Source organism: Halomonas citrativorans (assembly GCF_014898005.1).
In the GTDB taxonomy this organism is placed as follows: domain Bacteria; phylum Pseudomonadota; class Gammaproteobacteria; order Pseudomonadales; family Halomonadaceae; genus Vreelandella; species Vreelandella citrativorans.
The window spans coordinates 57672-115342 of the sequence record NZ_JABUYX010000005.1; the positions used below are offsets into that span (position 1 = coordinate 57672).

Sequence of the window (57671 nt, forward strand, 5' to 3'; positions counted from 1 at the left end):
CCCCGGCCAGCTGTACTTTCTGCCAGACTACACACCGATTAAGGCGCCCTCGCTAGTGTGGAGCGCACGCAGCCGCTGGCGGCGCGGTATGTCCTGGGTCGTTAATGAGCGGGCCAGGCGTCGTCATCGTCAAGCGCCACTGATTCGCCTGGGGTTACACCCCGTGGATATGTGCCATGCTATTTCAAGGCGCTACTGGCTGACGACGATTCGGCGCCTGTTAGAAGAAGGCTATCGGCCCACCACCAAGATCAGTTGGTTACAGCGCCATTGCAGTCAGCACGATCAGACTGGCACCTTATCATCACGTATGGGTACCCGCCTTGAAAACGCTCGCCCAGCGCCAAACCCACCCCTGAATAATTAAACGCATGCAAAGAACACTCTGGCTGCTGACCGCAGGTCTCATCGCTGTTATGGCCATCCCTCTATTATTGGGCGGCACTGACCTTATCCATCTACTTGCCGGTTTTCCACCAAGTCTGTTTGCGCTGATGCTGTGCATGATATTGGTCTGCTGGCTGCTTAACGGTGCCAAGCTGCGTGTTCTACTGGCGGGACGCGCCGGCAACATGGGCCTGATGCGTGCAACCGGTACGGTAATGGCCACTGAATTCGCCATTTGCGCCACGCCAGGGGGAAGCGGTGGGCCATTGACACTGATCGCCCTTCTCACGCGACGTGGCGTACGACCCGCGCAGACCACTGCCATTTTTGCTGTAGACCAGATCATTGACCTGCTGTTTTTTCTCTGTTCGATGATCGCGATGATGATTTATGTCATCACGCGCTCCATTGATGCCCGCCTAGGATGGATGTTGGTGGTGCCCATGGCACTCTTGTGCCTGGCGCTGCTCGGCGTCGTTCTCATAGGCCGCTATCATCGCCGCGTACTAATTGTGACCGGCCGCCTACTGTCTCGAATGCGTGTCAGTGCACGGCTCCAGCATGCTATGGTGCGCCGCATCCTGCTCTTTAAGCAGGCCTTTACCGAAACCCTTCAGTTGCCGCGCTCCGCGCTGGCCTTGGCCTTCGGATTCGGGATCGTGCACTGGATCGTGCGCTACAGCATTCTCTACGTCACGCTGTACGGCCTTGGACAACATCTGGACTGGGCATGGACCTTCCTGGTGCAGATGCTCTCCATGGCGGCTGGCCAGCTGACCCTGCTGCCCGGCGGTGCTGGGGGCGCAGAGCTCTCCTCGTCGGCCCTGCTGGCCCCTATAGTGGGTCAAAGCAGTGCGGCAGCCGCCATCTTGATCTGGCGTGCTGTCACCTACTATTTTTATCTGATCGCCGGGGCGCCGGTATTTATGCTGATGGCAGGACGCCCGCTACTCAGAAAAATTCTTGAAGGGCGCAAGCGTGAGGCCGAGGAGTAAAGTGACGGCGACGCAGTCAACTTGAAGACACAAAAAAGGGGTGCCAAACGGCACCCCTTTTTGATCCGCTTGCCAGCTTACCAGCCCGTCACTTCTTTCAGTGCGTCGCCGATTTCTGCCAAAGAACGAACGGTTTTAACACCGGCGTCTTCCAGAGCAGCAAACTTCTCGTCAGCCGTGCCTTTACCACCAGAAATGATGGCGCCAGCGTGGCCCATACGCTTGCCAGGAGGTGCAGTAACACCGGCAATGTAAGAAACCACTGGCTTGGAAACGTGATCCTTGATGTAGGCGGCTGCTTCTTCTTCAGCCGTACCACCGATTTCGCCGATCATGACGATCGCTTCGGTTTTCGGATCCTTCTCAAACATTTCCAAAATGTCGATGAAGTTGGAACCCGGAATCGGGTCGCCACCGATACCGACACAGGTAGACTGACCGAAACCGTGGTCAGTGGTCTGCTTAACGGCTTCGTAAGTCAGCGTACCAGAGCGGGAAACGATACCCACACGGCCCGGCTGGTGGATGTGACCCGGCATGATACCGATTTTGCACTCACCCGGCGTGATAACACCCGGGCAGTTCGGGCCAATCAGACGCACGCCCAACTCGTCGCATTTTACTTTTGCGTCGAGCATATCAAGCGTAGCGATACCTTCGGTGATGCAAACGATCAGCTTGATGCCAGCGTTAGCAGCTTCAAGGATTGAGTCTTTGCAGAACGGAGCCGGTACGTAGATAACGCTGGCTTCCGCGCCTGTTTTCTCGACCGCTTCTTTAACGGTGTTGAAAACTGGCAGGCCCAAATGCTCCTGGCCGCCTTTGCCCGGCGTAACACCACCGACCATTTGCGTGCCATAGGCAATCGCCTGCTCGGAGTGGAACGTGCCCTGGCCACCGGTGAAACCCTGGCAGATGACCTTGGTGTTCTTATCGATCAGGATACTCATTACTTGCCCTCCGCCGCTTTAACAACCTGCTGAGCCGCATCGGTCAGACTGGTAGCAGCGATGATGTTCAGACCGCTGGACGCCAGTTTCTCAGCACCCAACTCGGCATTGTTACCTTCCAGGCGAACCACGACCGGCACGTTGACACCCACTTGCTCAACGGCACCGATAATGCCTTCAGCAATCATGTCGCAACGTACGATACCGCCGAAGATGTTAACCAGAACGGCTTTCACGTTGTCGTCAGACAGGATGATCTTGAACGCTTCTGCTACGCGCTCTTTGGTCGCGCCGCCGCCAACGTCCAGGAAGTTAGCCGGCTTGCCGCCACTCAGGTTAACGATGTCCATGGTGCCCATGGCCAGGCCTGCGCCGTTTACCATGCAACCAATGTTACCGTCGAGTGCGACGTAGTTCAGTTCCCACTTCGCTGCATCGGCTTCACGCTGATCTTCCTGGGAAGGATCGCGCATGGCCTGCAGGTCCGGGTGACGGTACAACGCATTGCTGTCGAGGCCCAGTTTGGCGTCGAGGCAGTGCAGGTTGCCTTCGTCAGTGATAACCAACGGGTTGATCTCTAAAAGTGCCAGATCCTTGTCGTGGAACAACTTGGATAGGCCCAGGAAGATCTTGGTGAACTGCTTGACCTGGTCGCCTTTCAGGCCCAGAGCAAAGGCCAACTCACGCGCCTGGTACGGCTGTGCGCCAACCAGCGGATCAATTTCGGCTTTAAGAATCTTTTCCGGCGTCTCTTCAGCAACCGTTTCGATTTCAACACCACCTTCGGTCGAGGCCATGAAGACCACGCGACGGGTAGTACGATCGACAACGGCACCGAGGTAAAGCTCATCGGCGATATCAGTGCAGGTCTCTACCAGAATCTTGGCAACCGGCTGACCTTGTTCGTCAGTCTGAAAGGTTACCAGGTTTTTGCCCAGCCACTGCTCGGCAAATGCCTTCGCTTCAGCCGGATCTTTGATCAGCTTAACGCCACCCGCCTTACCACGGCCACCTGCGTGCACCTGGGCTTTAACTACCCACATGTCGCCGCCGATCTTTTTGCAGGCTTCTACTGCTTCTTCGGGAGTGTCCACGGCAAAGCCTTTAGACACTGGTAGACCATAATCAGCAAACAGCTGTTTGCCTTGATACTCGTGAAGGTTCATCGATTCATGCCATTGGTTGCATGTGACTCGAACGACAACCCGTTTTAAAAACGGGCTGTCCCCGTACTTTCGCGCGCTATTTTACAACATGCCCGAAAGTGATGCGCCACCTAATGGTGGCGCCTGGTAGTTACCGCTGAACTTATTTGCGCTTTTTACGATTAGCCATGTGGATTGCATGGCCTTCCACCGCGAGAGCCGCTTCATGAATAGCTTCAGAAGTGCTCGGGTGGGCATAGCAGGTCAACGCTAGATCTTCAGCGCTGGAACCAAATTCCATCGCGATAACGCCTTGGGCAATCAGCTCACCCGCGTGCTGACTGACGATGTGCATACCCAGAATGCGGTCTGTTTCGGCATCGGCAATAATCTTGGCCATACCTTCAGGCGCATTGTTGGCAAGCGCACGACCGTTGGCAGAGAACGGGAAAGAGCCGGTTTTGACTTCAATGCCTTTCGCTTTGGCATCTTGCTCGGTTATACCTACCCACGCGACTTCAGGCGAGGTGTAGATAACGCTGGGGATGGCGTCGTAATTCATTTCAGCTTTATGGCCAGCGATAATGTCAGCGACCATAACGCCTTCTTCAGACGCTTTATGAGCAAGCATTGGACCACGTACACAGTCACCGATTGCATAAACGCTCGGGACATTAGTACGGCACTGGTCATCAACGAAGATAAAGCCACGCTCGTCAAGCTCAACGCCTACGCCATCGGCAATCACGCCTTGCGTATAAGGACGACGACCCACACAAACAATCAGTTTGTCGAAGGTCATTTCCTGCTCGCCGTCACCGTCGGTGTACTTAACGACGACTTCGTTGTCCTTGACTTCAGAGCCGGTCACGCGTGCGCCCAGTTTGATGTCCAGACCCTGTTTCTTGAGCAGCTTCTGGGTCTCTTTGGCAATCGCGCCGTCAACCATCGGCAAAAAGCTGTCCATGGCTTCAAGAACGGTCACGTCAGAACCTAAACGCTTCCAGACGCTGCCCAGCTCCAAGCCGATAACACCAGCACCGATCACACCCAAACGCTTGGGTACTTCGGTAAACTCAAGTGCGCCTGTAGACGTCACAATCAGGTCGTCGGTCAGCGGCGTCGGCGGAATTTCAACCGGCACGGAGCCTGCGGCGATAACGATGTTGTCAGCCGTGTAGGTCGTGGCGTTGCCATCGTGGTCGGTTACTTCAACTTCGGTAGACGAAGTAACTTTACCTTTACCTTCCAGCGAAGTAACACCGTTGGCCTTGAACAGTGCGCTGATGCCGCCCACGTTTTTGTTAATGACCGAGTTTTTGAACTCGAGCATTTTGGCGATGTTAGCCTTCGGCGCGTCAATCTCGATGCCAACTTCAGCAAAGTGATCACGTGCTTCAACAAACTTATGTGAGGTTTCCAGCAGCGCTTTGGAAGGAATACAACCGACGTTCAGGCAGGTGCCGCCGTGAACAGTCTTGCCTTCCTTGTTAACCCATTTTTCAACACAGGCTGTTTTCAGGCCCATTTGCGCTGCGCGGATAGCAGCTACGTAACCGCCAGGGCCGGCGCCGATAACGATCACATCAAACTTGTCAGCCATGTTGGCTCCTTTAGCTCGGTGCTCTTCTCTCGTCTTTACATTGCCGAGAGAAGAGCGGTGTGCGACTGCATAAGAAGGGTGGCGCGTATCGAAATATCAATACGCAAGGATACGTGGTCTACGTACCTTAGACGTCCAGCAGCAAACGTGCCGGGTCTTCCAGCAATTCTTTAAGCGTAACCAAGAAACGTACGGCGTCTTTGCCATCAATCATACGGTGATCATATGACAGTGCCAGGTACATCATGGGGCGGATTTCAACCTTGCCATTAATAGCCATCGGACGATCCTGGATTTTGTGCATCCCCAGAATAGCCGTTTGCGGCGGGTTGATAATCGGCGTCGACATCAGAGAACCGAACGTACCACCATTGGTGATGGTGAAGGTGCCGCCGATCATGTCGTCCATGCCCAGCTTGCCGTCACGACCACGCTTACCGAAATCAACAATCGTTCTTTCGACATCAGCAATTTTCATGCTGTCGGTGTCGCGCAGTACAGGGACCACCAGACCACGGTCGGTGGATACCGCAACACCGATATCCTGGTAACCGTGATACACGATGTCGGTACCGTCGATAGAGGCATTAACATCCGGGAAGCGTTTGAGAGCTTCAGTTGCCGCTTTTACAAAGAAGCCCATAAAGCCCAGCTTGATATCGTGAGCTTTTAGGAAGGTGTCTTTGTACTGCGCACGCAGGGCCATGATCTCAGTCATGTCCACTTCGTTATACGTGGTCAGCATGGCAGCGGTTTGCTGAGCTTGTACCAGACGCTTGGCAATCGTTTGACGCAGGCGGGTCATCGGCACGCGTTTTTCAACACGCTCGCCTTCAACAGCCGCTGGGATCGCTGCGGCGTTGCTCGGCGCAGAAGACTTGGCAGCACCTTTCTTGGCGGAGCCATCTTTAACGGCTTTTTGCACGTCTTCTTTCAGGACGCGACCGCCTTTGCCCGTACCTTCAATTTTGGCAACGTCAAGGTCGTGCTCGGCAACCAGCTTGCGCGCCGCCGGTGCGACGATCTTGTCGCCCATTTTCTCATCGCTGGCGCCATCGTCAGCAGAGGCGGCTGGCTCTTTATCAGCCGCTGTTGCTACGTTGCTACCGCCACCTTCGGTGAAGACCGCGAGAATTGCTTCGGACTCTACCTGGCTGCCCTCTTCGGCTTTGATTTCTGCCAGCGCACCGTCAGCAGGCGCAACCACTTCCAGTACGACTTTATCGGTTTCGATATCAGCCAGCACTTCATCGCGCTTAACCGCTTCACCGACCTTTTTGTGCCAAGTCGCCACGGTGCCTTCCTGGATAGACTCAGGGAAGCTCGGCGCTTTTACATCATGCTGCTTGCCGCCGCTGGCTTTCTTCTCTTCTGTTTTCTCTTCTTTCTTTTCGTCTTGCTGATCAGCTTTCTCGGCTTTCGGCTCATCAGAAGATGGCTCTTCTTTTTTACCGCTGTCGCCTGAAGCGCTGCCTTCACCGATTTTGCCAAGCACCTGCTCAGACGCGACGCTTTCGCCCTCTTCGGCCATTACGTCAGTCAGGGTGCCCGCTTCAGGTGCCACCACTTCCAGCACCACTTTGTCGGTTTCGATTTCAACAATCAGTTCGTCACGCTCGACGCTGTCACCCGGCTTTTTGTGCCACGTAGCCACAGTACCTTCGGCAACGGATTCCGGAAAGGTTGGCGCTTTGATCTCGGTAGCCATGTCGTTTCCCTTATGGTGTTCTCTAAATCCGGTGGGCGCTTTACAGATTGAAAGCGTCTTCCACCAGCTGGCGCTGCTGTTCAGTATGGACGGACATATAGCCCGCTGCCGGCGCGGCAGAGGCAGGACGTCCTGCAAATTTCAACTCGCGTCCGAGGCCATCTTTAAGCATATCGGCCACTGTACGCATGTGGTGCTGACTGGAGTACCAAGCGCCCTGGTTCAACGGCTCTTCCTGACACCAGACAATATCTTCCACATTGCCATACGCCTGGAGCGCTTCCAGAAGTTCTTCTTTCGGGAAGGGATACAGCTGCTCAAGACGAATGATCGCCGTATCGTTACGCTCATTTTCTGCACGCCAGGCGGCCAGATCATAGTAGACCTTGCCTGAGCACAGAATCGCGCGCGTTACGTTTTCAGCGGCCAGATCCGCTTGATCCGGCAACACCATTTGGAATTTACCGTGAGCAAGATCTTCAAGGCTCGATACCGCTTCCTTGTGACGCAGCAACGACTTGGGCGACATAACAATCAACGGCTTGCGCAGCGGACGAATCACCTGACGACGCAGCAAGTGATAAATCTGCGCAGGTGTCGTCGGCACACAGACCTGCATGTTGTGCTCAGCACACATTTGCAGGAAACGTTCCAGTCGCGCAGACGAGTGCTCTGGACCCTGGCCTTCATAGCCATGGGGTAGCAGCATCGTTAGGCCACATAAACGGCCCCACTTGCTCTCACCAGAAGAGATGAACTGATCAACGACCACCTGTGCACCGTTGAAGAAGTCACCAAACTGGGCTTCCCAAATAACCAGGTCATTCGGCGCAGTGGTGGAATAACCGTACTCAAACGCCAACACAGCTTCTTCTGACAGGAAGGAGTCGTGAATGGTGAAAACCGGCTGACCATCGGCCATGTTTTGCAGCGGCACGTAGGTAGAGCCATTTTTCTGGTTATGAACCACAGCGTGACGGTGCGAGAACGTACCGCGACCCACATCCTGACCAGTAATCCGGATCGGGTGCCCTTGGTCAAGTAACGTGGCGTAGGCCAGCGTTTCAGCAAAGCCCCAGTTCATGGCCATGCCACCGGCCTGCATCTTGCGGCGGTCTTCGTAAATCTTGGCTACCTGGCGCTGCACTTCGACCCCGTCCGGAATCTCGCACATTTTCGCAGCCAGTTGCTGAAGACGCTTCATGTCAAAAGACGTATCCGCATCGCCCGTCCACTCATGCCCCAGGTACGGCGCCCAGTCCACAAACAGGGATTGATTGGGCTCCTGAACCAGTGCATTGGCAACGTGGTTACCCGCGACCAGATCATCGCGATACGTTTCCATCATCGCTTTGGCGTCATCTTCAGATAGAACGCCCTGGTCAACCAAACGCTTAGCGTAAACCGTACGCGTCGACGCATGATCCTTGATTTTGGCGTACATCAAAGGCTGCGTACCGGACGGCTCATCGGCTTCGTTATGCCCACGGCGACGGTAGCAGACCAGATCAATAACGACGTCTTTTTTGAACTGTTGACGGTAATCTAGCGCCACTTGGGTCGCATGGATAACGGCGTCAGGATCATCACCATTCACATGGAAGATGGGCGCCTGGACCATCTTGGCAATGTCGGTACAGTACTCGGTCGAACGAGCATCCATGGGGTTGGACGTCGTAAAGCCCACCTGGTTATTGATGACGATGTGAATCGTGCCGCCGGTCTTATAGGCCCGGGTCTGAGACATCTGGAATGTCTCCATGACGACGCCTTGACCCGCGAAGGCAGCATCACCATGAATATTGATGGGTAACACCTTGTCGCCGGCAGGATCCTTGCGGCGGTCTTGGCGCGCGCGTACGGAACCTTCAACAACCGGTGCGACAATTTCCAGGTGCGAGGGGTTGAACGACATGGCCAAGTGGACTTCGCCGCCCGGTGACATGACGTTGGAGCTAAAGCCCTGGTGATACTTCACATCGCCAGAACCACGCTCAATCACCTTCTTACCATCAAACTCATCAATCAAGTCAGCCGGGTTTTTGCCCAGAATATTGACCAACAGGTTGAGGCGACCACGGTGCGCCATACCGATAACGACTTCCTTCGTACCATAACCGCCAGCACGCTGGATAAGCTCGTCCATCATAGGTACAAAGACTTCACCACCTTCAAGACCAAAGCGTTTGGTACCCGGATATTTGGATGCCAGGTAAGTTTCCAAACCTTCAGCAGCCGTCAGACGCTCGAGCACATGCTTGCGAACATCGTCACTAAACTTGGGAGCACTGCGCACTGATTCGAAGCGCCGTTGTAGCCAGCGTTTCTCTTCTGTGTCCACGATATGCATGAACTCACAGCCGATGGAGCGACAGTACGTCTTCTCCAACGCGTCCACGATCTCACGCAGTGGTGCCTTATCAATACCCAGGAAGAACGAACCGGTCTGGAACTCGGTATCAAGATCAGCCTTGGTCAACTGATGGAATGATAAATCGAGGTCAGGGACGGGGGTAGGATTACGCAGTCCAAGCGGATCGATATCAGCCTTTTGATGACCACGGAAGCGATACGCATTGATCAACTGCAGGACTTTCACCTGCTTTTTGTTCTCACCGCTATCGGCAGCGGCAACTACCCGGCCCGGGCGGCTTTCACGACCTAGCTGGTAGAATTGATCACGAGTCGGGCTTAGTGGAACATCGTGGGAGGCACTGCCCTCGGAACTCGGTAGCTGGTCAAAATAGCTACGCCATTCGTCAGAAACAGCATCTGGATCGGCGAGGTACTGCTCGTAAAGCGCTTCCACGTAGTGGACATTGCCACCACTAACGTGAGAGGAACGCCACATTAACTCCATTATGCCTTGTTGCATCTCTCGGTCACCCTACACTGATGGGGTGGTATCGGCATCGCTGCAAAAAACAACGACATCGCTATTGCCCTGCCGGCGGGGCGGAACATGTACCGGCGGCACCGACCAACGGCCGGAAGCCCTACATAATTGCTATTTCTTAACTGCTATTCTTGCTCAGTTCATGCTCAAAAGCCGGTACTCGCAGCACCGGCTTTTAAACTTGACTGCTCATAAAGTGCGGCGACGCGCCGCACCTTATGACAAACCCTATGATAACAAGCGAAGCGCCACGATTTAAGTAGTAAAACGAGACTTGTTGCGTGGCAATCGCTTTTTATTGACTCACAAGGCGTTTATGTTGCATCTGCGAGCAGCATTTCGCGAATTTTACCAATCGCGCGCGTCGGATTTAAGCCTTTCGGGCAAACCGCTACGCAGTTCATGATGCCACGGCAGCGGAACACCGAGAACGGATCTTCCAGGCTGGTCAAACGCTCGCGGGTTGCGGTATCGCGCGAATCCGCCAGGAAGCGGTAAGACTGCAGCAAGCCAGCAGGTCCTACGAACTTGTCCGGGTTCCACCAGAACGACGGGCAAGACGTAGAGCAGCAAGCACACAAGATGCACTCGTACAGGCCATCCAACTTTTCACGGTCTTCGGGCGACTGCAGGCGCTCAATGGCGGGCGCTGGCGTTTCATTTTGCAGGTACGGCTGAATACGCTCGTACTGCTTATAGAAAATCCCCATATCCACAACCATATCGCGGATAACCGGCAGGCCGGGCAGCGGGCGCAGGATCAGCTTGTTGTTTTTCACAACATCTGACAGCGGTGTAATACACGCTAGGCCGTTTTTGCCGTTCATGTTCATACCATCAGAGCCGCAAACGCCTTCGCGGCAGCTACGACGGAATGCCAGACCGCTGTCCTGTTCTTTCATCATATGAAGAACATCCAGCACCATGACATCGCGCCCTTTGGTATCAACTTGGAACTCCTGCATATAGGGCGCGGAGTCGGTTTCCGGATTGTAACGGTATACGGATACCTGAAGATTGGACATTATAACTCCCTCTCGTCAATGCGGAGTTTAGTAGGTACGAACCTTGGGTTCGAACGTATCAACAGTTTTCGGCTTGAAGTTGACGTCGCGCTGCTTCAGCTCTTTGGTGAGCGGGAAGTAGAGCGAGTGTTTCAGCCAGTTGACGTCATCACGGTCTGGGTAATCGTAACGTGAATGGGCACCGCGGCTCTCTTTACGCTCAAGGGCGGCAATTGCCGTCGCTTCGGCCACTTCCATCAGGTTATCAAGTTCCAGCGCTTCTACACGGGCCGTGTTGAAAGCATTGGACTTATCAGGCAGGTGAGCATTGGCAATACGGCTGCGCAGGTTGGCAAGCTTCTCAACGCCTTCCAGCATGTTTTTCTCTTCACGGAATACACCGAAAGAGTTCTGCATGATGTCCTGAAGCTCTGCTTTCAGCGCAGGAATGCTCTCACCGCCTTCCGACTCGTTCCAACGAGTAATACGCTTCATCGCTGATTCAATATCAGACTCGGAGGCATCCAGGTACTCAATACCTTCGTTCAGCGCGCCTTCAATAAACATACCGGCGGCACGGCCAAACACCACCAGATCCAGCAAAGAGTTTCCGCCCAGACGGTTAGCACCGTGAACAGATACGCACGCTGCTTCACCACAGGCGAACAGACCGTTGATGATCTGGTCGTTGCCGCTTTCGTCCTGCAGAATCGCCTGACCATGAATGTTGGTCGGAATACCGCCCATCATATAGTGGCAGGTCGGCACGACCGGGATCGGGTCTTTCGCTGGATCGACATGAGCAAAAGTCTTTGAAAGCTCAACGATACCTGGCAGACGCTTGCTCAGCACCTCTTCACCCAAGTGATCAAGCTTCAGGAAGACGTGGTCGCCCTTCTCGCCACAACCGCGGCCTTCCAGAATCTCCATGACCATGGAGCGCGCAACAACGTCACGACCCGCCAGGTCTTTCGCGTTGGGCGCGTAACGCTCCATAAAGCGCTCGCCGTCTTTATTGATCAGGTAGCCACCTTCCCCGCGGCACCCTTCGGTTACCAGCGTGCCCGCACCGTAAATACCGGTCGGGTGGAACTGCCACATTTCCATATCCTGCATCGGGAAGCCCGCACGCAACGCCATACCGATACCGTCACCCGTATTGATCAGGGCATTGGTGGTAGATGCGTAAATTCGGCCAGCACCGCCAGTCGCCAATACAGTGGCTTTGGATTTAACGTGAACAACTTCGCCAGTTTCAATACACATGGCGATACAACCCACCACGTCACCGTTGCCATTCTTCACCAGATCAACCGCGTACCACTCATTCAAGAACGTTGTATTGTTCTTAAGGTTGTTCTGGTAAAGCGTGTGCAGCAGTGCGTGACCGGTACGGTCTGCCGCCGCGCAAGTACGCGCCGCCTGGCCGCCTTCACCGAAATTCTTGGACTGGCCACCGAACGGACGCTGATAGATGCGGCCGTTATCAAAGCGCGAAAACGGCAGGCCCATGTGCTCAAGTTCAAATACAGCTTTCGGGCCTTCAGAGCACATATACTCCGACGCGTCCTGGTCAGCGATATAGTCGCCGCCTTTAACAGTGTCGTACATGTGCCAGCGCCAATCGTCATTGGGATCAGAAGACGCGATAGCGCAGGTAATACCGCCCTGGGCAGAGACAGTGTGAGAGCGTGTCGGGAAGACTTTGGAAAGGACGGCTGTTTGTTTACCGGACTTCGCCAGTTCTAAAGCAGCGCGCAGGCCAGCGCCACCGCCACCGATAATAATGGCGTCAAACGTCAGGCTACGAAGGTTAGACATTTATCAAGCTCCCCACAGAATTTGAATGCCCCAAACCAGGTACACGAAGATAGCCAGAATAATCAGCGTCTGGGCACCTACGCGCAGGCCAGTGGACTTAAGGTAATCAGTGGTTACGGTCCACAAGCCAATCCAGGCATGTGCTGCAATGGATATAAAAGCCAGCAATGAGAAGATCCGCATCCACGTTTGGTTAAACAGGCCGCTCCAGGTGTAGTAGTCAAGGTCTGGATTAAACAACAGATAGGCCACCATAAAGACCGTGTAAACGGCCAGCACCACCGCAGACACACGCTGCATCAGCCAATCAGACAGTCCGCTTCGGCCAAAACTTGTGACGTTGGTTACCATACCCAAACTCCTGCCAGAATAATTAGAACGGCACTCACCACAACGGTGATCTGTGCTTTTTGCACACCACCTTCTAGTGTCACACCAATATCGGCATCCATTAACAGGTGTTTAATCCCTGCTACAAAATGGAACGCCAGCGCAGAAAGCAGTCCCCAAGCAATGAACTTGGCCAATAAATTATTGGCAAGTGCGCTGCTAACGGCATCAAAGCCTGCTGGAGATGAAAGTGACTTACCCAACGCCCAAAAAGCGAACACCAGGCCGACGAACAGAATAACCCCCGTAATACGGTGGGCAATCGACGTCAGTGCCGGAAGTGGGAAGTGTATCGTTGTTAGATCTAAATTTACGGGTCGTTTGCTATTCACGGCTTATACACACTCTCTTGGCCCGCTCTGCGACAGGTCGGGCATAGCCCGAGCGGGCAGTGGTTGCTGGAAGGGGCTCGGCCGTTTGCCAAGTCGGGCACGACCACCTACCTGCCGGTCGCGCGCCGTGGATTATAAGAACCTTCGCCCCTGCTGACAAACCGAACTCGGACCTAACTCAATTATGTTGCAAAAAAAAGCAGCCCGCCCGAGTCGATTTTGCAATGCAGCATCGATATAGTGACAGAGTCACGATAATTTGATAAGCCTGTTAAGGATTCGTCAAATCTCTGACACCTGGTTACTATAGCTATCATTTGCCATATACAAAAATTGTCTAAGATAATAATTTTGCATAACCATACACGCACCACCCATGCCTAGCGCTTTGCATAATTGACAAAATGTCGCGCGCTCTTATAGTGGGCAAACCTTTTCGCCGGCGCGGCATGCGAAACAATGACTTTACGTCCCAACCCGAATCCGAAAGGAGGCCAACATGGCTGACAGGAAAGCAACATTGACGGTAGACGGTCTTGATAAAACGATCGAACTACCCATGTACTCCGGCACCCTTGGCCCAGACGTTATTGATGTCCGTGGCTTAGGTGCGGAAGGCCTGTTCACCTACGACCCTGGCTTTATGGCCACCTCTTCTTGCCAATCTGCCATCACCTATATTGACGGCGGCAAAGGCGTACTGCTGCATCGCGGCTACCCTATTGACCAACTGGCTAAAGAGTCCAACTTTGTTGAACTGAGCTATACCCTGCTTTTTGGTGAACTGCCCAACGACGAGCAGTACACGGACTTCGCTGCACGCATTCGTAATCACACGATGGTGCACGACCAAATCAACAACTTCTTTAAAGGGTTTCGCCGCGACGCGCATCCCATGTCAATTATGTGCGGCGTCGTAGGCGGCCTTGCGGCGTTCTACCATGACCACATGGATATCACTAAAGAAGAAGACCGCACTATTAGTGCTATTCGCCTGATCGCCAAAATGCCTACTCTGGCGGCCATGTCGCACAAGTATAATGTTGGTCAGCCGTTTAATTACCCGCGCAACGACCTGAGTTATGCAGAGAATTTCCTCTACATGATGTTCAGCAACCCGTGCGAAGAGTACAAGATCAACCCGGTTTACGCGAAAGCGATGGATCGCATTTTCATGCTACATGCCGACCATGAGCAGAATGCTTCCACCTCTACCGTACGCTTGGCAGGCTCGACCGGCGCCAACCCCTTTGCCTGCATTAGCGCTGGCATTGCGGCACTATGGGGCCCGGCACACGGCGGTGCGAACGAAGCCGTACTGGCGATGCTTGATGAGATTGGCGACGACTCTGAAGAGAACATCCAACGCTTCATTGATAAGGCAAAAGACAAGGAAGACCCGTTCAAGCTAATGGGCTTTGGTCACCGCGTGTATCGCAACTTTGATCCCCGCGCCAAGGTAATGAAAGAGACCTGCGACGAAGTACTCGCCGAGCTGGGCATGGCGAACGACCCGCAGCTTAAAATTGCCAAACGCCTAGAGCAAATTGCGCTTGAAGACGAATACTTCATCGAGCGCAAGCTTTACCCGAACGTCGACTTCTACTCTGGCATTATTTTGAAAGCGATGGGCATCCCCACCAATATGTTCACGGTAATCTTTGCCGTATCACGCACGATTGGCTGGATCTCCCATTGGAACGAAATGTTGAGCGAAAGCTATAAAATTGGTCGTCCGCGCCAGCTTTACACTGGCCATGACCAACGCGATTACCCGTCGAAATAATTTTCGATGGTTTAATCTTCAAGAAGGCCACCCACGGGTGGCCTTCCCTGTTTAAGCGTCTTTGCTTGTATATGACCGCTCTCCAAGCCTAATAACTCCCGCAAGCCACTCCCTCTAAACACGTTCGAATACGTGCGCTAGACGCGCATTCTGACCTCATTAGCACGACATCCAACAACGCCTCTCCAAACGCGCATGCTTCACCTCATCAATAGACGAAAACGCCAGTCAAAAAGCGAGCAAAAGGCCGTAATAGCGCTTGACTTTTTTAAGAGCCAGGTTGGAAAAATGTTTTCCACACTATCTGTGGATAACCTTGTTCATAACCTCTCACAAATGCCCCTGAATCGCCATGAACAGTGACCTCCCCTTAAATTGGTCATTTTTTGACCTCATGTAAGCCACTGTTTTTAAACAAGATAAGTTAATTCGAATATTTTTCGCGGGTGCAGCACAGGGTTGTGCACAACCTTTAGCAAGGACCACCAAAAGTGGACAAGTCAAGCGAAAATACCACAAATAAAGTGAGGATTTAGCGGCTCAGCTAGATAACAGGCAGGAAAAAACGCAGCAAATGAAAGAGTTCATTACTACATCAATATGGGGATAGAAGAGTATAAAAGAGATGGCGTCCCATAGGGGGTTCGAACCCCTGTTACCGCCGTGAAAGGGCGGTGTCCTGGACCACTAGACGAATGGGACGTTACGACAAACAAACTAAATGGTGGAGCCTAGCGGGATCGAACCGCTGACCTCAACACTGCCAGTGTTGCGCTCTCCCAGCTGAGCTAAGGCCCCACATGTCCTGAAGACGGAGCGTATAATACTGATTACGCTCGTCTTCGTCAAGCGCATTAATACCCCAGAAAAACGCCAGACGCCTAACGTCAATGGAGAATGGCGTTTCCTGCAGCCATTAGCTGAACGACTTACAGATCGCGGTACTCTTTTTCAAAACGTTTCGCTTGTTTCTTGGAAACGCCACCCAGCACATCAATAGCGTTGCGCAGACGCGCACGAGTGATATCGGAACCCAGAATCGCCATGGCATCCATAACAGACGTGCTTGAGCTACTACCTGTAATCGCAATAAAAATCGGCGCCAGGAATGCTTTCATTTTAAGCTCGAAGTACGCTGACAAGCTCTTTACTTCGGCCAGCAGCGCTTCTTTATCCCAGGCAGGTAGCACCTCGAAGCGCCAGACCAGGAACTGCAGCAATTTCACTAACTCGTCTTTCTCCAGCTTAATACTGGCGAAGTCATCTTCTGTAAGCGTAGGTAAGCCTGAGAAGAAGTGCCCGGCTAGCGGCATGATTTGTGAAAGTGTTTCTACGCGTGGACGTACCTGGGGCAAAATTTGCCTTACATAGGCATCATTAAACGCCCATTCGCGCAGCGCAGTAAGCAGCGCATCATCATCCAGGTCCTCGCGGATATAAACGCCGTTGAGCCAGGTAAGCTTCTCAAGATCAAACACCGGGCCGCCCAGCGATACACGCTGAATATCAAACTCGGCCATCATATCGGGTAAGCTAAATTTCTCGCGCTCATCCGGCATGGACCAGCCCATACGGCCAAGGTAATTGGTAACCGCTTGAGGTAAAAAGCCCATCCGACGATAGAAATTAATCGACGTGGGATTTTTACGTTTGGACAGCTTGGATTTGTCGGGATTACGCAAAAGCGGCATATGGCATAGCTCAGGCATTTCCCAACCAAAGTATTCATATAACAGCTGGTGTTTGGGTGCAGAGTTAATCCATTCTTCGCCACGCAGCACATGCGTGATTTCCATTAAATGGTCATCTACCACATTCGCCAAATGGTAAGTAGGCATGCCGTCCGACTTGAGCAGTATCTGCGCGTCAACTTGTGCCCACTCCACTTCAATCGTACCGCGCAGCATATCGTTTACTACACAGACACCTTCGCTGGGCACGTTCATACGCACGACATAAGGCCAGCCTTCCTGCTGCCGGCGTGCAGCTTCTGCGTCATCCAAAGCCAGGTCACCCGGCTTGAGCGCCAGATGCAAGCCTGCTGCCTTACGCGACTCACGCAGCTCATCCAGCTCTTCTGCAGTGCGGTAGCATTTAAACGCATGGCCAGCGTCCAGCAACTGTTGAGCATGCTGCGCATAAATATCGCCACGTTCGCTTTGGCGGTACGGACCGTGTGGGCCGCCAACGTCAGGCCCCTCATCCCACTCCAACCCAAGCCAGCGCAAGGAGTCCAGAATCATCTGCTCTGACTCAGGCGTTGAGCGTACGCGGTCCGTATCTTCAATGCGCAAAATAAACTGCCCGCCATGCTGACGCGCAAAGCATAAATTGAACAGCGCAATATACGCCGTGCCAACGTGGGGATCCCCCGTCGGGGAAGGTGCAATGCGAGTACGAACGGTCATCAAGACATCCTTATAGCGAGAAAGCGTAGCGATATTATACCTACCCTACGCATAACCAACAGCGCTGTAGATGGAACGACTTTCATATTAAAGCGTCTTACAAAAAGTAATACGGTTATAAGATTACAAGATGCGCGACACTGAACAATCGCTTAGTATGGCGCGGCGTCGATGATCGGCGATCATGCTTATAAAAAGTGCTTAAACGCACTAAGCGTGCTCACATCGCTGCAACTGTGGTTGAAGTAAACTTAACGAGCTTACACAGCTCAATTATAGGAAATCGAAATGGAATCGCTAGGCTCACGTATTAAGCAATTGCGTCTTAGGGCCAAGCTCAACAAAGCTGCCCTAGCACGTAACGTTGGCGTGTCGGATGTTACTATTTCCTACTGGGAATCAGGTGCAATTAAACAAATTGGTCACGAGCGTTTGGTCGCTCTAGCCGAGGCGTTGGATTGTTCACTTGCTACCTTGCTGGAAGGCGACACCGCCCCTCAACTGTTGACGTTGAAACACACTGGCCCCCTCCCCTGGGAACAGGTGCAAGCAACGACAATTACCGTTCCACACCATTTAGCGTTAAATATCGACTGGAAAGCACCCTGTGTTATGGCAACGCCAGATTCAGGCACTGACTTTTCACCCGTCGCAGCCAATGATTTACTGCTGCTGGGCCCGACGCACGTATTTCATAAAGCCGGGCATTATCTTGTCAGTCGCGATGAGCGTTTTGTACTTGAGCACTTTGCAAAAGCGCCTTCTGACGTAGAAATACATGCGGTACTGCTAGCCCATTGGCGTTCTGTCTAAAGCATCTACATCCCCGTAAATGTTAATGCACTTCCACCTGGTCACGTGTTCGTCTTGGCTCCTCCCCCACCAAGAAACGGCGTGAGTAGGTGGCCACTTGACCCAACCCATGGCGGGATTGGCTAACCAGCTCTCCCGCCAAATTCTCCCCGCGATTACCGATCACGGCTTGTACGGTTTGAGGCTGCACACTGGCTTCGGAAAGCTGCACCTGTACGATATAGCCACCATCCGGCAAACCGCTTCCTGAACCAAATGGACCGGCAATAAAGCCTCCGTCACTAACCCGCGCACGCGCCCTCCAGCGCACACGACTCACTTCGCGCTCGACAATAACCTGCACCTGCGCCTGATCAGGTAGATTGGTTTCTCCCTCCACCATCAGACGCCGATCAGGGCGCAAGGCAACCGATGTCGAAATAGCGACTTCCAAGGGTACGATGGTCGCAGGCTCTTCCGCTACAGAAGCGTCAGCCGGTTGCGTGCTGGTAGCTGTCTGTTCAGATACATTACTCGGCGGTTCATCTTCGGAACCGCTGCATCCTGCAGCCGACATCGTCACCACCATTAATAGGCCAAAGCCCGTTTGTCGCGTATACCCTGTTCGTAACTTACACATAGTGCTTCCTCAAAAACGGCGGCTTCCAGATTATCACTGCCACCTGCTGGCAGCAGTGAATTCGATCACTCATGAAGCATCAGGAAGAGGAGCGATGGCGGTCATAAGCAAGGTGCCGTTTGGGCTACTTCATTTCAAAGCCACGCTGAATCAAGAAGTCGCGCATATGGGGTCGTAGTTTGTTATCAAACAGCGGCTTCAGGTTTTGTGACCAATCGGTGTCTTTATTACCACTGCTACGCGACTGATAATACGCCTGCATGGTGTCATCAAACGCTTGCACCTGCGCACTGTCGTCGCTGTAGTAGTCTTCTTTTAAGATCGCTTCAACCGGCAGGCGGGGCTTTACCTCCGGCTCATGAGACGGATAGCCAAGGCACATACCAAATACAGGGTAAACATGCTCAGGCAGCTTTAACAGATCGCTAACCGCTTGGGGGTTATTGCGAATACCGCCAATATAACAGATGCCCAGCCCTTCTGATTCAGCAGCTGTCGCAACATTCTGCGCCATTAAAGCAGTGTCTACCGTGGCTACCAACAGCTGTTCTGTCATCCCTCGAACAACGTTGGAACCCGCCCGCTCAGATGCCTCGGTTGGGCGCTTCATATCAGCACAGAAGACCAGAAAGTCCGCACAGCTGGCAATATAAGGCTGGCCACCCGCTAACTCAGCAATCTGCTCGCGATTAGCCGGATTTGTAACATGAATAACCGTATAGGCTTGAACATGACTGGACGTTGCCGCTCCTTGACCCGCCTGGATAAGTTCGATCAGCAGCTCACGTGCAATCGGCTGATCCTTGAATTTTCGAACTGAACGGTGGGATTTCAAGAGTTTAATAACGTCGTTCATGGTACCTCGCCTTTATAAATCAGTATCGCTTATCAACACTAGAGTCGCACAGTCGCACGCTAATAGCCTACTGCTAAACGCTTTTATCCAATAAGCGCAAACATGGGCTTGCTTAGCGAAGCTGGCTGTCTTTACTACCTCGGCGATTATAGCTGCTAGCGTTCGACTGTTTTTTGTCGTGCTCGTTCTGGCAAACAACGCACAGCCGAACCCCGAGGACTGCAAGGCGGCGCGCCTCAGGAATCACCTCATCGCACTCTTCACAATACTTACGGCTTTTACCCTGCGGCAACCGACTGCGGGCAAGCTCGACAGCATCATCCAGTGTTCTTTCGATTTGCTCTTGTTCGGCACCCTCTTTTGCCCATCCGCCTGCCATTATTGAACTCCCTACTCGCTATTCTATCTATCAAGGTAGCAGCTATCGGCAGGTCACGAATATGCCACTAATGGAATCGCTTAGCGTTAAGAAATTTTCTTTACATACAAGGATGTTGTAGCGCTTCAGGCTATACTCTTTGATAATCCCCTGATGAAACATAACGATGCCAGGAAGCTGCCATGAATAACATTAAATCTGATGCCTATGGTCAAGAGTGGAATGCTGGACAATATGCGGAAAATGCCCATTTTGTTCCCAAATTAGGCAGTGACGTCGTAAAGCTGCTCTCGCCACAGCCAGGCCAGCGCATTTTGGATCTGGGCTGCGGCGACGGCGCATTAACCGAACGCTTAATGCATCTTGGTGCTGATGTATTAGGCATTGACTCATCAGAGGAAATGGTGACAGCCGCACGTCAACGCGGCGTTACTGCTCGCGTTGTTGATGCCCATGAGCTTCCGTTTGACCACGAATTTGATGCCGTTTTCAGTAACGCCTCACTGCATTGGATGCTGGACCCTCAGGCTGTTCTTTCTGGCGTTAAGCGTGCTTTAAAACCGGGTGGGCGGTTCGTGGCTGAGTTTGGCGGGCACGGTAATGTCGCGGCTATTTGTACCGCGCTCATTGCTTCGCTTCAGTTTCGGGGTATTAGCGCTCGCGGTCGGCACCCTTGGTATTTTCCGACCACGGAAGAGTACGCGCACCTACTGCAAACGGTTGGTTTTCAGGTAGATTCAATTGAGCTGCTTCCGCGCCCTACCGCGTTACCGGCGGGGATGACAGGCTGGCTTGAAACCTTCGCCAATCCGTTTTTACATGGATTAGAAGATGATCTTCGAGACTCAATTATGGATAACACCATGATTCTTCTTGGTCACAGCTTAAAAGATGGCCAAGGAAACTGGACAGCAGATTATGTCCGCTTACGCGTCTCGGCCCACGTATAACCTGTTACAGGCCGCCTGCCAGAGCAACATGCTTTGTAGCCCTGGCAGGCTCCAACCCCCATTCTTAAAACAGCTAGAGTAGTTAAAACAGTTAAAACGCGTCCCACTCCTCAGCTGCGCTCTCTTTAGCAATACTTTCTCTACCAACGCCCTCTTTGCCAACGCTCTCTTTTATGACGGCTGTTTTCGCAGGCAGTTGGTTTGATGAGGTGGCAGGTGCTTGCTCATCTAGCCGAAACGTCGCTATCAACGTGGCTAACTGCTGCGCCTGGTCTTCAAGCGCGCTGGCTGCACTACTGGTTTGTTGCACCAGGGCAGCATTTTGCTGCGTGACCGAGTCCATTTCAGTGAGTGCGGCATTAATCTGTTCAATGCCCCCATCCTGCTCACGACTTGCCGTGGATATCTCGCTCATCAACGTGGTCACCTGCCCAATCGCCTGCACCGTTTGTTGAATCGTATGTCCACTGCGTTCAGCCTGTTCCGCGCCGCCGTTAATTTGTGATGTTGTTTGCCCAATCAAGTCACGAATTTCTTTGGCGGAGGCGGCACTGCGCGTAGCCAATGAGCGCACCTCACTGGCAACAACCGCAAACCCACGCCCCTGCTCCCCGGCTCTAGCAGCTTCAACCGATGCATTAAGTGCCAGGATATTGGTTTGAAAAGCAATCGAGTCAATAACCCCGATAATGTCGTTAACGCGGCTTGCGCTGGCTGCAATGTCACGCATCAACTGTACCGTGCGCTGCACTTCTTCGCCGCTAGCTTCCGCTGATTGAGAGGCAGCAATCGACAGCTGGTCTGCAGTGTGAGCGGTTTCTGCGTTTTTGCTCACGGTCGCTGACATTTGCTCCATGCTGGAAGCTGTTTGCTGCAGCGCAGATGCCTGCTGCTCAGTGCGCGAAGAGAGGTCCTGGCTTCCCGATGAGATATCGCCCGCGCCATTAAAAACGCTCTCGCTACTACTGCGTAGAGAGTGCACCAGTGCTTTCAGCTTGGCCTGCATGTCCGCCAGGGCGCTGAACAATTGGCCCACCTCGTTACGCCCTCGCGCTTCAATGCGGTCGGTCAAGTCTCCTTCGGCAATGGTGGCAAAATGCGCTATTGCCTGGTTAAGTGGGCGCACGACGCTGTGCATCATGGCCATACGGATAATAGTGGCGGCCACTAACGACAGGATGAGCAGCGCTAACGCAATCACGCCGACCGTTTGGGTCAAACTCCCCACCTGCTCGATCACGCGCTGCCCCCGCGCTTCGGTGTAAGCGATAAAACCGTTCATGGCCTCATCCAGCCGTACACCACTCTCGCCTAATTCCTCCTGGTGACGCTGCACCTGGAACGGCGGAGCCTCCAATAGGGGCACAATGCCGTCGGTAACAAATGCCTCGTAGCTTAAAACAACAGCCTCACGGTAGCCGGCAAGCTCACTCTCTTCTGGCACCGACAGCGCACTGAATTCATCAAAATTCGCTTGGGCCATTGCTACGGCCTCAATCGCCAGTTGGAGGCTTTCCAGGCCTTTATCAGGATTGCCTTGCGTACTGAAGCTTGCAAAACGGTCCAGGAATGTTTGTGCTCTGAGTGCATTGACTTGGGTGCGGTTGGCAAGATTGGTTAACCGAACATTGACATCGGCTAACTCCTCAAGCGCTCGGCCGCTGGTGTGATTGGCATAAAACCCCAATCCACTTATCAGCCCTATCATCAATACCATCAGCGCGAGCGCTGCGGTCAAAGTCCACTTAATAGAGAGATGTCTCATCCAATTGATTCCCTTGCCGTTTATGGTTGTTTATTACTATCGGCAAGAGTAAACCAAGCTGAAGTACTTTATGTGCCACTATCGACCTATGTATAACTAAAAGGCATAAAAAAACCCACCATGGCTTAGGCCACGATGGGTAAGTACCGATGCTTTTTTAAGCAGCAGTATTTTTAAGGGTTGCCATATCAATCACGAAACGATAACGCACATCGCCTTTCGCCATGCGCTCAAACCCTTCGTTGATATTATTGATATCCAACATTTCGATATCACACGTGATGTTTTGCTCGGCACACAGTGTTAAAAGTTCTTGTGTTTCAGCAATGCCACCAATTAAAGAACCTGCCACGACACGACGCTTGAATACCAGATTGAAGGCTTCCACAGGAGGCTCGATAGGCTCCAGCAAACCAACAAGAATATGCGTACCGTCGTATTTAAGCGCCTTTAGGTAAGGGTTTAGGTCGTGCTGAACAGGTACGGTATCCATCATGAAGTCAAAGCTCTCAGCCACGGCTTCCATCTGTGCTGGGTCGCTTGAAACCACCACATGGTCGGCGCCATTACGCCTGGCTTCTTCTACTTTGGCATCGGAACGGGTAAAGACGGTCACTTCTACGCCAAGTGCTTTGGCCAGTTTCACAGCCATATGGCCCAAACCGCCCATACCGATAACGCCCAGCTTATGTCCTTTGCCGATACCAAAGTGCTTAAGCGGCGAATAAGTAGTGATACCTGCGCATAGAATAGGGGCTGCAGAGGCAAGGTCGATGCCATCAGGCATGCTCAACACGAAATGTTCGCTCACCACGATGCTATCGGAATAACCACCCTGGGTAATCGTGTCGTCCTGGCGGTCTTCACTACCGTAGGTCATGGTGGACCCTTCCAGGCAGTACTGTTCAACGCCATCGTTACAGGCACTACAGGTGCGGCAAGAATCAACCATGCAGCCAACGCCCACTAAATCACCTGCTTTAAAACGGCTCACCTGACTGCCTACCGAGGTGACTCGGCCTACAATTTCATGCCCCGGCACGACCGGGTATTGGCTCATGCCCCAATCGTTCTGAGCAAAGTGCAGGTCGCTATGGCAAACACCGCAGTAAAGAATTTCTATGGCGACATCATCGGCACGCGGTTGACGACGTTCGAATGAAAAAGGCGCTAACGGTTTATCCGCCGCAAAAGCAGCGTAGGATTTAGCTTGGCTCATCAGGTAAAACTCCTTAAATCGGTGATCCTCGTAACCGTGAGGACGCCTGACCATTATTCGCCGATTAAACCGCAATAACGATGAGCGAAGCTCCGTATTTTTTGCCTATTCCTCCAAATCAATGTGATGAAATAACAAAAACAAACCGATATTATGGCACTATTATCCGAATCCACCCATTTTTGCACGTTTCTGGCAGGTCTCCATGAGTTCGTTGCTTCCTACCTACCCGCCCTTGGCGCGCACTATTGCAGCGCTAACCCAGGCAGACGGCATCACCCAGACGCATCTACCGGGCGTCTCGCTGCTGTGTTTGGGGCGCCATCAAGCTCGCACTCCGTTACTGTACGAGCCCAGCTTGACCGTTATCGCTCTGGGCCGGAAAGTGGGCTATCTGGGAGATCGTGAAATTCACTACAACCCCGGCCACTACCTGGTACAGACCCTGCCGCTGCCGTTTGAGTGTGAAACTCATGGCTCACCCGAAGCACCTCTACTGGGTATTTCAGTAAAGCTGGATCCGCCCCTGTTAAGCGAGATGGTCATGGCTATGGGCGATGCCGGCGCACCCGCCCTTTCTCCCAAGCCCATGGCATCCGTTGCCATGACAGAAGGTATGCAGCATGCTGTTGCCCGCTTGGCAAACACGCTGAAATGCGAAACAGAGTGCGCGGTCATGGGGGTGTCGCGCATCCGTGAGGTGGTTTTCGAGGCGCTGAAAGGAGAACAGGGACCCGCACTCAGGGCGCTGGTGAACGGCCAAGGGCACTATTCACGCATTGTGCAGGTGCTATCGAAGCTTCACGTAAACTTCGCCGATGAGTTTACGGTTGAACAGCTGGCTCAGCGAGCCAGTATGAGCGTTTCGACGTTCCATCACTATTTCAAGCAGATTACTCGCGCCTCGCCTGCCCAGTACCTAAAGCGGCTGCGGTTGATAAAAGCCCAGCAGCTTCTGTCGCAGCAGGACCATAATGTCAACCAGGCGGCATTGGCGGTCGGCTATCGCAGCGTGCCGCAATTCAGCCGTGACTATAAACGCTACTTTGGTGAATCTCCCCTGCAACATCGCCGCCAAGAGCAGATGTTGCAAGGGTAGTTATCGCTTACTTGGCAAATATTTGGCTCTTGTCCTTAAACGCCTTGAACTCTAGCGCGTTGCCACAGGGGTCGAGCAGGAACATGGTGGCTTGCTCGCCCACTTCACCTTTAAAGCGTATGTAAGGCTCAATCACAAAGACGGTGTTGCGTGACGTCAAGCGCTCGGCAAGTGCTTCCCACTCCTCCCACTCTAAAATTACGCCGAAATGCGGCACCGGTACGTCGTGGCCATCTACCGGGTTGGTATGGGCATTCTCTTGGCTGGGCGTTTTAGGGTGGCCGTGAATTACCAGTTGGTGACCAAAAAAGTTGAAGTCGACCCAGTTGTCACTGGAGCGCCCTTCTTCCAGACCAAAAACGTCGTTGTAAAAAGCCCGGGCTAGCGCTACATCGTAAACCGGGATGGCCAAATGAAAGGGGGAAAGGCTCATAGTGGTCTCCTGCTCGCTATCGTTATGTAATGAGTGACACGAAGTGCCAACCCGCGATGGTCATCCTAGGCCGAGCCTTATAAAAATAAAATCAATATCTTTTTCGCCAATTCACAAATATTATTTATCAATGATACGAGAGCTTAAAACCCTAACAGCCGTCGCTCAAGAAGGTACCTTTGCCTCGGCAGGCCAGAAAATTGGCTTAACGCAAGCGGCTGTTAGCGCACAGATGAAACGGCTGGAAGCACAGCTGGGCGTTACCCTGTTTGCCCGAAAAGGGCGTGCGGCGGTATTAACGGCGCAAGGCCAGGACGTTCTTCAACAGGCGCATACCCTACTCGCCCTTTATCGGACACTTGGCGAAGCCAATACCGACAAGCCTGCCAGCACGCCGGTGAACATAGGCGCTATTGCCTCCATTCAGCGCTCGCTACTGCCCAGCGCCTTGGCTCGTTTTCACCGAGCCTATCCCGACTGCCGGAGCCGCGTGGTGCCGGGGCTCTCCATGGCGCTGGTCAATCAGGTGGATGCAGGCGAGCTTGATATGGCGGCCATTATTCGCCCGCCTTTCTCACTGCACAGCGATTTACGCTGGACACCACTGGCCCATGAACCTTACCGCCTAATCGTCCCGGCCTTAACGGAAGGCGATGATTGGCGCAAGCTGCTCAGCCGCGAGCCTTTTGTGCGTTACGACCGCACCTCGTTTGGCGGCCGCCAAGTCGACCGCTTTTTACGCGCCCAACACTGCCATGTGCATGAGCTGTGCGAGGTGGACGAGCTGGATACCATTATCCAATTGGTGGCCAACGGCGTGGGCATTGCCCTGGTGCCAGAGGTAGCCGCCCTGCAGCCCTGGCCACCAGCGGTGCGCGCCATCCCGCTGGGTGAACATACGTTTCATCGGGATGTAGGATTGACCCATCGTGCAAGCAGCCAGTTAAGTGCCCCAGCTCGCGCGCTTGCCCAGCTGACTTGTGAAGCTGCCAATCCTCACTATTGAATCCAAAAAAAACGCTAGCCCCTTAAAAAGGGGCTAGCGTTATCGACCGCACCTGACATGGCACGCTAGTGCGTTCAGGGCTTAAGCAGGCAAAACCTTACAGAACAACTTCTTCTGTTTCGGCGTCCTGCTCTTCGCTTTGTGCATCAGCGTTTTCGTCAACGCTGCTCTCATCAGAGGCTTCTGATTCAGGCTGCGCGTTTTCAACTTCCGCTTGAACGTCTGTGTCTGTTTCAGCAGCATTCATCGGCTCGTTCAGCTTAAGCGCTTCTGCCGTGTATACCCGCATTTCACGCAGCAGCTCCGGATTTTCAGAAAGACGCTGGCCGTAAGACGGTACGATTTCGGTCAGCTTTTCCTGCCACGCATCGCTTTGCACTTGCTCAGCAAACACGTTTTCCAGCAAATGCAGCATAATGGGTGGCGCGGTTGAGGCACCGGGTGAAGCCCCCAGAAGTGCAGCGATTGAGCCGTCTTTAGCACTTACCACTTCGGTACCAAACTGCAGCAGGCCGCCATGTTCAGGGTCGTTCTTGATGATTTGAACCCGCTGACCGGCGGTCCAAAGCTTCCAGTCATCGCTGTTCGCTTCAGGGAAAAAGTCCTGCAGCGCTTCAAAGCGGTCGTCATCGGACATCATTACCTGGCCCACCAGGTAGCTCACCAGATTAAAGTTATGCAACCCCACCTGGGTTGTCGGCCAGATATTGTTAAATGTTATGGAGCCAAACAGGTCGGTCCAGGAGCCTTCTTTCAAGAACTTGCTTGAGAACGTGGCAAATGGGCCAAAAAATAGCGCAGGCTCGCCATCCAGGTTGCGGAAGTCCAAGTGCGGAACCGACATCGGCGGAGAACCTTCACCGGCTTTGCCATACACTTTGATCTGGTGCTGGGCGACAACCTCAGGGTTGGTGGTGTAAAGGAACTGGCCACCCACCGGGAAACCGGCGTAAGCGTCCGCTTCCGGAATACCGGATTCCTGAAGCAGCGGCAGCGCAGCACCGCCCGCACCAATGAACACAAACCGGGAATCGATGGTGGTTTCATCACCGCTTTCCAGGTTTTTGATCGTCACGTGCCAGGTATCGTCGTCATTACGCTCAAGACCGCGCACTTCACTGTTAAGCGAAAGCGTGAAGTTATCGCTATCGCCCAGGCCTTCAACCATCTGGCGAGTCTGCGCGCCGTAGTTCACTTCCGTCCCCATCTGCATACGAGTCGCGGCAACCGGCGTGTTCTCATCACGACCAGCCATCACCAGCGGCATCCACTCAGCGATTTCCTGGCGATCTTCCGAGTATTCCATGCCTTCATAAAGCGGGTTTTCGGTCATGCGTGCGTAGCGTTCGCGCAGGAAAGCGACATCGTCTTCCCCCCACACCAACGCATGATGCGGCACCGAATTAATAAAGGCTTTCGGGTCACTCAGGATGCCCTGATCGACCTGGTGGGCCCAGAACTGGCGGGAAATTTCAAACTGCTCGGTAACGTTAACCGCACGCTCAATTTCAACGTGGTCGCCATCACCCGGCGTATAGTTCATTTCCATGAAGGCAGAGTGACCGCTGCCTGCGTTGTTCCAGGCATTGGAACTCTCTTCAGCGACCTGGCCCAAGCGCTCGTAAAGATGGATATCCCAGTCGGGTTCTAATTCTTGAAGATAGGTACCTAGTGTGGCGCTCATGATGCCGCCACCAATTAATACAACATCAACAGGCTCATCCGCCGCAACGGGCATCGCTGCAAACGCTAAAAGCGGTGTGCAGAGTAAAAAACGTAAATGTTTATGCATGTCATATCCTGACGATACAGAAATAACTTGCCGAAGCTATAATTGCCCGGCATCGAGGGGGGGTATTGACTTCGACCAAAGTCTAGCAAAATTAGATCTTTTCGGAAACCAATGCGATAGACACGCACAAAGGAAAGTAAGACATGAGACCTGAAGACCTTGAAAAACTGGTAACTCGCACCATGCCGTTTGGCAAACACCAGGGCTGGCTCATTGCCGACTTGCCGGGGCCCTACCTTAACTGGTTTGCGCGGGAAGGTTTTCCATCGGGAGAGATTGGCCAACTGCTGCAGCTAATGCAGGAAATTGACCATAATGGGTTAAGCGACTTGCTGGAGCCGTTACGAAAGCCGTCCAAGTAAGATTACGCGTTTGAGCGCGACGCCAATACCTGCTGATATTCATGACGATACGCCTTGGCATGTTGCGTGGTGTCATCGGGGAAGCGCCCCAGCGCTACGGCCAGCTCAAAAAAACCAGCAGCGGGCATATTATCGCCCCGGCGGCTTACCACCAGCGCGGCGATAAACGGCTGATGGGCAGCAGCATCATCGCGCATAAGCTGCTCTAGCGCCTGAGCCACCCGCTGAATAGTACGTGGAGGTGTCAGACCCAACGCCGCAGCCACTTGCTGATAGGTGATCGGTAATGTTTTTTCGGGTGCCGTGGTGAGTAATTGGCGCACAGCAGTCGCAACATCTGTCATAAAAAATCCTGTTAATGCCTGTATCACGTACTGTCTTTATCGCTACTCACTATCACGCTGAGACGGTCAGTGATTAGTGAACCTGGCGGCGCCTAGAGCGGCCTTCACGCACGAGTATCTCCTCAGCATCCAGCGTCGCAATCGGTATCTCGTGCTGAGTGGGAATATCTCCCGTTAGTTGAAGCGCCTGATAGCGTAGCGCACACACGCGTAAAAACGAGGTGAAGTTGCCCAAGTCGTGTCCGGCATCGATAGATTCATGATACAGGCGAGTAATCAGTTGAGCCGTATTCATACCATCACGCGTGGCGATCTCTTCCAAAATGAGCCAGAAGTAGTGCTCCATTCGCACGCTCGTCACCATGCCATCAATACGCAGTGAATGCGTCGCACTGGACCATAACTCAGGATTGGCGTGAATAAAGAGTTTGCACATGGGGGTGATCTCTTAACGTTCAGATAAGCCGTTAGCATAGCGAGCAAATACACTACGCGCCTAATGTCTGTTAGGTGCATGTCTGTTAGGCGCGTAAGCTTTGCTTTGTATGATGATGCTAACGGCCCAGCGCTCACTGGTTTAGCAGCGCCATAAATTGACCAAGCCAAGCCGGGTGGGCTGGCCAAGCGGGCGCCGTCACCAGATTGCCATCGGTTACCGCCTCGCTTACTTCAATGCTGGCGAAATGTCCGCCTGCCAACTCAACCTCTGGCTGGCAAGCCGGGTATGCAGAACACTGCCTGCCTTTGAGCACGTTTGCAGCGGCTAGCAATTGCGCGCCGTGGCAAATCGCAGCGACAGGCTTATTGGCTTCAAAAAAGTGCCGAACCATCGCCAACACATCTTGATTCAAGCGTAGGTATTCCGGAGCACGTCCGCCGGGCACCACCAGAGCATCATAGTCAGCGGGATCAATACGCTCAAAATCAGCATTGAGCGCAAAGCGGTGGCCAGGTTTTTCAGAATAGGTTTGATCACCTTCGAAATCATGAATCGCTGTCGCCACGGTGTCGCCCGATGCCTTGCCAGGGCAAACGGCATCAACCTGATGACCAACAGCCATCAATGCCTGGAAAGGCACCATGGTCTCGTAATCTTCAGTAAAGTCGCCGGTAATCATCAGAATGCGCTTGCTGGTCATCTCCGTACTCCTTCTTGTTTTGTCGTTGTGCACACGTTGCATGTGCCCAACAAGCCTAGCAAGCGCGTTTTCGATAGCGGTAGTACGCCATTACTACACTGATTTTTTTATAGCGAAAGCACGCGGTCAAACCGGCAAATGCATAATGGCACGCTTTATGTGGCGCTCTTCAAGCCATAATTTGCCAAGGGTAAGGGGAAGCTTAAATCGTTACTATGTGATGCTCAGGCTCAACGCACCAAGTCACTAATACGTTCCTTACCGTTCAAGAGCGTGAACTCCTTGTCTTTCAACGCAGGTGTTTTCACAACGTGCAGCAAGGCATGGGCAACATCTGCCCGGGTAATGGATTGTTCAGGAGATGTCTCCATTGTCCCGGCAAACCCGTGCGTTGCCTTCTCGTCAGTCAAGGGGCCTGGTTTAAGGATGACATGGGGAATCTTGGCAAAACGTAGATGGCTATCCGCTGCAAACTTGGCGGCCATGTAAGGGCGCATCTTTTCGGGTGCTTCAAGCGGATGTTCTGCGCGAATAGCACTCACCATAATATAGCGATCAAGCCCTTTTTCACTGGCGATATCAGCGGCTCTGATAGCACCATAAAGGTCAATTATGAGCGTTTTATCCGGTCCAGTATGCGGGCCTGAGCCAGCAGTAAAAATCACCTGATCGCAATCCTCGAAGGCGTGTTCAAACTCATCCTCAAGATCAGCCACAATGATGGGGATCTGACGCTCGCTGAACCACTCTGCTTGGCTTTCATCCCGGATCATTGCCTTAATCGGCTCCCCAGCCTGTTGGGCGAGTTCACAAAACTGTTTACCAATCTGCCCATTGGCACCTATTACTAATGTGGTCATGTTGCCTCTCTGGTTTAGTTCATTCACGGACTATTGCTTAATCAGTGCAGCCAGCGCCTGGATAAATCAACCCCTGAAACGTAAAACAGCGAATGCACCATGGATGCATTCGCTGTTAGCAAGCAACACGATGGCGCTAAGTCAGTCGTGCAGGCACCTCTTTATAAGGCAAGGAACGTACTTGCTGCCCCGCGTTACCGCTCACCTGAAAGCGGCTTACCAGCAGATGCATATCGCCAGCTCGCGCATCAAGTTCGTGGCTTGCGCTTGAAGCATCCTGAACCAAACGGACATTTTGATGGGTTACCTGATCCAGCTGTGAAATCGCCTGATTAATCTGCTCTATACCCGTCGACTGCTCCTGTGTGGCATCGGCAATTTCTGTTACATAACGAGTCACTTCTGACAGGCTATCGATGATTTCTTGAAGGTGCGTGCTGGACGCATTAACCAGTTGCTCGCCTTCACTGACTTTGGCCACGCTGTCAGCCACCAAGTGACGAATTTGCGCTGCCTCATCGGCACTGCGACCGGCAAGTTTACGCACTTCCTGGGCGACTACGGCAAAACCACGGCCTTGCTCCCCTGCGCGCGCAGCCTCCACAGAGGCGTTTAGCGCCAGCAAGTTGGTTTGAAAGGCAATATCATCAATGGCTTTAATGATCGAGGTGATTTTCTCACTCGCTTCACGTATATCCCCCATCGCCGCCGTTGTACGTTTGGCGACATCCCCCGCTGAGCGTGCCCGCTGATCGACACCGCCACTGGCACCTTTTGCCTGATCTGCATAGTCGGCTGTCTGCTTCACGGTAGAGGTGATTTGCTCAAGACTGGAAGCCGTTTCGGCTAGCGAGGCGGACTGCTGATCCGTGCGTTGCGACAGGTTCTCGTTACCCGAAGCAATTTGTCGGCTGCTTTCGGCAATCGCCTCAGCGCTTTCACGTACTTGGGCGACCATACCTTCAAACGTGTCCATCATACGGTTGAACGCTTGGGCAGTTTGGCCGACTTCATCGTTTCGCTGTAGATCAAGACGTTGTGACAAATTGGTATTTTCGCCACCTGCGCCGCTAATGTTCTCCATTTGCCGACGCATGGCCACCAGCGGGCCAAGTACACGTACCAGCGTACGCCAGCCAAAAATCGCCAGCAGAGCGACAACACCTAACGTGACGGTGATCAGCAGAGTGAGCCCGGCGGCGGCCAGTGTTTCTGCCTGGCCAACCGCATTGTCCGCCTGCGCCGCCGCATATCGCTCTACGTCGCTCAGCGTCTGCTCTATTTGTGCCATAGCGCTTGCCACGTTCGCTAGCGCCTCCTGAACCTGGCGACTTAATTCCAGCTGCTGTTCACGGAGCCGGTAAACTGACACGGCGTCAGCGATCATCACGCTTTCCAGCTGGTTAATGTCCTCTCTCAAGGCATTGACCATCGCTATCTGGCTTCTTTCTGAATCAGGTGCGTCATTAATCGCCGTTAACCAGTCACGCATCTGAGTGAACTGGGGTTCGATAGCGTTCTGACGCAGCGTAGACAGCGCCTCGGCATCTGTGGCCTGCACCATTTGATGGCCATAACCCGCCAGCAATGCCAACGCAGTGCTGACATTCGCGCTGTAACGGCTGATATCCGTGCCTTCAACCACCAGACTATCCAGCACCGTTGTGGGTAACGTGGTCATGCCATCCTCACGCCACGCTTCCATTAACTCACGCTGCTCACTCTGATAGCGCTGCTGGTTAATCACTGAGACGTTAGCCACTTCTTCAGCACTGCTCATGGCATTACTGATTAACGTCTCCATTTGCGTCAACGTAGTGGCCGTGTCTGCTTTTAGGCCAAGCTCCGTCTGGCGGGCCGCTTCAAGCGCTGCGTCACCCACACGTAACGCATCGTACTCATTGTTCAGGTTTTCCAGCTGTCCTTGGAGCCCCTCTTCTCCTAATCCCCGACGAGCTTCCAGAAAACGCTGATTAAGTGTCTCTTCCGTGACAATGCTGTCCAAGTCAGACGCGCTTTCTGCAGCGAGCAGTTCGTTATGACGCTGGCCGAAGGCCGCCACGGTGAGCACCAAACGACGACTGGCATCCTGAAGAGGCAGTACATCGTCGGTAATAGTGTGTTGAACGTTGATTAGCCGCTGGTTGGTAAACCAGCCGGTCACGGCAAGCGCAACCGCGCCCAACATGGCCACAATAAAGAGGCTGATGAGCATGGTACGTATACTTAACGTCTTTTTCATTATGCGTGTTCGCTTGTGTCAGAAGTCATGCAGGAGCGTCTACTTTTGGTGAAAAAGTACCACTAGCCAGGCGGTCAAGGATAACCGTTACAACCAAAACCGGACATTTATTTTCTAAAAAAAACCGTCAGTTAAGGTGTATTTCCCTTTTTGAATTACGTGATCCAGAAGCCTACAGGACTTAATATCGGCAACAAGCGGCTTAACTATAATCGCTCGTTCGCTGCCCCTTGATTACCAAGCAAGAGCGGAGTATCACGTTGTTTCAGCCTCGCTTTAGCGTAAGGCCTTTTAGTGTTGCTACATACTTAGAGAAAAGGAACGATTCAATGAATATCGTGATACCTGATGATTACCAGGACTGTGTACGCCATTTGGATGCCTATGCAATGCTCAACGGGCACAACGTAACTATTTATCACGATACGCTGACCGATGTTGAGGCGTTGGTGGCACGGTTTTATCACGCGGATGCGCTTGTGTTAATTCGTGAACGTACCCCTATCACTGCAGCGCTGCTTGAACGCTTACCCAATTTAAAAGTGATTAGCCAAACCGGGGGCGGCGCGGCCCATGTCGACCTAAAAGCGTGTCAGCAACAAGGCGTTACCGTTATGACAGGTAAAGGCTCGCCCCACGCGGCGGCCGAATTAACCTGGGGGCTGGTACTTTGTGGCATGCGCCACCTGCCTGAAGAAGTAGAAAACCTTAAAGCTGGCCGCTGGCAGCGAACCCTGGGCACCGGGCTAAAAGGCCGCACAATGGGGATTTTTGGCTTGGGAAAAATTGGTAGCCTGGTGGCCCGGTACGCGCAGGCATTTGAAATGAACGTGCTGGTATGGGGGCGAGAAGGCACCAGAGCTCGAGCCATGGACGCCGGATTAACGGTTGCCGAGAGCCAGCAGGATCTCTTTAAACGTGCCGATGTCCTTAGCCTACATCTGCGCCTAAACGATGAAACGCGGGGCATTGTGACCGCTGACCATTTGGCCTGCATGAAACCCACAGCGCTTCTGGTAAACACTAGCCGCGCACCGTTAATTGCATCAGGTGCATTAGTCAGCGCCCTCGAAGCAGGCAGGCCAGGACGCGCGGCGGTTGATGTTTTCGATAGCGAACCGACCTGCGACGATCCTCTGCTCACCCTGCCCAACTGCGTAGCGACGCCTCACTTGGGTTATGTCGAAAAAGATAGCTACGAGCTCTACTTTGGTGACGCGTTTGCGAATGTCGTCGCGTTTAGCAACGGTGAGCCGGTCACTAATCTCGCCTCTTAAATCCTGTCGCTGCGACCACCTCTGTGTCAAGTGTGCTAGCCTTATTACTCACCTGTGACACAGAGGACTTGATGCTCACTATTTCCAACCATGTTGCCTTGGCCGACTGGGAAATTGATATTAGCCAAATTCGCGCTCAGGGTGCAGGCGGTCAGAACGTCAACAAAGTGGCGTCAGCGGTACACCTGCGCTTTGATATTTCACGCTCTACCCTGCCGCCGTTTTATAAAGAGCGTTTGATAGCACTCAATGATCAACGCATCAGTAAAGAGGGTGTGGTGATTATCAAGGCGCAAAGTTATCGCACGCTGGAGCTTAATAAAGAAGATGCCCTTGCTCGCCTGAAAGAATTGATCATCAGCGCGACTCGGCAGCAAAAGGTACGCCGCCCGACAAAACCCACCAAAGGCTCCCAGCGACGCCGCGTTGACCATAAGACCCGCAAAGGTAAAATCAAATCGCTACGTGGTAAAGTTTCGTCTTCGTAAGCGCTATTGAGTCAATTGAATTGCGCATGACCACCGTTTCTCGACCGTTCTCTCCTTGCATCCAGCACTGCCAGCTAGACAGACACGACAAATACGTGCCAAGGCTGTGGTCGTACGCTGGATGAAATTGCCTATTGGGGCCAAATGACCGAGGCCGAAAAAGCCCCGGTCTGGGAGCGCCTGGAAGCGCAAGGCTATATCGATATCGCGTTAACCGAGATTAGCCACCCGACTCAACAGAGCAGTGATTAACAGGGTATTGATTAACAGATTAGTGGTTAACAGAGTGGCGGTCGCTCAAAATATGGTGCAGCTCACCGCAGGAAACCAGAGGGTCATCACAGTTGATCACGATATCCGACTGAGCCAGCACATAGCTGCGCCCGGTAATCGTATTTTCAACCACCTGGTAGGCGCCTTCCTGATGAGTCCCTGTAAACGTGCCAATAAACCCGGTTTCACGTAGCGAGACCGTTTCCAGTTTATCCCCTATGTTGAGTCGACCTTCGTAGTTCATTAACGCGAGCCTGGCGGAAGTGCCGGTGCCGGTAGTACTGCGACAAATCACCCCGGGGTGCACATAGGTTGTTGAACGAGAGCGTACATAGCCTTCACCCACTTGCTCTTCGGGGCCCATAAAATGCAGGAAAGGCAGCGGACCTACATCACCCAGCGTGTAGTGGGAAAAGCCGCGTTGAGCTTGCAAGGCCTCAACAATTTTATGCGCACAGGCCGAAAGCGCCTGCTCTTCTTCACGAATAAGCTTAAAACCAAGCTCGGCAGCATCCACTAACGCGTAAAAGCCGCCGCTATAGGCGACAGAGTACGTCACGGTGCCGATACCAGGCACCTGGATGGTATCGCGGTAAGTATCAATATAGCTGGGTAAACCTTCACAGGTAACCGACTCGACCACGCCGTTATGCACACGCGCCTCGATACGTACCAGGCCTGCCGGGGCCTCCAACGAAAACTGCTGAATGCCTTCCTGCTTAGGCACAATCCCACACTCAAGCACCGCGGTTGCCGTACACAAGGTATTGGAGCCTGAATAGATCGGGTAGCCCATCACTTCCATAATGATATAACCTGCGGCGGCCTCGGGGTGCGTCGCTGGTACCAGTAAGTCCACCGACATCTCCGGAATACCGTAGGGCTCTTCCAGCAGCAAGCGACGCAAGCCATCGGCATCGTCGCGCAGGTACTCCATTTGCTCCCGCACCGTGGCGCCCGGCAGAGCATCAATCCCGCCCGTTACGATTCGGCTGACATCGCCACCCGCATGAGTATCCATTAATTGAAGCGTATGGATATTTTTCAAAGGCGTTGCTCCTGAGCGTTTGTTAGTGCAAAAGGTGCGCCGTGAGTATTCCACTGGGCATCCGGTACAATGACAATTTTGCCGAGATAATTGCTGCCCCGATTAACAAAATAGCGCTCGGCGTCATGCAGTTCAGAAAGCTTGAACGCCGCATGGAGAACGGGCTTGAGTTCACCACTACGAATCCAGGTGATTAGCTGCTCGGCTTCTTCACGAGTACCGTGAGAAACGCCAAATATCTGCACCTGGTAAAGGTAAATACGCGTCCACATGATCTCACTGAGATTACCGCCGCTGGCCCCTGCGATGGAAAGGCGCGGATAGGATTGGCGGTGCTGCATATCAACAATCATGGTATCGATAAACAGATCAGTCATCTCGCCGCCGACCAAGTCCATCACCGCATCAATTGGCTTTCCGCCAGTAGCTTCTAAGACGCGGTTAACAAAGGTCGGCAGGTCGCCACGGTCAATAACGGCTTCGGCGCCTAACGCTTGCAGCGCAGCGGCTTTATCAGGCTGACTGACCGCATAAGGAACGGCACCGATAATACGGCACAGCTGAATGAGCGCGGTGCCTACGCCACCACTGGCACCGCTTACCAACACGCGCTCGCCAGCCTTGATGTGTGCCGAGGTCATCATATGGTACGCCGTTTGATAGGAGCACATGCCCATCGCGGCTAGCTCAGCGTCGCTGAGTTCGGGATTATCAATGGAGTGGAACTGGTCTGCGGGTACCGCAATATACTCAGCGTAGCCGCCATCGGCCCCATGGCCGTAGTAGTCGGGAGTGAGATTGATATCCCGGCGCTCATCCGCATAAATATTGAAATCAAGCAGGCCACGCTGGCCAACCCGCTTAGCATCCACGCCTTCGCCTACCGCTACGATACGCCCGGCTACATCTGCCCCCTGAATACGCGGAAACGTTAAGGTGGGCGTGCCACCCATGGCAAAGGACGTCACGTCGCCTTTCTCTTTGGTGGGATACAGGCCTTCACGCGCTTTACGGTCGGTATTGTTTTTCGCGGTCGCCGTCACCTGGACCAGAACATCACTTGGGCCGGGTAACGGCGTTTTGACGTCTTTACGGTAATGCAGTTGTTCGACGCCACCATGCCCGACCAAGAGCATGGCAGCCATCGTAGAAGAAACGGCGGTAGATTCAGGCATTGTCAGGCTCCTTGATACAAAGGAATAAGACTAGCCGACCATAGCAAACTCTTGCTACCCCTTAAACGCCTGCTGAATTAGAACCAGCCCTTTCGCCTGAACACCCAAATCAGCACGCCACCGATTCCTGCCATCATGCCTAAAATGAAGAAGTAGCCATAGCGATAGTGCAGCTCCGGCATATAGTCAAAGTTCATCCCGTAGATACCCGCAACAAACGTTAACGGAACAAAAATCGCCGTAATGACCGTTAGAACGCGCATTGTAATGTTCAGTTGGTGCGACGAGATTGATATGTAACCGTCTACTAAATCACCGCAAATGTCGTAATACATCTGAGTAAGCGTATAAAGCCGCTCAAAACGTTCGGCAACATCGTTAATGGCATGCAGCGTTTCACTTTCCTCACGCGGGACGTGCTCATAGTCGTAGACAGTTAACTCTTGGGTAATCCCTTTATGATAATTAAACACGCGCCGCATCTTAACCAGCCGGGAGCGGTACATGGTAATTTTGCGCATTAATACATCGTTACCATTTTCATGTAACTCATCTTCTAAATCGCTTAATTCCGCTTCAAATTCAAGCAGGCTATCAATGTAATACCCAGCAGAGATATACATCACCTTGAGCGCCACCTGCTCCGGTGATTTCGCTAATAACGTCTTACCGTGCTCCTTAAAGAGCCGCTCAATGCTCATGGCAACGCCTGGATGTAGCGTCACTAGAAAGCACTCACCAATAAAAAAGCAGACCTGCTGAGGAACAAAGTTTAGCTGGGCATCAAAAGATGAAATACCGCGGTAAATAATCAGTGCGTGGTTATCAAACTCTTCTATTTTGGGTGGTACACGCTCCTTATGGGCATCCTGAATAGCCATGGGGTGACACTCAAATTTACCCAGTAGCCGCTCAGCAGATTCTGCTGATTCCCCCTGCATATCGATCCATATATGACTGCCGGGGGTATTCTGCCATGTGACAAAAAGCTCTTCGTTCCCTTCATGGGTTTCGCCATCAGGGGTCGTCAAAATACTGCGAATCATAACTGTCCTTGGTTCCAGGGAGTTCTTGAATACGCTAATAACACGCTTACCACCGTGGAAGCTAACAACGCACCTAGAAACGGCGCTAGTGTGGGTACACTGTTCGGAAAGCTTGCCGCCATTATCCCTTCGCTTATGCTGGCGTGGCTCATCCACCCAGGCAAGATCGCACCCAATAGACCCGCCATGCCGCCACCGATAGCCGCAAGAGGCGTCATGCGCCGCCACAAGCCCAGCAGCACGGGCACCACGGTTGCAGCGCAGACTAAATCAGCGATTAAAAAAAGACGTAAAACAGACACACCCTGAAGTGCGACAACCACGACAGGCACCATAAGCAAAACGGTCATCCAACGTGTGAGCGCGATAGAAACGCTTGGCTGTTCACTGCGCGACACGATCAGTGAGGCAATACCGCTTTGTAGCGTATCTACGCTGGACGCCACCAATGTAACGGCAAGCACTAGTGCCGTTATAGCTAGCCAGGGTGGCGCGTTATTGAGCAGTGCAAAAAAAGGCATGGGCGGTTCGCCCAGCGGAACACCGTTCATGGCAGCAAGCATACCCAAACCGCCAATCACCATAACGATCATGACCGTGGCGCCCCCTCCTGCCCAAGCCCCGCGGGCCAAACTTTGGTCATCACGTGCCGCCCATACCCGCTGCCAGTAGCCCTGGTGAAACAAGTTCGCTGCGGTAACCGCGATGACAAGCGTTAGTGCCACACTAAGCGCATCAGAAGTGGCGATAGAGGGCCATGTCGCACTGCTCGGCATGGCAGGCAAGTGCCAAAGGGTGACACTGGAAACCACCACTAACAGTGCAAGCAGCAACCATGCCTGCCAACGGTCAGTGGCCAGGCTTGCGCGCAGCCCACCGCTTACCGTGTAAAGCAACGTAGTGAGCGTTACTCCAATAATCACCCAGCTCGACGGAACATCAGAAAGCAGCGAGGTGATCGCTCCAATAGCGGTTAATTCAGCGGCTAAAAAGCAGGCCATATACACCACGGAAACCAGCGTTACCCAGTGGCGTACGCCGCGCCCATAGCACGCCTCGGCAAACTCAGCGATGCTCCGCCCCTCAGGGAGAGCCCGGCGTATAGACGGACCATAAAAGCCAAGGACGATAAAAGGCAGTGAGGAGCCAAGGGCATAGCCTGCCAAGGCCAATGGGCCAATAAAAGCGCCAATTTCTGGCGGCGCAAACAAAATCCAGGCCCCCATACCAGATGCAACAAAAGAGAGCCCTAGCGTGGTGCTGGTTTGTGAATTACGAGCGGTTACAAAGTCATCCAATGAGCCTTTACGCCCACGGGCTTTAAGGCCTAAAAATGCAAAGCAACAGAGCGCCGCGCCCAGCACGGCTGACGTTAGGTATGGCATGTCGCACTTCCTCCGCCGGTACTAACCGGTTCAGGTTCCAGGGTCTGCGTCATAGCATTCTCAGCCACGCAACGTGGCTCCCCTGGCGACAGTGAATTGAGAGCGTATCCTGATGTAAAGCGAGCTAACCGCCAAAATGAGCAGCTACTCGCGCCGTATCCTAGCCGCTAAATAGCTAACAGGAAAACGGTTTACTTCTGCTATTCATTCGCTACAACGTTGTCTAGACTAACAAAAGCTGCTGTACACTGAGTCAAAGCATTACAAAATAAAAGTAGCTTACCGCCATTAGTGTTATAAAACATTAGTGTTACAAGCGTCGCACAGGAGAATAAGCGACGCGCTTACAGGAAACCAATATGTCATACACCGAAGCCAAGGAGCATACGCAAGGGCGGCTCAATACTCTGTTTGCTGACCCCTACCGTGCGTTTGAAAACAATACCGATGAGCGCCAGCTTCACGTTCGCGTAATGCTTTATATGCTACTGGCCCGCCCCATGTCACGAGGAGACATGACGCTACGCGTGATCCATGGCTGGGAGAACGGTAGCTGCGAGCCTGGCGACTTACAGCATGCTGACTACGTTTTAAATACGCTAGATGATGTAAAGCGCGCGGTAAAAGACTTCGACCAGGCCACGAAGCAAAACGCTCCGCTACCCTCTGAAGACCCTGCCATTTTGGCGATGCCTTTAGCAAATGTGATCGCCGATGCCAAAGCCGAAGGGCAAGCGGTCACCGACGATATACCCAAAACGCCCGCACGCTGGTCTGCGCTTGAAGGCGGCTTGGCACTTTATACGCTTTTTAAAATGTATCACCGGTTGGTGTATGGCGAGGACGATGTCTACCGCTGCTCCCAATGCCAAACGGCCTTAGGCCCGCGTGAAATTCATGAATTTCATCTAGAGGAGAGTGAGTTCGCCCTTTTAGTGCCCCTTGTCGGACAGCCAAAAGAGGCGCCGTCTCTACTCGTATTGCATGAAAGCCAACTTAAGCCGATTGAAAAGCTACTGGAAGAAAGCTTGAGCCTGCTGAATGATTTTTAAGCCTTGAGTACAACAACGTCACTGGCCCCCACAAGAGCCAGTGACTGCTTAGTAAGTAAGCGTTAGCTTAATGCAATAGTACTATTGATACCGCTTGAAACGTTTTCAGGCTCAAACCAGCGTGCCGTTACCGTTTTGGTTTGTGTCCAGAAGGCGATCGCCTGTTTGCCATTTGGCCCTAAATCACCGAGCTTTGAAGCACGTGAGCCAGTGAAGCTGAAATAGGCAACCGGCACCGGGATTGGCACGTTGATACCCACCTGCCCCACGTCTATATCAGTTTCAAAGCGTCGCGCCACCCAGCCAGAATTCGTGAAGATAGACGTGCCGTTGCCGTTAGGATTAGCATTAATAAACGCAATTGCTTCGTCGAGTGTTTCCACGTTGACAACGCAAAGTACCGGCCCAAATATCTCTTCACGGTAAATGGTCATCTCCGCAGTCACATCGGTAAATAACGTCGGCCCCACAAAATTGCCCTTCGGATAATCGCGTACCTGGCAGTTACGCCCGTCAAGCAATAGCGTTGCGCCCTCCTTTTCACCGGTCTCGATAAGACCTAACACACGCTCCTTGGCGGCAGGCGATACCAGCGGCCCTAAATCGGCATCCTGTTGGGTGCCAGGCCCCACTTTCATCTGGCCTGCAGCATCCACAATATCATCAATCCATTGTCGCGCCTCACCGACCAGCACCACGACCGAATTAGCCATACAGCGCTGGCCTGCGGCGCCAAATGCTGAGCCCAGCAGATTGTTGATGGCTTGGCTGCGATTTGCGTCGGGCATAACCACACAGTGGTTCTTCGCCCCCATCATCGCCTGCATACGCTTACCCGCATCTGCCGCCCGCTTGTAAAGCAATGAGCCGACGTGGGTTGAGCCAATAAACGATAGCGCTTTAATCGTTGGGTGATCGACAATCTGGTTGGCAACCTCAGGACCGCCGTGCACCACGTTCAACACCCCAGCTGGCACACCGGCTTCATGGGCAAGCTCCACCAAGCGCATGGTCGAGCTGGGATCCTGCTCAGAAGGCTTCAACACAAAGGTGTTGCCTGTCGCGATGGCCAGCGGAAACATGAAACAGGGCAGCATGATCGGGAAGTTAAAGGCCGTAATACCGGCCCCTACGCCTAGCGGCTGATGTAGCGTATAAACATCGACGTCGCTTGCCGCGTTCTCGGCCACCTCTCCTAGCTGGAGCGAGGTAATCGAGCAGGCGTGTTCGACCACCTCCAGACCTCGCCCTACTTCACCTTTGGCATCTGGCAACGTTTTGCCATGCTCTTCGGTGATTAAGGCGGCTAGTTCATCGGTGTTGTCACGAATCAGTGCCTGCAACGCCAGCATAATACGCATGCGCTTTCCAAGCGGTACCTTGCGCCACTCTCTAAACGCATGATGGGCGCTTGCAATCGCATGCTCTACTTCTTCTGCCGTGCAAAAAGGCACCCGGGCAACCACCTTTTGGGTCGCCGGATTAACCACATCACGCCACTCCTGGCTTTGAGACAGGACGGCTTGACCATCAATGATCATGGGAATTTCGCGAACGGCCATTACGCTTGCTCCTGATTATGATTGTGTTTGTAACAGTGGCAGTCTCTATAGCTGCCCCAGGGCCAAGAACAGGGTATATCAGCAAGTAAACGTCAACTAACGATTAGTAACAACCCCGATTAGCGATGACAAGACTCCAATGACAGTGCAAACGCATGTTTACCCCCTTGACCTCCCCTCTCAATAAGGGATGATAATACAGCGCACCCAGGAGATGTCTCTTTGCCTCAGCAATACATGCCCACCGCTATGACGTCTCTCCGGCTTGGCCAAGTGGGCCTATGGAGTCTGGCGCTATTGCTGTGGTGCGCCGCTCCCCACGAGGTGATGCCGCGGGCTGCTGAGCCAAGTCATCACTCAGCCCTGGAAGACCACACCAAACCGCTGATCGTGCTGGCTAACCCACTTAATCGCCTTAGCCTGGACCATGACAAGCGACGCCAAAACCCGGTAGTAATTCAAAATGATACCGGGGTGGCTCTGCCCGCCCATGAAAGATGGCCTGGTATTGCGCCTGCCGTTTATCACTGCGTATTGAATACCCTTGGCTCATCGAACCCAGGCTTACCAGGCGGCCTTCCTCCCTGCAGAGCACCACCCTACGCTTAACAAATAACGACGGTTAACAGAGGTGCATAACGCCTCTTTGCCACATACATGACACCAGGCATTTATTATTAAAAGGTCTGGCCATATCAAGTTATTTCAGGAATCGTGCGTATGTTTCTGGTGGACCAACTTATTTTACTAGCAGCCATCCTGCTACTGGTCGGCATTATTTCAAGCAAGCTGTCAGCTCGCTTGGGTATGCCGGTACTCGTACTGTTTTTAGGAACCGGTATGCTTGCGGGGGAAGCAGGCATTGGCGGTATCGACTTTAATAATCCTGGTTTGGCACACGCGCTGGGCACGTTGGCACTGGCAATGATTTTGTTCGATGGCGGCTTACAAACGCCCCTCGCCTCAATCCGCCTGGTGTGGAAGCCAGCCTCGCTATTGGCCACGCTCGGCGTTTTGATCACATCAATGGTTACCGGGGTCGCTGCTGCTTATATTCTAAACCTCCCCCTGTTGGATGGTTTATTACTAGGCGCCATCGTCGGCTCCACCGACGCCGCTGCGGTTTTCTCATTACTGCGTAATGCTGGCATCCATATTAATCAGCGGCTCAAGTCTACGCTTGAAATTGAAAGCGCATCCAACGACCCGATGGCGATTTTCTTAACCATCGGATTACTTGAAGTACTGGTTAACGATATGCCCCTTGGAGTGGGCCTGTTAAAACTCTTTATCCTGCAAATCGGGGTAGGTGGCGCCGTCGGCTTGCTGGTCGGCTGGGCAGCCGTTCAACTTATTAACCGTATTCATCTGGTCACATCGGGCCTTTATCCCGTTCTGGTTGCGGCATGCGGGCTCTTCGCCTTTGGCGTTGCTGCGAACCTTGGAGGCAGTGGCTTCCTGGCGATTTTTATTGCAGGCGTCATGATCGGCAATCGCCCGATTGCCTTTCAGCGCAGCACGTTTTTGTTTCATGACGGATTAGCGTGGATGAGTCAGATCGTCATGTTCGTGGTGCTTGGGCTGCTGATTAATCCTGTTTCCCTACTGGATGTATGGCTGGAAGGCCTGATGATTGCGGCTATATTAACCTTGGTGGCTCGCCCTCTCGCCGTCACTCCCATTCTTAAACTGTTCGGTTTTACGAACCGCGAAACCGGGCTGGTTGCCTGGGTAGGCCTGCGTGGATCAGTGCCCATTATTTTGGCTATTTTCCCACTGATTTTCGGCCTGGAAGGCGCTGAACTTATCTTCAACGTGGTGTTCTTCGTGGTATTAATTTCTGCCACTATTCAAGGCACTACGCTGCCCTACCTGGCGCGTAAACTGAAACTTACCGAAGCACCGCCTGTTGTGCCTGCCGCCAGCCTGGAGATTACCTCATTGGAGGACGTTGACGCCGACATTGTGGAATATCGGCTAGGTGACTTTACTCGTGCAGCCAACCGTCGTTTATCGCAACTCGCACTGCCTGACGGCACAGTGGTGGCCATGATCACCCGTGGCAAAGACGTTATCCCACCGCGTGGGTCCACCCAATTACAGCCAGGCGATCACTTGTTTGTCGTGCTGCGTCCACAGGTTCTGCCGTTTGTTGACTGTATTTTTGCGGAGGGAGCCACGGTCGACCACTACCAACTCCCCAATCAAATATTGCATCTGAAAGGCAACACCAACGTCGACGAAGTATTTAACTCCTATGGCATTACGCTAGACCGTGATATGCACTGCACATTAGACGCGCTTCTGCGTGAGCGATTGACGGACGAACCACGCATAGGTGACTCAATAGCGTTGGAAAACGTGACCCTCTCCGTTCAAGGCGTACTTGATGGGCGCATTACCACGGTAGGTTTGACCATCAGTCAGCCAGAACTCACTGTAGAGCAACACCCCGCCTGATACCCATACGTAAAGGCCACCCGCTATTAACGGGTGGCCTTTTGAAATACTTCAACGTGCTGCAAAAATGTCCTGCAAGAATCGTATTTCAACCAGTCCTGCTGGACCAGCACTGCAGAAACAACTCAGGCAGCTTCGTAGGCAGCTTTAAGCCGGTAAAACTCATCAACAATGGCGGCCATTTCAGCGGCGTCATAATGACAAAGGCCACTGACCACCAGCTTTTTAGAGCCGACACCGATTGCAACGCCCTTCGATTCAATGGAAAACTCAAGCAATGCGTCTGCTCGCTTCCCCTGCACATCAAGCGATGAGCGCGTTAAGGCAAGGCCTGGTGTAAACCCATCCAAACGCTCTAATGAAAACCCCATGCTATCGTAGATAACCAAAGGGCGTTTAGGGTTAAACATTACCCCATGCTTTTCCATTAGCGGTTTTAAATAATGCGGGAAATTTTTGCCTGAGAACGCCACATAGCAACGAGCAAATGCTTCAATAGCAGCGCTATCGTGGGTCGTCTCGCCATCACGAACCACCTGTAAATAACATTTTCCACTCTCATCACTTACGTGAAGCTCACCATTTTCTGCTTCACTAAAGAGCAGTGGCGTATCAGCACTTACCATATTGGTGAAGCGAAATTCCATTTGCCGCGACAGCCCGAACTTTACCAGTATTAGCGTAAACAACAGGTCACCAGGCACGCAGAAACGTCGCGCACCCGGATTATGGATCGGGTTGTAATCACCTGCCACGCCTTTAGCGAAACGGCTGGCCTGCTCGGCGGAGACCACTACATACTCTCCGTGTTGCGCGTAAAAATCCTTGAACATGGCGTTTGCTGCCTGCCTAGCGTTGAAATCGAAAACCCATAACTATCCAGCGTCGCGCATAATGCCATAAAACACGCGCCAACAGGAGTCACCTGCCAGGAAGCGAGTATGTCAAACACGAACATTACTAAAAAGCGCTTATCCCGCGTTGTATTGGCTACCTTGATCAGTAGCCTGTTTATCATAACGGTTTGGCTGGTGGGCAGCTACTGGTTGCTGAATAGTCAGTGGTTACCGGAAAGAATTTCTCAGTTTGAAGGTATTGAGGTTCGCTGGAGCCAAGGAACTAGCCGCCACCCTGGACGCTGGGAAGTAGACAACCTTTATCTTGCCCGTGAAGACGATGCGCTACCGATGGCAATTGAGGCCGAGCATGCCACGCTCACACTCTCGCTATGGTCGCTACTGCGCGGCGAGTTACATATCAAGGCATTAGAGGCCGAAGGAATTCGCCGCTTAACGGTGGGTGATATCGCCCTTGAAGCGCAGGGCACGCTAGAGGTGGCTGATACAACCCTTAGCCGTGAAAACCTGGCCATACCTCATGTGAACCTGGCAATCACAGAAGGCCGCCTGATACGCCCAAGTGACCACGCCACACTGGTTAACGCCATAACCCTTGAAGCCACCGCAACGCTTGATGAGATCACGCCCACGGACCCGGCCACGGGTGCACTTAACCCTGAACTGCTAGCGGCACTTTCCGCAACACTTGATATTAAGGCGCAGGCAGATGCCTGGAATGTATTCATGCCCTACCTGGAGGCCATTCCGTGGCTTTTCCTGGACGGCCGCGGCGCACTGGAGGGCCATATTGAACTTGCCTCAGGCACACTTAAACCAGGTAGCCTGCTTACTTTGAAGGCACCTGAATTACGTTTAACGCTGGATGAGCGAACGCTTTTAGAGCACGATCAACCAACGACTTGGAGAGAGGCAGATGCACCTCCTCCACGTCACACAGCAACCGGTAGAGGAAGCGTCCAGCTACGCGTAGCCGATCACCATATTGATTTTGAGACTCGCCTACAAGATGTCACGCTGGCAGATACACAGCCCTATGCGGTAAATACCGCCTTAAGCCTTAAAAGCGATATGGCCAACCAGCGCTTGGACCAACTAACTCCACCCACGGATGCTGAGCTAGCGCTTGAAGGCACCATTACCCGGCTGGACATGATGGACCGCTACCTCGCCAATACGCTGGAGGGTCAGGGCATTCGCTTATCCGGCAATGGCCGTTTAGAGGCCAGGGTTAGCGTTCGCGACACTCACGCCCATAGCGCCCATTTGCGGGTCGAGGCAGACGCAATCGCGGTCAACGCACTGGATATGACCGCTCAAGGGCAAGGCATACTTAACGCTGAGCTAAAGGACGCCTCGATGGTGGACGCGACACTTGGTTTCTCCCAGGCAACGCTTTCCCACGCCAACCAAACACTGCTTAACGACGCGACACTTGACCTGGTAGCACAAAGTCCTATCGAACCTGTATTAGCCCGCAGTCACGCCACCGCGACACTTCACTGGCGGGATGCCCGCATGGCCAGTATTAGCGCCCTGCAACCGTATATTGCCACTTACCTGCCGGCCCCGGCTCCGTTTAGCCTGGTCAGCGGCCAAGCGCAAAGTAACGGAACGCTCCATATTACCCCTAAACAGCTTAGCGGAGAGCTTACCTTAACCGGCGATTCGCTCACTACCCGCTGGCAGCGTGATGAGCAGAGCACCCTGCTCACCAGCGATATGCAGCTTTCACTGCAACTACGCGAGGCAGCTACCGATGGCACAAGCGTTGATATCAGTGGTAGCCGTTTACGCTGGCAGGTCGCTGATGACACACAGCCCGAAGAGCGCCTGGAAAGTATCTTGGTGATTCGCGAAGGCCGCTTTCAGCGGCGTGGCGAGATTCCCAGTGGGCAGTTTCAGCTAGAGGGCAGCGTGCAGCGCTTGAGTTTTCTGAACGCCTTTTTACCCACAGATCACGGCGTTTCGTTGTCTGGCAATGGGCAACTGTTCGCCCAAGGCTCTTTTAGCGGTAAGCGCCTGTTGGCACCTACTCGGCTGCGTATAGATGCCAACCAGCTTGAAGTCGCATTTTTAGACTACCAGGCCAGCGGGCGCGGCGAGCTAACCGCGCAAATCGACAGCCCCGAACAGGCACAACTTTCGCTGGGTATTCCGCGCTTTTCGCTACAGCGTAACGATGATGACAGGCCTCATGTAGAGGGGCGTCACTTTGCCTTAACCACCCAGACAGACCAGCTCAGCAACGTGCTCATATCGCCAGAAGCAGAATACTTTGTTACCCGAATAGCCTTGCCGATTACCGAAGTGCCGGACTTTACTCGCTATAACCGCTACCTGCCTGAAGATGCAGGCCTTCGCCTGCTTGGCGGTCAGGCAAACCTGGGCAGCGAGTGGCTACTGGAGGGGATGAGCGCCCAAGGCAACATGACCCTGCGTGCGTTTGGCGCCGACCTCGCCCTTCTTGATCAGCGGCTACGTGGCGATATCGAACTCTACTTACAACTTACTGAAGGCGATTTACAGGCACGGCGTTTTACGGCTAATGACTCATTTCTGCGCTTGGAAAATGTGTTCCGTATCAGCGAGCAAGGCGCTCAGGACGCAGGCTGGTGGGTGCAGCTCTCCATGGATGACGCGCAGCTTACCTGGGATGACCCCATTCGCCTGTCCACACAGCTGCGTCTGGCCATGCGCGACACCGGCTTGGTCGCCAGGTTGTTTTTAGCCCGTGCCCGAGAAAGCGACTGGCTCGGCAGGCTACTCAACGTGCACAATGTTAATGGCACCGCTGAACTTGCGCTTAATGGTGAACGTATCCAGCTGAGCAACCTTGTACTCACCGGCGGCCCACTACTGCTGCTTTCCGATGTCACGCTTGAAGAGCAGAGCGCCAATGGCGCGCTCTATGCCCGCCTTGGCGCACTTGGCATAGGCGTGGAGCTTGTTAACAGCGAACCCAGGCTACACGTACTGCAACCCAAGCGCTGGTTTGACCGCTGGCGGCAAGCGGTTCGTTACCCTCGTCCTGATTAGCGCTTTTTGCGCTGGCGCCGAATCATCCTGACCCGCTCTTTGGCTTTAGCCGGCGTCGAAAGCGGCGCTGCTGAATCCGTCTCTTTGGGCGGCAAAGTGACCCAAGCAAACACCGGCAATGCCAAGTGCCAGCGAATCGCGGCTAACCGCAGCCCCAGCGTAATCGCCAAGGCCATTGCGATACTAACGCTCAGCGGCGTATTCAAGGTGTTCAGCGCGACATATACAGTGCCGCCAGCCATGGCAGCGGTAGCGTAGATCTCTTCACGCAACACCATCGGTACGCGCTGAGCCAGCATGTCGCGGATCATTCCGCCGGCGACACCGGTCATCATCCCCATCAATACCGCCACTACACCGGAGGTTCCCAGCAACAGTGCTTTATGGGTGCCGATGACCGTAAACAAGGCAAGGCCAAAGGCATCCGCAATCGGCAAAAACCTTCGCGACAAGCGATGAATATAGTGGAACCCCACCAGCGAAATGCCCACCGTTGCCAGGATAACCCATAAGTAAGTGGGATCAGCGACCCAAAAGACAGGCCGCAAGCCCAGCACTAAATCACGCAGTGTACCGCCACCAATCCCGGTCACAGCGGCCAACACCAGCATGCCAAACGGGTCCATTTTTGACCGACACGCAAGAATAACGCCCGATAGCGCAAAAACAATCACACCCATCATGTCCAACCAATACACCACACCCGTCACGTGATTCCCCTTTGTGCGCTATGTTTTTTAAAGCGGTTTCTTAAAGCAGGCAGAATACCACTAATGCGTTTTTCGCCTATCGCTTGCTCATTCGCTAATTAACCCGACTTAACGCCGTGGCTTAGGGTACGCTTGTGAGAACTTTTTAAAAGGAGGTGCTATGGATTGGAACCCTGCTTATACATGGTTAGTACTGGCGCTACTTCTCAGTTTAGGGGAGTTAACCTCTGGTGCAATGGTACTACTGGCACTGGGTATTGCTGCCGCGCTTACCGCGGCGGTCACTGCCCTTGGGCTCTCTCTACCTTGGCAATTGCTGAGCATGGGCATTTTTTCTGGCCTATTAGTTCCCTTGGGTGTGATGGTGATTCGTCCGCGCTTTTCTCCTCGCGGCGTTGCCTACGGCACCACCGGCACTGGGGTCGAAAAAGGCAATCATTACCACACGTTGCGCCGCGATTATGATGATGCGACCGGTATCAAAATTAACGGCGACTTTTACCGCTTGCGTGTTATGGACACAGGTGCCACAGAACTTCCCCCCGGTACGTCCGTTATCTTTCAGCGCTTTGAAGGTACCACAGCGCTGGTTGTCCTCCCCTCGTCAGCCCCTGACCCTTTGCAAGACAATACCACCCTACGCAAGGAGCCTTAATAATGGATTTACCTATTAGCCCCGGTTTATTAATAAGCCTGATTATTGTCGTTATCGGCATTGTGATTATTTCCAAAGGACTGGTGATTGTACGTCAGTCGGAAGTAATGGTAGTTGAGCGCCTCGGCTCATTTAATCGTGTGCTCGAAAGCGGCATCAATATTATTGTCCCGTTTATTGAGCAGCCCCGCGCAATCACCATGCTGCGCTATCGCAAAACGGGCGAAGAGTACCAGGCGATTACCACTGATGAGGTTCGTATTGATCGGCGCGAAACGGTGATGGATTTCCCCGGCCAGCCGGTAGTGACCACCGATAACGTGACCGTGCGTATCAATGGCGCGCTTTATTATCAAATCATCGACCCCAAGCGGGCGGTTTATGAAGTCGTCAACATGAGCCAAGCGGTGGAAGTACTGGCGAAAACCACGCTGCGCTCGGTGGTCGGCAAAATGGAACTGGACAAGCTGTTTGAATCTCGCGCAGAAGTGAATAACGAAATTCAGGCCGCCATGGAAGAGCCCGCGTCCAAGTGGGGCATCAAGATATCTCGGGTAGAAGTACAGGACATCGCCATGCCCGAAGAAGTAGAAACCGCCATGCGCCTGCAAATGGCCGCCGAACGTAAACGCCGCGCTACCGTGACCGAAGCAGAAGGTGAAAAATCTGCGGCTATCGCCATGGCCCAAGGGCAGCGTGAATCATCCATTCTCAACGCCCAAGGTGATAAGGAATCGGCCATTCTGCGCGCCCAGGGCGAGCAGGAGTCCATCAAACTGGTATTGAATGCTATTGGCGACAGCGAGGAAAACAAACGCACCGTGGTGGGTTATTTACTCGGCCAGAGCTATATCAAGGGTTTGCCCAACATGGCGAAAGACGGCGAGCGCGTTTTTGTGCCTTATGAATCTTCTGCTCTGCTGGGTTCCATGGGCATGTTCCGCGAACTGGCAGGCTCACCTGAGGATGCGGTAGGAGAACATCTAAAACACCGCACCGACAATACCAACCCATCCAACAGTTTTCGCAGCGGCGTGGTAGGCGGAAGTATTAGCAGTTAATAACGATTAGCTGATAACACTCATTAAAAAAGACCAGGCCAAGTCGGGTAACAATAAACCCGACTTTTTTCCGTAGCCAACATGACATAAAGTTGCTTTAATTTGCGCAATAACAAAACTTCGATACGCGCCTTTTTATACAGCCCGCAGAATGACCAACTTCATTTCACCACGAGGAAATGAGGTTTATCAGCCGGTTTTTAAGCTAGCAGGGGGCTCCTCCCCCTGCCAAGCCGAGCATCATCAGCCGCTTTCACTATGTATACACTGGCTGGCCGAGCGGGTTTTAGCATCACTTCATTGACTTATCATCAGTGATGATGCGTTTAACAGCCGCATAACAGCGACCAGGACAGAATTTTGTTGCCGCTTGGGGATGGCAAATATAAGGCTATTCTGTGGAGCATTACACTTTGCGTGTGGGTGCTGTATTCGGGTGTTTTACAGGCTGACTCAGCCCCCCAACCTCTGCATAGCTGGGAGTACCACTGGGGAGACCTTCCTGCGGGAACTCAAGGCACTCTTTCCCAGCCGCCCGATACATCACTCACCTGGAACCCTATCAACTTTCCTGCCGACCCACCGGAAAGAAACGGCCAGGAACAGGTATGGTTCCGCGGTGTATTGCCAGACGGTAACTGGAATGACCCCGTACTCTACATCACCAGTATTAACCTGATTGGCCAGATCTATCTGGATGATGCACTGATCTACCAGTACGGCGAATTCGATGCCCAAGGGCGGGGAGATTTTGCAGGCTGGCCGTGGCACATGGTTGAACTGCCTGAGGATTTTTCCGGCAAACCGCTCAACATCCGAGTATTTTCCTATTACACCAATATCGGCCTGTGGGGCGAAGTAAAGGTCATGGAGCGTCTTGAGGTATTGGAAAGTATCATCCATATGTCCGTCCAAGACCTTGCAGTCAGTGCCCTGGTATTTGTTTTAGCGTTTATAGCAACTATATTCGCCGTTATTGGCCCTGAAAGGCGCGGCTTTTCAGCTATTGCTCTGTTTGCCTATGCTTCTGGCCTAATGTTGCTGGCTGAAGCGCCAGCTCGCCAGTTGATCGTTGATAATGCCTTGGCTTGGGATACATTGCGCGCGGGCAGTTACTACACGCTACCCATTGCTCTTGGGCTACTACTAAGCCATTGGTTTAACGGAAAAACAAAGCGCTGGCTGACCAGTATTTGGGCGCTACACTTAGCCTATCTCGCCATAGCGATCAGCCTGGTTCAATTAGGGTTTGTTAGCCTTTCTATCACTTTTCCCGTATTTGATGCATTACTCACCGTCACCCTGCCCACCATGCTAATACTCGCCCTGTTTAGGTTCCGAGAACTAAGTACTGAGCAGCGATTATTAGCACTTTGCTTCACTTTTTTCATACCACTCTTATTGACCGATATGCTGGTAGCCCACGGCTTTATTGCCTGGCGCACCATACCATTAAGCTACGGCACGCTGATCTTTTCACTGGCTAACGCGGCGATCTTTCTTTGGCACTACCGGCATACTCAGCAGCAGATGTCACTTGCGAATGAAACTCTGGAATATCAAGTGGCATCAAGGACCAAGAAGCTTGGCCGCCTCGTCCAGGAGCTAGAAAACCTCTCTTTTAAAGACCCCCTCACTAACCTATATAACCGACGTCATTTTGATAGAGTGTTCGAGCATGAATGCCTCCGCGCGCAGCAAAACGCCAGCCAACTATCGCTACTCATGCTGGATATTGACCACTTTAAGCAGATCAACGATCACTTTGGCCATGATGCAGGCGATAGCGTGCTGGTGGAAATGGCGGAACTGCTAAAGCATCACTTTCGTGGCCTTGATATCGTTTGTCGGTTTGGAGGCGAAGAGTTCGTTGCTCTACTACCTGGGACATCAGTTCATGCTGCCGAGTCTCGTGCTAACGCGCTATTGACACTGGCATCAGAACTCTCTCTAGCATACCAGGGAGCGCCACTAACAAAAGTGACGCTTTCTTGCGGAGTAGCGACTTATCCAGACCATACCCAGGACCCATTCAAACTGCTAAAAATGGCTGATGAGATGCTATATCAAGCTAAAAACGGCGGCCGCAATCGCTGCATTGTGTGGCCTGAAACGCCTAAAACGCGCGATTTTATGCTGGGGCAGTCGTAGCCCAGCATAACCCCCCCTCTCGCTGTCCAGCGATAAGCTGATTGCCAAAAAGCAATCAGTAAACACGCCATGCTACAGGTTGATATGACCTGAGACGCTACAGTGCTGCCTTTTTCCCAAGCCGGGTTAAACCACGCGGCGCCGCAATACGAAAAAAACGCTCCACGACATCCGCTTGTGTGGCCGGAGTCACTAACGACACTCCCACAAATATCGGCAAGTTGATGATTAGCCCCCAGAACCCCGCGTGGATTCCCAGCGGGTGTGGCCATAGCGTAGTAAACGCCACGGTAACCAAAAAACCTGCCACAATGCCCGCCATAACGCCCAAGCGTGACGCGCGCGGCCAGAAGAACATGCCAACAAAAGCAGGCAAGACTTGCGAGGCAAACCCCAGCCCTACCAGCAAAATCATCACCAGACTGCCCGGTTCAGCAATCGCGAGCGGTGCAATCACCAAGGCCATGATGGGTAAGATCATAAGCCTGGCAAGTCGACCAGTAGTAGCATTTGAAAGCTTTAACAGCGGTTGCAGTACATCCTTACTTAATGACAGCGACACCGAATGAATAAACGGCTCACTTGATGACATGGAAGCCGCCAGGGTACCCGCCCCCAGTAGCCCGACCAGCACAACAGGCAAATGCTGCATGGCATATTCAAGGGCCACCGTGTCTGCCCGCGCCAGGTCAGGTAGCGAGTAAATACCGATAAAGCCCACAACCACCATGGGTAAAATCACCACATAGTACGTTGGCAGCCAGGTAGCGCTGCGCCGGATAGTGCGTGCGGAAGACGCACTCATCCACTGGGTCCATACCGGGGGCATAAACGAGAACATCGAGACAATAATCGAGGTGGTCCAGAAGCTAAAACTCATATCCCCGCCAGCCCCTGGTAGGGTTAAAAACGCCACATGCTCAGCCTGAATACGCTCAAATACCGCTGCAAAACTTAAACCGCCGGTGGCGCTATGCACTGCCCACAAGCCTACAGCCCAGGCAACGACCAACATTAATACGCCCTGAAAGGCATTGGTACGCCCAATCGCCCGCTGACCGCTGGCGTACAAATAGACAGCAATAGAGGCAAGTACCAACACAACGCCTAACCAGACAGGAATGATACCGCCGCTCATCACAAACAGAATATAGGCCGAACCAACCGTTTGAAGCACCGCGTAAGCAATTGAGCCAACCGCCATTACCAGCGATGCCAGCGCCCCCAAGGCAGGGCTTTGATAACGGTCAGCAATCGCGCTTGCCTGAGTAACGTGGCCAAACTCAGCGCCAAACTGCCATACCTTTGGGCCAAAGTACCAAGCGATCAGGGCCAGATATGCCAAATAGATAGCGACGTAAAAGACCGCGACCCCCTTCGAATAAGCCCAGCCCGGTGCGCCCATAAAGGTATAAGCACTGACGCTCCCTGCGGCAATCAGCAGATACAGCGTGACCGGCCCCATGCTACGCCCAGCAACCCCCCACTCTTCCAGGCTATTCATATTGGCACGGGTGGCCTGACCACCGCGGGCGCGTAAGCCAATCATCATGGCAATGGCCACATAGATAAGCGTAATCAGCAGAGGCCAGAGGCTATTCATGGTTATCTCGCTCTACGATACGATTGCCTATCAGCATAACTACCACGCAAGAAAAAATAACCAGATAGCTCCATACCACCATCAAGGGCAGGCCTAGCACTAATGTTGCCCGGTTTACCCAACCAATCATCGGCCACGTTCCCATAGCGATGAGTGTTAAAAACGCAATTAATAAACCCCAACCCGCACGCGAGGTGGGCAGTACCAGTAAACGCCGCATGGTGATTCCCTAAAATTTTGTTAGCCGTCGTACCACTGGCCTACCTATTTTCATGTTGTGTGATCGGCAAATCGTCGGCCGATCAACGACTTGTCGCCAGGTATTCCAAAGCGGCAGCGTGCGACGGTACCGAAGTAGTACACTCCGCGTCCACTGCGTCATCAACGTCTTTACTCCGTTAAGAGGCGTCGCATGAGCGTCACGGTTTCGCCTCGGTATTCAAGCGTTTCTATCGCTTGCCAACCTAGCCGCTGATAAAGCGACTGCTGGTCAGGGGTATAGAGATAACATTGGTGAATACCGCTATTGCGCACTTCTGCCTCCACGCGTTGCACCAGCGCGGAAGCAACACCCTGCCCGCGCCACTCAGGCGCTACGAAAACAGAGGCCAGCCACGGCGTTAATTCGCGCCGAATGCTCATATCATCGTCAATTAAGCAGGCAGTGCCGACAGGTACGTCGTCTTGCAAAGCAATAAATACGGAGGGTACACCTAAGATACCGCACTCAGACATTGTGTCATCAATGGCTTCTTCTAGCGTTAGCCCTGGGTATAAATTCCCCCACGCTGCAAACGTCCAGCGCACTACGGTGGGAAGATGAGGACTATCTGCGCTAAGTCGCTGGATAGTGGTGTCCCGCATCACTATTTACCTTATTTTGCTGAAATTAACACCGTCACGGCAATCCTGTAGCCCACCTCGCACCATCATGCAAAAGCTCGCACCTGCGGCGATTAGCGTGACGAATCGCGCAGCAGCGCATCAAGAGGACCATTCTCAAGCAGCTTCCCCCAGCTATCGCCATGTACCAACTCACTTAACGGTAGCCTGGAGCGCCAGCCTTTGGCTTCAAGCTCCGGCTGATCCAGAAACTCGCTGACATAGCCAAGGCATAGATAGGCCACGGGATATACGTGTTCAGGCAGGTTCAAGGCGGCACTTAACTGAGCCTGATCAATAATACTTACCCAGCCAACGCCAACCCCTTCGGCCCGCGCAGCCAACCACAGGTTTTGCACCGCTAGGCACGTGCTGAACAAGTCAGTTTCGACAATACTGTTGCGGCCTAGCACGTGTGGTCCACCCCGGCTGCGGTCGCAGGTGATGCATAGATTCAGCGGGCTTTCGACAATCCCTTGAAGCTTGAGGCTACGGTAAAGATCATTACGCTCACCCTCAAAACGCTCAGCGGCTTTCTGGTTTTCCTGCTCAAATAACGCAAGGATAGACGCCCTGACCTCGTCACCTTCAATGACCATAAAATCCCAGGGCTGCATGAACCCTACCGAAGGCGCATGGTGGGCAGCCTGCAATAGACGCGCCAGCACGTCAGCGGGAATCGGGTCAGGAAGAAACTGTGAACGCACATCACGGCGCTCATAAATGGCACGATAAAGCCCGTGGCGTTCACTCTCTGAAAAGCAGGCATCTGAAGCGGTCACGGGTATCAACTCCTCTCGCATTTTGGTTTAAGCGTGGGCGGCGGGTTTGATCATATCAATATTCGGTATGCCGTCCTCATCGTAGGGCTCACTGATGCCCATGCCAGGATAGTTTTTTTCGGTGAAACGGATAGCTTCGCTCATAAACGCCCGGCTATATTGGCGGCCCCGGAAAGCCTTAAGTGTCATCACCCATCCAATAGAAGGCTCAGCGAATTTACCACCCGGCCGCCCCACCCGGATATACGCCACAAGCAGGCCATCAACCGTAGCGGAAAGATACCTAGCAAGCGGATCCAAATCATCAACCTCTTAATAGACACATTACTGCTCCACCACTAACACCGCTTCACGTGCCCTTACGATGTCATAAAAAACGTACGTACTTAATTCATCCAGCCGCGACCAGCTAAAACATAATGTTGTGGATCAAAGGTTCTCATAAATAAGTAGTTACTAGCCTGAATAAAATGGGTGCAGCGTTAATAGTTTTGCCAACAAGAAAAGCCACCTAACAACAAACGCTTAACTTTGTTAACATTTTACACGCTGAACGAGAATCAAGCAGCAATTGTTCTGTACTAAGTGCTTGATCTGAAGTGTCGTGTTGTCAGGTAGCTATCACGGATGAAGCCATGTTAAAACGCTTCATTGCTCCGCTTACTGACCCTGAATAGAGCGCACTGTCTTCCGCCTACCACTACAGTGAGAAACATGCACTACGCCGTCGTGCGCATGCCATCCTGCTGAGCAATCAGGGTCATACAATTAGTCAAATCAGCCAGATACTACAGGTTCGCCGCGACGCCATATCACGATGGCTAAAACAAACCTGGGTGAGCATGAGTTCTATTACTTTGGT

The 57671-nt window shown here is 53.0% G+C and carries 51 protein-coding genes, 2 tRNA genes, 1 pseudogene and 1 riboswitch (2 of these 55 cut by a window edge); of the genes and pseudogenes, 18 read left to right on the forward strand and 36 right to left on the reverse strand.

Features of this window, described 5'->3' with window-relative positions; all coding sequences use genetic code 11:
- Positions 1 to 367, forward strand: the 3' portion of a protein-coding gene (locus tag INT20_RS07910; RefSeq protein ID WP_193056751.1) for a DUF2334 domain-containing protein. It extends 467 nt beyond the left edge of the window; only the last 367 of its 834 coding nucleotides appear in the window; its start codon lies beyond the left edge, outside the window; the stop codon is at positions 365 to 367.
- Between the two features lie 4 nt (positions 368 to 371).
- The gene (locus tag INT20_RS07915) at positions 372 to 1382 is read left to right on the forward strand and encodes a lysylphosphatidylglycerol synthase transmembrane domain-containing protein (protein WP_193056752.1); all 1011 of its coding nucleotides are present in this window, start codon (positions 372 to 374) and stop codon (positions 1380 to 1382) included.
- A 77-nt stretch (positions 1383 to 1459) separates the two neighbouring features.
- Here the strand turns inward: INT20_RS07915 and sucD are convergent, their stop codons facing one another.
- The 9 genes from sucD to sdhC all read right to left on the reverse strand — a co-directional run bounded on the left by sucD (position 1460) and on the right by sdhC (position 13231).
- Positions 1460 to 2332: a succinate--CoA ligase subunit alpha gene (gene sucD / locus INT20_RS07920; RefSeq protein WP_172117205.1), complete on the reverse strand. Its 873-nt coding sequence runs from the start codon at positions 2330 to 2332 to the stop codon at positions 1460 to 1462.
- A complete protein-coding gene (sucC, locus tag INT20_RS07925) occupies positions 2332 to 3498 on the reverse strand; it encodes an ADP-forming succinate--CoA ligase subunit beta (protein ID WP_193054822.1) in 1167 nt (388 codons plus the stop codon). The genes sucD and sucC overlap by 1 nt, the downstream gene beginning before the upstream one ends.
- Before the next feature lie 142 nt (positions 3499 to 3640).
- Positions 3641 to 5080: a dihydrolipoyl dehydrogenase gene (gene lpdA / locus INT20_RS07930; protein ID WP_172117206.1), complete on the reverse strand. Its 1440-nt coding sequence runs from the start codon at positions 5078 to 5080 to the stop codon at positions 3641 to 3643.
- Between the two features lie 127 nt (positions 5081 to 5207).
- Positions 5208 to 6788, reverse strand: coding sequence for a 2-oxoglutarate dehydrogenase complex dihydrolipoyllysine-residue succinyltransferase (gene odhB / locus INT20_RS07935; protein WP_193056753.1), 1581 nt, complete (start codon positions 6786 to 6788; stop codon positions 5208 to 5210).
- A gap of 40 nt (positions 6789 to 6828) precedes the next feature.
- Complete coding sequence (locus tag INT20_RS07940; RefSeq protein ID WP_193056754.1) at positions 6829 to 9663, reverse strand: 2-oxoglutarate dehydrogenase E1 component; 2835 nt, start codon at positions 9661 to 9663, stop codon at positions 6829 to 6831.
- 335 nt (positions 9664 to 9998) lie between these two features.
- On the reverse strand, positions 9999 to 10709 hold the full coding sequence (locus INT20_RS07945) for a succinate dehydrogenase iron-sulfur subunit (protein ID WP_087106268.1): 711 nt from the start codon (positions 10707 to 10709) through the stop codon (positions 9999 to 10001).
- 27 nt (positions 10710 to 10736) lie between these two features.
- A complete protein-coding gene (sdhA, locus tag INT20_RS07950; protein ID WP_172117209.1) occupies positions 10737 to 12509 on the reverse strand; it encodes a succinate dehydrogenase flavoprotein subunit in 1773 nt (590 codons plus the stop codon).
- 3 nt (positions 12510 to 12512) lie between these two features.
- Positions 12513 to 12860: a succinate dehydrogenase, hydrophobic membrane anchor protein gene (gene sdhD / locus INT20_RS07955; protein ID WP_172117210.1), complete on the reverse strand. Its 348-nt coding sequence runs from the start codon at positions 12858 to 12860 to the stop codon at positions 12513 to 12515.
- Positions 12854 to 13231 carry a succinate dehydrogenase, cytochrome b556 subunit gene (gene sdhC, locus INT20_RS07960; RefSeq protein ID WP_087106275.1) on the reverse strand — a complete coding sequence of 126 codons (378 nt, stop codon included), beginning with the start codon at positions 13229 to 13231 and terminating at the stop codon, positions 12854 to 12856. Before sdhC ends, sdhD begins: the two co-directional genes overlap by 7 nt.
- A 499-nt stretch (positions 13232 to 13730) precedes the next feature.
- On the opposite strand from sdhC, the gene gltA reads away from it, so the two are divergent.
- Positions 13731 to 15017, forward strand: coding sequence for a citrate synthase (gene gltA, locus INT20_RS07965; RefSeq protein WP_172117211.1), 1287 nt, complete (start codon positions 13731 to 13733; stop codon positions 15015 to 15017).
- Between the two features lie 626 nt (positions 15018 to 15643).
- Here gltA and INT20_RS07970 read toward each other — a convergent pair.
- From INT20_RS07970 to gltX, 3 genes are all read right to left on the reverse strand, one after another.
- A tRNA-Glu gene (locus INT20_RS07970) sits at positions 15644 to 15719 on the reverse strand.
- Between the two features lie 20 nt (positions 15720 to 15739).
- A tRNA-Ala gene (locus INT20_RS07975) sits at positions 15740 to 15815 on the reverse strand.
- Between the two features lie 131 nt (positions 15816 to 15946).
- On the reverse strand, positions 15947 to 17425 hold the full coding sequence (gene gltX / locus INT20_RS07980) for a glutamate--tRNA ligase (protein ID WP_193054819.1): 1479 nt from the start codon (positions 17423 to 17425) through the stop codon (positions 15947 to 15949).
- A gap of 288 nt (positions 17426 to 17713) precedes the next feature.
- On the opposite strand from gltX, the gene INT20_RS07985 reads away from it, so the two are divergent.
- The gene (locus tag INT20_RS07985) at positions 17714 to 18238 is read left to right on the forward strand and encodes a helix-turn-helix domain-containing protein (protein ID WP_087106281.1); all 525 of its coding nucleotides are present in this window, start codon (positions 17714 to 17716) and stop codon (positions 18236 to 18238) included.
- Between the two features lie 22 nt (positions 18239 to 18260).
- Here the strand turns inward: INT20_RS07985 and INT20_RS07990 are convergent, their stop codons facing one another.
- From INT20_RS07990 to INT20_RS08000, 3 genes are all read right to left on the reverse strand, one after another.
- Positions 18261 to 18857: a hypothetical protein gene (locus INT20_RS07990; RefSeq protein ID WP_226912096.1), complete on the reverse strand. Its 597-nt coding sequence runs from the start codon at positions 18855 to 18857 to the stop codon at positions 18261 to 18263.
- A 124-nt stretch (positions 18858 to 18981) separates the two neighbouring features.
- Positions 18982 to 19713, reverse strand: coding sequence for an oxygen-insensitive NADPH nitroreductase (nfsA, locus tag INT20_RS07995; protein ID WP_172117213.1), 732 nt, complete (start codon positions 19711 to 19713; stop codon positions 18982 to 18984).
- Positions 19714 to 19825: 112 nt separating this feature from the next.
- The gene (locus INT20_RS08000) at positions 19826 to 20092 is read right to left on the reverse strand and encodes a DksA/TraR family C4-type zinc finger protein (protein ID WP_193056755.1); all 267 of its coding nucleotides are present in this window, start codon (positions 20090 to 20092) and stop codon (positions 19826 to 19828) included.
- A gap of 182 nt (positions 20093 to 20274) precedes the next feature.
- Here INT20_RS08000 and INT20_RS08005 point away from each other — a divergent pair, with 182 nt between their 5' ends.
- Positions 20275 to 21042 (forward strand): class I SAM-dependent methyltransferase, encoded by a 768-nt coding sequence (locus INT20_RS08005; protein WP_172117215.1) that lies wholly within the window; start codon positions 20275 to 20277, stop codon positions 21040 to 21042.
- Positions 21043 to 21133: 91 nt separating this feature from the next.
- On the opposite strand, the gene INT20_RS08010 is transcribed toward INT20_RS08005, so the two are convergent.
- The gene (locus INT20_RS08010; protein ID WP_193056756.1) at positions 21134 to 22807 is read right to left on the reverse strand and encodes a methyl-accepting chemotaxis protein; all 1674 of its coding nucleotides are present in this window, start codon (positions 22805 to 22807) and stop codon (positions 21134 to 21136) included.
- Between the two features lie 157 nt (positions 22808 to 22964).
- Entirely contained in the window at positions 22965 to 24026 is a 1062-nt protein-coding gene (locus tag INT20_RS08015; RefSeq protein ID WP_193056757.1) for an NAD(P)-dependent alcohol dehydrogenase, read from the reverse strand.
- Positions 24027 to 24231: 205 nt separating this feature from the next.
- On the opposite strand from INT20_RS08015, the gene INT20_RS08020 reads away from it, so the two are divergent.
- On the forward strand, positions 24232 to 25125 hold the full coding sequence (locus INT20_RS08020) for an AraC family transcriptional regulator (protein WP_193056758.1): 894 nt from the start codon (positions 24232 to 24234) through the stop codon (positions 25123 to 25125).
- 7 nt (positions 25126 to 25132) lie between these two features.
- On the opposite strand, the gene INT20_RS08025 is transcribed toward INT20_RS08020, so the two are convergent.
- Positions 25133 to 25558 (reverse strand): VOC family protein, encoded by a 426-nt coding sequence (locus tag INT20_RS08025; protein ID WP_193056759.1) that lies wholly within the window; start codon positions 25556 to 25558, stop codon positions 25133 to 25135.
- Positions 25559 to 25688: 130 nt separating this feature from the next.
- Between INT20_RS08025 and INT20_RS08030 the strand changes: the two genes are divergently transcribed.
- Positions 25689 to 26564, forward strand: coding sequence for a LysR substrate-binding domain-containing protein (locus INT20_RS08030; RefSeq protein ID WP_193056760.1), 876 nt, complete (start codon positions 25689 to 25691; stop codon positions 26562 to 26564).
- Between the two features lie 97 nt (positions 26565 to 26661).
- Here INT20_RS08030 and mqo read toward each other — a convergent pair whose 3' ends face one another.
- Entirely contained in the window at positions 26662 to 28356 is a 1695-nt protein-coding gene (gene mqo, locus INT20_RS08035; RefSeq protein WP_193056761.1) for a malate dehydrogenase (quinone), read from the reverse strand.
- A gap of 143 nt (positions 28357 to 28499) precedes the next feature.
- Here mqo and INT20_RS08040 point away from each other — a divergent pair, with 143 nt between their 5' ends.
- Entirely contained in the window at positions 28500 to 28718 is a 219-nt protein-coding gene (locus INT20_RS08040; RefSeq protein ID WP_172117222.1) for a DUF3820 family protein, read from the forward strand.
- A gap of 2 nt (positions 28719 to 28720) precedes the next feature.
- Here the strand turns inward: INT20_RS08040 and INT20_RS08045 are convergent, their stop codons facing one another.
- The 5 genes from INT20_RS08045 to INT20_RS08065 all read right to left on the reverse strand — a co-directional run bounded on the left by INT20_RS08045 (position 28721) and on the right by INT20_RS08065 (position 33303).
- Positions 28721 to 29062 (reverse strand): hypothetical protein, encoded by a 342-nt coding sequence (locus INT20_RS08045; protein ID WP_193056762.1) that lies wholly within the window; start codon positions 29060 to 29062, stop codon positions 28721 to 28723.
- A 73-nt stretch (positions 29063 to 29135) separates the two neighbouring features.
- Positions 29136 to 29498, reverse strand: coding sequence for a ribbon-helix-helix domain-containing protein (locus INT20_RS08050; protein ID WP_193056763.1), 363 nt, complete (start codon positions 29496 to 29498; stop codon positions 29136 to 29138).
- Between the two features lie 133 nt (positions 29499 to 29631).
- A complete protein-coding gene (locus tag INT20_RS08055; protein ID WP_193056764.1) occupies positions 29632 to 30201 on the reverse strand; it encodes a DJ-1/PfpI family protein in 570 nt (189 codons plus the stop codon).
- 230 nt (positions 30202 to 30431) lie between these two features.
- On the reverse strand, positions 30432 to 31061 hold the full coding sequence (locus tag INT20_RS08060; RefSeq protein ID WP_193056765.1) for an SDR family oxidoreductase: 630 nt from the start codon (positions 31059 to 31061) through the stop codon (positions 30432 to 30434).
- Positions 31062 to 31197: 136 nt separating this feature from the next.
- Entirely contained in the window at positions 31198 to 33303 is a 2106-nt protein-coding gene (locus INT20_RS08065) for a methyl-accepting chemotaxis protein (protein WP_193056766.1), read from the reverse strand.
- A gap of 329 nt (positions 33304 to 33632) precedes the next feature.
- On the opposite strand from INT20_RS08065, the gene INT20_RS08070 reads away from it, so the two are divergent.
- Both INT20_RS08070 and arfB read left to right on the forward strand, forming a co-directional pair.
- Complete coding sequence (locus tag INT20_RS08070) at positions 33633 to 34580, forward strand: D-2-hydroxyacid dehydrogenase family protein (RefSeq protein ID WP_193056767.1); 948 nt, start codon at positions 33633 to 33635, stop codon at positions 34578 to 34580.
- A gap of 71 nt (positions 34581 to 34651) precedes the next feature.
- Positions 34652 to 35068: an alternative ribosome rescue aminoacyl-tRNA hydrolase ArfB gene (gene arfB / locus INT20_RS08075; RefSeq protein WP_172117229.1), complete on the forward strand. Its 417-nt coding sequence runs from the start codon at positions 34652 to 34654 to the stop codon at positions 35066 to 35068.
- A 271-nt stretch (positions 35069 to 35339) separates the two neighbouring features.
- Here arfB and INT20_RS08085 read toward each other — a convergent pair whose 3' ends face one another.
- From INT20_RS08085 to INT20_RS08100, 4 genes are all read right to left on the reverse strand, one after another.
- Positions 35340 to 36389, reverse strand: coding sequence for a proline racemase family protein (locus INT20_RS08085; protein ID WP_193056768.1), 1050 nt, complete (start codon positions 36387 to 36389; stop codon positions 35340 to 35342).
- Complete coding sequence (locus INT20_RS08090; RefSeq protein WP_193056769.1) at positions 36386 to 37564, reverse strand: zinc-binding dehydrogenase; 1179 nt, start codon at positions 37562 to 37564, stop codon at positions 36386 to 36388. The genes INT20_RS08085 and INT20_RS08090 overlap by 4 nt, the downstream gene beginning before the upstream one ends.
- 77 nt (positions 37565 to 37641) lie before the next feature.
- A complete protein-coding gene (gene corA, locus INT20_RS08095) occupies positions 37642 to 38610 on the reverse strand; it encodes a magnesium/cobalt transporter CorA (protein ID WP_193056770.1) in 969 nt (322 codons plus the stop codon).
- The gene (locus INT20_RS08100) at positions 38607 to 39995 is read right to left on the reverse strand and encodes an SLC5/6 family protein (RefSeq protein ID WP_193056771.1); all 1389 of its coding nucleotides are present in this window, start codon (positions 39993 to 39995) and stop codon (positions 38607 to 38609) included. Before INT20_RS08100 ends, corA begins: the two co-directional genes overlap by 4 nt.
- A riboswitch (TPP riboswitch) is annotated at positions 39985 to 40089 on the reverse strand. Its footprint overlaps the gene before it by 11 nt.
- 265 nt (positions 40090 to 40354) lie before the next feature.
- Here INT20_RS08100 and INT20_RS08105 point away from each other — a divergent pair.
- Positions 40355 to 41047, forward strand: coding sequence for a hypothetical protein (locus tag INT20_RS08105; RefSeq protein WP_193056772.1), 693 nt, complete (start codon positions 40355 to 40357; stop codon positions 41045 to 41047).
- 62 nt (positions 41048 to 41109) lie between these two features.
- On the opposite strand, the gene INT20_RS08110 is transcribed toward INT20_RS08105, so the two are convergent.
- Positions 41110 to 42609: a CoA-acylating methylmalonate-semialdehyde dehydrogenase gene (locus tag INT20_RS08110; protein ID WP_193056773.1), complete on the reverse strand. Its 1500-nt coding sequence runs from the start codon at positions 42607 to 42609 to the stop codon at positions 41110 to 41112.
- A gap of 222 nt (positions 42610 to 42831) precedes the next feature.
- Between INT20_RS08110 and INT20_RS08115 the strand changes: the two genes are divergently transcribed.
- Together INT20_RS08115 and INT20_RS08120 are read left to right on the forward strand one after the other, a co-directional pair.
- Positions 42832 to 43218 (forward strand): hypothetical protein, encoded by a 387-nt coding sequence (locus INT20_RS08115; RefSeq protein WP_193056774.1) that lies wholly within the window; start codon positions 42832 to 42834, stop codon positions 43216 to 43218.
- Between the two features lie 111 nt (positions 43219 to 43329).
- Positions 43330 to 45069: a potassium/proton antiporter gene (locus INT20_RS08120; protein ID WP_193056775.1), complete on the forward strand. Its 1740-nt coding sequence runs from the start codon at positions 43330 to 43332 to the stop codon at positions 45067 to 45069.
- 125 nt (positions 45070 to 45194) lie between these two features.
- Here the strand turns inward: INT20_RS08120 and INT20_RS08125 are convergent, their stop codons facing one another.
- Positions 45195 to 45902 carry a DUF3581 family protein gene (locus INT20_RS08125; protein WP_087106339.1) on the reverse strand — a complete coding sequence of 236 codons (708 nt, stop codon included), beginning with the start codon at positions 45900 to 45902 and terminating at the stop codon, positions 45195 to 45197.
- A 108-nt stretch (positions 45903 to 46010) separates the two neighbouring features.
- Between INT20_RS08125 and INT20_RS08130 the strand changes: the two genes are divergently transcribed.
- Entirely contained in the window at positions 46011 to 48965 is a 2955-nt protein-coding gene (locus INT20_RS08130) for a translocation/assembly module TamB domain-containing protein (RefSeq protein WP_193056776.1), read from the forward strand.
- On the opposite strand, the gene INT20_RS08135 is transcribed toward INT20_RS08130, so the two are convergent.
- Entirely contained in the window at positions 48962 to 49675 is a 714-nt protein-coding gene (locus INT20_RS08135) for a trimeric intracellular cation channel family protein (protein WP_193056777.1), read from the reverse strand. The two genes, INT20_RS08130 and INT20_RS08135, sit on opposite strands and share 4 nt — an antisense overlap.
- Before the next feature lie 160 nt (positions 49676 to 49835).
- Here INT20_RS08135 and INT20_RS08140 point away from each other — a divergent pair, with 160 nt between their 5' ends.
- The 3 genes from INT20_RS08140 (at position 49836) to INT20_RS08150 (ending at position 53542) form a co-directional block, all read left to right on the forward strand.
- Positions 49836 to 50330 carry a nodulation efficiency, NfeD-like protein gene (locus INT20_RS08140; RefSeq protein ID WP_193056778.1) on the forward strand — a complete coding sequence of 165 codons (495 nt, stop codon included), beginning with the start codon at positions 49836 to 49838 and terminating at the stop codon, positions 50328 to 50330.
- Positions 50331 to 50332: 2 nt separating this feature from the next.
- Positions 50333 to 51391 (forward strand): SPFH domain-containing protein, encoded by a 1059-nt coding sequence (locus tag INT20_RS08145; protein WP_193056779.1) that lies wholly within the window; start codon positions 50333 to 50335, stop codon positions 51389 to 51391.
- Positions 51392 to 51751: 360 nt separating this feature from the next.
- Positions 51752 to 53542: a GGDEF domain-containing protein gene (locus INT20_RS08150; protein ID WP_193054795.1), complete on the forward strand. Its 1791-nt coding sequence runs from the start codon at positions 51752 to 51754 to the stop codon at positions 53540 to 53542.
- A gap of 97 nt (positions 53543 to 53639) precedes the next feature.
- Here INT20_RS08150 and INT20_RS08155 read toward each other — a convergent pair whose 3' ends face one another.
- The 5 genes from INT20_RS08155 to INT20_RS08175 all read right to left on the reverse strand — a co-directional run bounded on the left by INT20_RS08155 (position 53640) and on the right by INT20_RS08175 (position 57109).
- Positions 53640 to 55145: a sodium:solute symporter family protein gene (locus INT20_RS08155; RefSeq protein ID WP_193054794.1), complete on the reverse strand. Its 1506-nt coding sequence runs from the start codon at positions 55143 to 55145 to the stop codon at positions 53640 to 53642.
- A complete protein-coding gene (locus tag INT20_RS08160) occupies positions 55138 to 55365 on the reverse strand; it encodes a hypothetical protein (protein WP_192527844.1) in 228 nt (75 codons plus the stop codon). The genes INT20_RS08155 and INT20_RS08160 overlap by 8 nt, the downstream gene beginning before the upstream one ends.
- Positions 55366 to 55535: 170 nt before the next feature.
- Positions 55536 to 56009 carry a GNAT family N-acetyltransferase gene (locus INT20_RS08165; RefSeq protein ID WP_193054793.1) on the reverse strand — a complete coding sequence of 158 codons (474 nt, stop codon included), beginning with the start codon at positions 56007 to 56009 and terminating at the stop codon, positions 55536 to 55538.
- A 92-nt stretch (positions 56010 to 56101) separates the two neighbouring features.
- Complete coding sequence (gene bluB, locus INT20_RS08170; protein ID WP_193054792.1) at positions 56102 to 56830, reverse strand: 5,6-dimethylbenzimidazole synthase; 729 nt, start codon at positions 56828 to 56830, stop codon at positions 56102 to 56104.
- 6 nt (positions 56831 to 56836) lie between these two features.
- Positions 56837 to 57109 carry a GNAT family N-acetyltransferase gene (locus INT20_RS08175; protein ID WP_226912097.1) on the reverse strand — a complete coding sequence of 91 codons (273 nt, stop codon included), beginning with the start codon at positions 57107 to 57109 and terminating at the stop codon, positions 56837 to 56839.
- A 383-nt stretch (positions 57110 to 57492) separates the two neighbouring features.
- On the opposite strand from INT20_RS08175, the pseudogene INT20_RS08180 reads away from it, so the two are divergent.
- Positions 57493 to 57671: pseudogene (locus INT20_RS08180) on the forward strand (transposase); it runs 473 nt beyond the window's last position.

What these genes read in the sequence shown, in the direction of transcription:
- INT20_RS07915 (WP_193056752.1), top strand. Translation starts at nt 372, where the DNA reads ATGCAAAGAACACTCTGGCTGCTGACCGCAGGTCTCATCGCTGTTATG.
- sucD (WP_172117205.1), bottom strand. Translation starts at nt 2,332, where the DNA reads ATGAGTATCCTGATCGATAAGAACACCAAGGTCATCTGCCAGGGTTTC.
- sucC (WP_193054822.1), bottom strand. Translation starts at nt 3,498, where the DNA reads ATGAACCTTCACGAGTATCAAGGCAAACAGCTGTTTGCTGATTATGGT.
- lpdA (WP_172117206.1), bottom strand. Translation starts at nt 5,080, where the DNA reads ATGGCTGACAAGTTTGATGTGATCGTTATCGGCGCCGGCCCTGGCGGT.
- odhB (WP_193056753.1), bottom strand. Translation starts at nt 6,788, where the DNA reads ATGGCTACCGAGATCAAAGCGCCAACCTTTCCGGAATCCGTTGCCGAA.
- INT20_RS07940 (WP_193056754.1), bottom strand. Translation starts at nt 9,663, where the DNA reads ATGCAACAAGGCATAATGGAGTTAATGTGGCGTTCCTCTCACGTTAGT.
- INT20_RS07945 (WP_087106268.1), bottom strand. Translation starts at nt 10,709, where the DNA reads ATGTCCAATCTTCAGGTATCCGTATACCGTTACAATCCGGAAACCGAC.
- sdhA (WP_172117209.1), bottom strand. Translation starts at nt 12,509, where the DNA reads ATGTCTAACCTTCGTAGCCTGACGTTTGACGCCATTATTATCGGTGGC.
- sdhD (WP_172117210.1), bottom strand. Translation starts at nt 12,860, where the DNA reads ATGGTAACCAACGTCACAAGTTTTGGCCGAAGCGGACTGTCTGATTGG.
- gltA (WP_172117211.1), top strand. Translation starts at nt 13,731, where the DNA reads ATGGCTGACAGGAAAGCAACATTGACGGTAGACGGTCTTGATAAAACG.
- gltX (WP_193054819.1), bottom strand. Translation starts at nt 17,425, where the DNA reads ATGACCGTTCGTACTCGCATTGCACCTTCCCCGACGGGGGATCCCCAC.
- INT20_RS07985 (WP_087106281.1), top strand. Translation starts at nt 17,714, where the DNA reads ATGGAATCGCTAGGCTCACGTATTAAGCAATTGCGTCTTAGGGCCAAG.
- INT20_RS07990 (WP_226912096.1), bottom strand. Translation starts at nt 18,857, where the DNA reads ATGTGTAAGTTACGAACAGGGTATACGCGACAAACGGGCTTTGGCCTA.
- nfsA (WP_172117213.1), bottom strand. Translation starts at nt 19,713, where the DNA reads ATGAACGACGTTATTAAACTCTTGAAATCCCACCGTTCAGTTCGAAAA.
- INT20_RS08000 (WP_193056755.1), bottom strand. Translation starts at nt 20,092, where the DNA reads ATGGCAGGCGGATGGGCAAAAGAGGGTGCCGAACAAGAGCAAATCGAA.
- INT20_RS08005 (WP_172117215.1), top strand. Translation starts at nt 20,275, where the DNA reads ATGAATAACATTAAATCTGATGCCTATGGTCAAGAGTGGAATGCTGGA.
- INT20_RS08010 (WP_193056756.1), bottom strand. Translation starts at nt 22,807, where the DNA reads ATGAGACATCTCTCTATTAAGTGGACTTTGACCGCAGCGCTCGCGCTG.
- INT20_RS08015 (WP_193056757.1), bottom strand. Translation starts at nt 24,026, where the DNA reads ATGAGCCAAGCTAAATCCTACGCTGCTTTTGCGGCGGATAAACCGTTA.
- INT20_RS08020 (WP_193056758.1), top strand. Translation starts at nt 24,232, where the DNA reads ATGAGTTCGTTGCTTCCTACCTACCCGCCCTTGGCGCGCACTATTGCA.
- INT20_RS08025 (WP_193056759.1), bottom strand. Translation starts at nt 25,558, where the DNA reads ATGAGCCTTTCCCCCTTTCATTTGGCCATCCCGGTTTACGATGTAGCG.
- INT20_RS08030 (WP_193056760.1), top strand. Translation starts at nt 25,689, where the DNA reads ATGATACGAGAGCTTAAAACCCTAACAGCCGTCGCTCAAGAAGGTACC.
- mqo (WP_193056761.1), bottom strand. Translation starts at nt 28,356, where the DNA reads ATGCATAAACATTTACGTTTTTTACTCTGCACACCGCTTTTAGCGTTT.
- INT20_RS08040 (WP_172117222.1), top strand. Translation starts at nt 28,500, where the DNA reads ATGAGACCTGAAGACCTTGAAAAACTGGTAACTCGCACCATGCCGTTT.
- INT20_RS08045 (WP_193056762.1), bottom strand. Translation starts at nt 29,062, where the DNA reads ATGACAGATGTTGCGACTGCTGTGCGCCAATTACTCACCACGGCACCC.
- INT20_RS08050 (WP_193056763.1), bottom strand. Translation starts at nt 29,498, where the DNA reads ATGTGCAAACTCTTTATTCACGCCAATCCTGAGTTATGGTCCAGTGCG.
- INT20_RS08055 (WP_193056764.1), bottom strand. Translation starts at nt 30,201, where the DNA reads ATGACCAGCAAGCGCATTCTGATGATTACCGGCGACTTTACTGAAGAT.
- INT20_RS08060 (WP_193056765.1), bottom strand. Translation starts at nt 31,061, where the DNA reads ATGACCACATTAGTAATAGGTGCCAATGGGCAGATTGGTAAACAGTTT.
- INT20_RS08065 (WP_193056766.1), bottom strand. Translation starts at nt 33,303, where the DNA reads ATGAAAAAGACGTTAAGTATACGTACCATGCTCATCAGCCTCTTTATT.
- INT20_RS08070 (WP_193056767.1), top strand. Translation starts at nt 33,633, where the DNA reads ATGAATATCGTGATACCTGATGATTACCAGGACTGTGTACGCCATTTG.
- arfB (WP_172117229.1), top strand. Translation starts at nt 34,652, where the DNA reads ATGCTCACTATTTCCAACCATGTTGCCTTGGCCGACTGGGAAATTGAT.
- INT20_RS08090 (WP_193056769.1), bottom strand. Translation starts at nt 37,564, where the DNA reads ATGCCTGAATCTACCGCCGTTTCTTCTACGATGGCTGCCATGCTCTTG.
- corA (WP_193056770.1), bottom strand. Translation starts at nt 38,610, where the DNA reads ATGATTCGCAGTATTTTGACGACCCCTGATGGCGAAACCCATGAAGGG.
- INT20_RS08100 (WP_193056771.1), bottom strand. Translation starts at nt 39,995, where the DNA reads ATGCCATACCTAACGTCAGCCGTGCTGGGCGCGGCGCTCTGTTGCTTT.
- INT20_RS08105 (WP_193056772.1), top strand. Translation starts at nt 40,355, where the DNA reads ATGTCATACACCGAAGCCAAGGAGCATACGCAAGGGCGGCTCAATACT.
- INT20_RS08110 (WP_193056773.1), bottom strand. Translation starts at nt 42,609, where the DNA reads ATGGCCGTTCGCGAAATTCCCATGATCATTGATGGTCAAGCCGTCCTG.
- INT20_RS08120 (WP_193056775.1), top strand. Translation starts at nt 43,330, where the DNA reads ATGTTTCTGGTGGACCAACTTATTTTACTAGCAGCCATCCTGCTACTG.
- INT20_RS08125 (WP_087106339.1), bottom strand. Translation starts at nt 45,902, where the DNA reads ATGTTCAAGGATTTTTACGCGCAACACGGAGAGTATGTAGTGGTCTCC.
- INT20_RS08130 (WP_193056776.1), top strand. Translation starts at nt 46,011, where the DNA reads ATGTCAAACACGAACATTACTAAAAAGCGCTTATCCCGCGTTGTATTG.
- INT20_RS08140 (WP_193056778.1), top strand. Translation starts at nt 49,836, where the DNA reads ATGGATTGGAACCCTGCTTATACATGGTTAGTACTGGCGCTACTTCTC.
- INT20_RS08145 (WP_193056779.1), top strand. Translation starts at nt 50,333, where the DNA reads ATGGATTTACCTATTAGCCCCGGTTTATTAATAAGCCTGATTATTGTC.
- INT20_RS08155 (WP_193054794.1), bottom strand. Translation starts at nt 55,145, where the DNA reads ATGAATAGCCTCTGGCCTCTGCTGATTACGCTTATCTATGTGGCCATT.
- INT20_RS08160 (WP_192527844.1), bottom strand. Translation starts at nt 55,365, where the DNA reads ATGCGGCGTTTACTGGTACTGCCCACCTCGCGTGCGGGTTGGGGTTTA.
- INT20_RS08165 (WP_193054793.1), bottom strand. Translation starts at nt 56,009, where the DNA reads ATGCGGGACACCACTATCCAGCGACTTAGCGCAGATAGTCCTCATCTT.
- bluB (WP_193054792.1), bottom strand. Translation starts at nt 56,830, where the DNA reads ATGCGAGAGGAGTTGATACCCGTGACCGCTTCAGATGCCTGCTTTTCA.